The organism is Novosphingobium chloroacetimidivorans (genome assembly GCF_014204535.1).
GTDB lineage: Bacteria > Pseudomonadota > Alphaproteobacteria > Sphingomonadales > Sphingomonadaceae > Novosphingobium > Novosphingobium chloroacetimidivorans.
Window position 1 is genome coordinate 110,033 of sequence record NZ_JACHLR010000009.1, and the last position, 54,548, is coordinate 164,580.

At 66.6% G+C, this 54,548-nt stretch carries 58 protein-coding genes, 2 tRNA genes and 2 riboswitches (2 of these 62 running past the window's edge); of the genes, 30 read left to right on the forward strand and 30 right to left on the reverse strand.

Annotated elements, in window-relative coordinates:
* On the forward strand, positions 1-607 hold the 3' portion of the coding sequence (locus HNO88_RS11745; protein ID WP_184245505.1) for a primosomal protein N'. Its footprint begins 1,571 nt before the window's first position; 607 of the gene's 2,178 nt are visible here — the last part of the coding sequence; its start codon lies beyond the left edge, outside the window; the stop codon is at positions 605-607.
* Here HNO88_RS11745 and uraH read toward each other — a convergent pair whose 3' ends face one another.
* On the reverse strand, positions 608-1,003 hold the full coding sequence (gene uraH, locus HNO88_RS11750) for a hydroxyisourate hydrolase (RefSeq protein WP_184245322.1): 396 nt from the start codon (positions 1,001-1,003) through the stop codon (positions 608-610). It abuts the gene before it with no gap.
* A gap of 149 nt (positions 1,004-1,152) precedes the next feature.
* Between uraH and HNO88_RS11755 the strand changes: the two genes are divergently transcribed.
* Positions 1,153-2,703 (forward strand): cryptochrome/photolyase family protein, encoded by a 1,551-nt coding sequence (locus HNO88_RS11755; RefSeq protein ID WP_184245324.1) that lies wholly within the window; start codon positions 1,153-1,155, stop codon positions 2,701-2,703.
* 128 nt (positions 2,704-2,831) lie between these two features.
* On the opposite strand, the gene ada is transcribed toward HNO88_RS11755, so the two are convergent.
* Positions 2,832-3,884: a bifunctional DNA-binding transcriptional regulator/O6-methylguanine-DNA methyltransferase Ada gene (ada, locus tag HNO88_RS11760; protein WP_184245326.1), complete on the reverse strand. Its 1,053-nt coding sequence runs from the start codon at positions 3,882-3,884 to the stop codon at positions 2,832-2,834.
* A gap of 234 nt (positions 3,885-4,118) precedes the next feature.
* Here ada and HNO88_RS11765 point away from each other — a divergent pair, with 234 nt between their 5' ends.
* From HNO88_RS11765 to HNO88_RS11785, 5 genes are all read left to right on the forward strand, one after another.
* The gene (locus HNO88_RS11765; RefSeq protein ID WP_184245328.1) at positions 4,119-4,673 is read left to right on the forward strand and encodes a F0F1 ATP synthase subunit delta; all 555 of its coding nucleotides are present in this window, start codon (positions 4,119-4,121) and stop codon (positions 4,671-4,673) included.
* A 13-nt stretch (positions 4,674-4,686) separates the two neighbouring features.
* Positions 4,687-6,216, forward strand: a complete 1,530-nt coding sequence (atpA, locus tag HNO88_RS11770) for a F0F1 ATP synthase subunit alpha (protein WP_184245330.1) — start codon at positions 4,687-4,689, stop codon at positions 6,214-6,216.
* A gap of 76 nt (positions 6,217-6,292) precedes the next feature.
* The gene (locus tag HNO88_RS11775) at positions 6,293-7,168 is read left to right on the forward strand and encodes a F0F1 ATP synthase subunit gamma (RefSeq protein ID WP_184245332.1); all 876 of its coding nucleotides are present in this window, start codon (positions 6,293-6,295) and stop codon (positions 7,166-7,168) included.
* 24 nt (positions 7,169-7,192) lie between these two features.
* On the forward strand, positions 7,193-8,650 hold the full coding sequence (gene atpD, locus HNO88_RS11780) for a F0F1 ATP synthase subunit beta (RefSeq protein WP_184245334.1): 1,458 nt from the start codon (positions 7,193-7,195) through the stop codon (positions 8,648-8,650).
* A gap of 147 nt (positions 8,651-8,797) precedes the next feature.
* Entirely contained in the window at positions 8,798-9,055 is a 258-nt protein-coding gene (locus HNO88_RS11785) for an ATP synthase F1 subunit epsilon (RefSeq protein WP_184245337.1), read from the forward strand.
* A 36-nt stretch (positions 9,056-9,091) separates the two neighbouring features.
* On the opposite strand, the gene HNO88_RS11790 is transcribed toward HNO88_RS11785, so the two are convergent.
* A complete protein-coding gene (locus HNO88_RS11790) occupies positions 9,092-9,376 on the reverse strand; it encodes an HNH endonuclease (protein WP_184245339.1) in 285 nt (94 codons plus the stop codon).
* Between the two features lie 132 nt (positions 9,377-9,508).
* Between HNO88_RS11790 and HNO88_RS11795 the strand changes: the two genes are divergently transcribed.
* Positions 9,509-11,047 carry a hypothetical protein gene (locus tag HNO88_RS11795; RefSeq protein ID WP_184245341.1) on the forward strand — a complete coding sequence of 513 codons (1,539 nt, stop codon included), beginning with the start codon at positions 9,509-9,511 and terminating at the stop codon, positions 11,045-11,047.
* 92 nt (positions 11,048-11,139) lie between these two features.
* Entirely contained in the window at positions 11,140-12,654 is a 1,515-nt protein-coding gene (locus tag HNO88_RS11800) for a TadA family conjugal transfer-associated ATPase (protein WP_184245343.1), read from the forward strand.
* Between the two features lie 39 nt (positions 12,655-12,693).
* Here HNO88_RS11800 and HNO88_RS11805 read toward each other — a convergent pair whose 3' ends face one another.
* Positions 12,694-12,894, reverse strand: a complete 201-nt coding sequence (locus tag HNO88_RS11805) for a hypothetical protein (protein WP_184245346.1) — start codon at positions 12,892-12,894, stop codon at positions 12,694-12,696.
* A gap of 46 nt (positions 12,895-12,940) precedes the next feature.
* Between HNO88_RS11805 and HNO88_RS11810 the strand changes: the two genes are divergently transcribed.
* On the forward strand, positions 12,941-13,849 hold the full coding sequence (locus HNO88_RS11810) for a DMT family transporter (RefSeq protein WP_312857064.1): 909 nt from the start codon (positions 12,941-12,943) through the stop codon (positions 13,847-13,849).
* A 107-nt stretch (positions 13,850-13,956) separates the two neighbouring features.
* The gene (locus HNO88_RS11815) at positions 13,957-14,085 is read left to right on the forward strand and encodes an entericidin A/B family lipoprotein (RefSeq protein WP_184245349.1); all 129 of its coding nucleotides are present in this window, start codon (positions 13,957-13,959) and stop codon (positions 14,083-14,085) included.
* A gap of 190 nt (positions 14,086-14,275) precedes the next feature.
* Here the strand turns inward: HNO88_RS11815 and gcvPB are convergent, their stop codons facing one another.
* The 4 genes from gcvPB to gcvT form a co-directional block, all read right to left on the reverse strand.
* Complete coding sequence (gcvPB, locus tag HNO88_RS11820; RefSeq protein ID WP_184245351.1) at positions 14,276-15,871, reverse strand: aminomethyl-transferring glycine dehydrogenase subunit GcvPB; 1,596 nt, start codon at positions 15,869-15,871, stop codon at positions 14,276-14,278.
* A complete protein-coding gene (gcvPA, locus tag HNO88_RS11825) occupies positions 15,868-17,226 on the reverse strand; it encodes an aminomethyl-transferring glycine dehydrogenase subunit GcvPA (protein ID WP_184245353.1) in 1,359 nt (452 codons plus the stop codon). Before gcvPA ends, gcvPB begins: the two co-directional genes overlap by 4 nt.
* Positions 17,227-17,395: 169 nt before the next feature.
* Complete coding sequence (gene gcvH / locus HNO88_RS11830; RefSeq protein WP_184245355.1) at positions 17,396-17,767, reverse strand: glycine cleavage system protein GcvH; 372 nt, start codon at positions 17,765-17,767, stop codon at positions 17,396-17,398.
* A gap of 10 nt (positions 17,768-17,777) precedes the next feature.
* Positions 17,778-18,929 (reverse strand): glycine cleavage system aminomethyltransferase GcvT, encoded by a 1,152-nt coding sequence (gene gcvT, locus HNO88_RS11835; RefSeq protein WP_184245357.1) that lies wholly within the window; start codon positions 18,927-18,929, stop codon positions 17,778-17,780.
* A 36-nt stretch (positions 18,930-18,965) separates the two neighbouring features.
* Positions 18,966-19,088, reverse strand: a riboswitch (glycine riboswitch).
* Position 19,089: 1 nt separating this feature from the next.
* Positions 19,090-19,193, reverse strand: a riboswitch (glycine riboswitch).
* Positions 19,194-19,617: 424 nt separating this feature from the next.
* Between gcvT and HNO88_RS11840 the strand changes: the two genes are divergently transcribed.
* On the forward strand, positions 19,618-20,052 hold the full coding sequence (locus HNO88_RS11840) for a hypothetical protein (protein ID WP_184245359.1): 435 nt from the start codon (positions 19,618-19,620) through the stop codon (positions 20,050-20,052).
* Positions 20,053-20,250: 198 nt separating this feature from the next.
* On the opposite strand, the gene HNO88_RS11845 is transcribed toward HNO88_RS11840, so the two are convergent.
* From HNO88_RS11845 to tkt, 8 genes are all read right to left on the reverse strand, one after another.
* Entirely contained in the window at positions 20,251-21,354 is a 1,104-nt protein-coding gene (locus HNO88_RS11845) for an NADH:flavin oxidoreductase/NADH oxidase (RefSeq protein WP_184245361.1), read from the reverse strand.
* A 297-nt stretch (positions 21,355-21,651) separates the two neighbouring features.
* Positions 21,652-22,137: a hypothetical protein gene (locus HNO88_RS11850; protein WP_184245363.1), complete on the reverse strand. Its 486-nt coding sequence runs from the start codon at positions 22,135-22,137 to the stop codon at positions 21,652-21,654.
* A 10-nt stretch (positions 22,138-22,147) separates the two neighbouring features.
* Positions 22,148-23,059, reverse strand: coding sequence for a fructose bisphosphate aldolase (locus HNO88_RS11855; RefSeq protein WP_184245365.1), 912 nt, complete (start codon positions 23,057-23,059; stop codon positions 22,148-22,150).
* Positions 23,060-23,147: 88 nt separating this feature from the next.
* A complete protein-coding gene (locus HNO88_RS11860) occupies positions 23,148-24,257 on the reverse strand; it encodes an acyltransferase family protein (RefSeq protein ID WP_184245368.1) in 1,110 nt (369 codons plus the stop codon).
* 254 nt (positions 24,258-24,511) lie between these two features.
* Positions 24,512-25,711, reverse strand: coding sequence for a phosphoglycerate kinase (locus HNO88_RS11865; RefSeq protein ID WP_184245370.1), 1,200 nt, complete (start codon positions 25,709-25,711; stop codon positions 24,512-24,514).
* Positions 25,708-26,184 carry an MOSC domain-containing protein gene (locus HNO88_RS11870; protein WP_184245372.1) on the reverse strand — a complete coding sequence of 159 codons (477 nt, stop codon included), beginning with the start codon at positions 26,182-26,184 and terminating at the stop codon, positions 25,708-25,710. Before HNO88_RS11870 ends, HNO88_RS11865 begins: the two co-directional genes overlap by 4 nt.
* Before the next feature lie 13 nt (positions 26,185-26,197).
* The gene (gene gap / locus HNO88_RS11875; RefSeq protein WP_184245373.1) at positions 26,198-27,205 is read right to left on the reverse strand and encodes a type I glyceraldehyde-3-phosphate dehydrogenase; all 1,008 of its coding nucleotides are present in this window, start codon (positions 27,203-27,205) and stop codon (positions 26,198-26,200) included.
* A 14-nt stretch (positions 27,206-27,219) separates the two neighbouring features.
* A complete protein-coding gene (gene tkt, locus HNO88_RS11880) occupies positions 27,220-29,217 on the reverse strand; it encodes a transketolase (protein ID WP_184245375.1) in 1,998 nt (665 codons plus the stop codon).
* Between the two features lie 194 nt (positions 29,218-29,411).
* Between tkt and HNO88_RS11885 the strand changes: the two genes are divergently transcribed.
* The 4 genes from HNO88_RS11885 to HNO88_RS11900 all read left to right on the forward strand — a co-directional run bounded on the left by HNO88_RS11885 (position 29,412) and on the right by HNO88_RS11900 (position 30,963).
* The gene (locus HNO88_RS11885) at positions 29,412-29,642 is read left to right on the forward strand and encodes a hypothetical protein (protein ID WP_184245377.1); all 231 of its coding nucleotides are present in this window, start codon (positions 29,412-29,414) and stop codon (positions 29,640-29,642) included.
* Positions 29,639-29,986 (forward strand): cell division protein ZapA, encoded by a 348-nt coding sequence (locus HNO88_RS11890; protein WP_184245380.1) that lies wholly within the window; start codon positions 29,639-29,641, stop codon positions 29,984-29,986. Before HNO88_RS11885 ends, HNO88_RS11890 begins: the two co-directional genes overlap by 4 nt.
* Before the next feature lie 157 nt (positions 29,987-30,143).
* Positions 30,144-30,746, forward strand: coding sequence for a 5-formyltetrahydrofolate cyclo-ligase (locus tag HNO88_RS11895; protein ID WP_312857065.1), 603 nt, complete (start codon positions 30,144-30,146; stop codon positions 30,744-30,746).
* Position 30,747: 1 nt separating this feature from the next.
* Complete coding sequence (locus HNO88_RS11900; protein WP_184245382.1) at positions 30,748-30,963, forward strand: DUF2842 domain-containing protein; 216 nt, start codon at positions 30,748-30,750, stop codon at positions 30,961-30,963.
* A gap of 260 nt (positions 30,964-31,223) precedes the next feature.
* Here HNO88_RS11900 and HNO88_RS11905 read toward each other — a convergent pair.
* Positions 31,224-31,300 (reverse strand) — tRNA-Asp (locus HNO88_RS11905).
* Between the two features lie 211 nt (positions 31,301-31,511).
* On the opposite strand from HNO88_RS11905, the gene HNO88_RS11910 reads away from it, so the two are divergent.
* Positions 31,512-31,964, forward strand: coding sequence for a hypothetical protein (locus tag HNO88_RS11910; RefSeq protein WP_246381628.1), 453 nt, complete (start codon positions 31,512-31,514; stop codon positions 31,962-31,964).
* Positions 31,965-32,079: 115 nt separating this feature from the next.
* On the opposite strand, the gene nusG is transcribed toward HNO88_RS11910, so the two are convergent.
* The 5 genes from nusG to HNO88_RS11935 all read right to left on the reverse strand — a co-directional run bounded on the left by nusG (position 32,080) and on the right by HNO88_RS11935 (position 35,971).
* Entirely contained in the window at positions 32,080-32,616 is a 537-nt protein-coding gene (nusG, locus tag HNO88_RS11915; RefSeq protein ID WP_184245384.1) for a transcription termination/antitermination protein NusG, read from the reverse strand.
* A gap of 29 nt (positions 32,617-32,645) precedes the next feature.
* Positions 32,646-32,840 carry a preprotein translocase subunit SecE gene (gene secE / locus HNO88_RS11920; RefSeq protein WP_184245386.1) on the reverse strand — a complete coding sequence of 65 codons (195 nt, stop codon included), beginning with the start codon at positions 32,838-32,840 and terminating at the stop codon, positions 32,646-32,648.
* A 125-nt stretch (positions 32,841-32,965) separates the two neighbouring features.
* A complete protein-coding gene (locus HNO88_RS11925) occupies positions 32,966-34,474 on the reverse strand; it encodes a hypothetical protein (RefSeq protein WP_184245387.1) in 1,509 nt (502 codons plus the stop codon).
* Positions 34,475-34,502: 28 nt separating this feature from the next.
* Positions 34,503-34,578: transfer RNA gene (locus HNO88_RS11930), tRNA-Trp, on the reverse strand.
* Between the two features lie 109 nt (positions 34,579-34,687).
* Positions 34,688-35,971, reverse strand: a complete 1,284-nt coding sequence (locus tag HNO88_RS11935) for an MFS transporter (protein WP_184245389.1) — start codon at positions 35,969-35,971, stop codon at positions 34,688-34,690.
* A 259-nt stretch (positions 35,972-36,230) separates the two neighbouring features.
* On the opposite strand from HNO88_RS11935, the gene HNO88_RS11940 reads away from it, so the two are divergent.
* Both HNO88_RS11940 and HNO88_RS11945 read left to right on the forward strand, forming a co-directional pair.
* The gene (locus HNO88_RS11940; protein ID WP_184245391.1) at positions 36,231-36,437 is read left to right on the forward strand and encodes a cold-shock protein; all 207 of its coding nucleotides are present in this window, start codon (positions 36,231-36,233) and stop codon (positions 36,435-36,437) included.
* A gap of 70 nt (positions 36,438-36,507) precedes the next feature.
* Entirely contained in the window at positions 36,508-36,723 is a 216-nt protein-coding gene (locus HNO88_RS11945; RefSeq protein ID WP_184245393.1) for a hypothetical protein, read from the forward strand.
* Between the two features lie 208 nt (positions 36,724-36,931).
* On the opposite strand, the gene HNO88_RS11950 is transcribed toward HNO88_RS11945, so the two are convergent.
* On the reverse strand, positions 36,932-37,288 hold the full coding sequence (locus tag HNO88_RS11950) for a 4a-hydroxytetrahydrobiopterin dehydratase (RefSeq protein WP_281384011.1): 357 nt from the start codon (positions 37,286-37,288) through the stop codon (positions 36,932-36,934).
* Here HNO88_RS11950 and ccmA point away from each other — a divergent pair.
* From ccmA to HNO88_RS11985, 7 genes are all read left to right on the forward strand, one after another.
* Positions 37,287-37,865: a heme ABC exporter ATP-binding protein CcmA gene (gene ccmA, locus HNO88_RS11955; protein ID WP_184245397.1), complete on the forward strand. Its 579-nt coding sequence runs from the start codon at positions 37,287-37,289 to the stop codon at positions 37,863-37,865. The two genes, HNO88_RS11950 and ccmA, sit on opposite strands and share 2 nt — an antisense overlap.
* Positions 37,862-38,521 (forward strand): heme exporter protein CcmB, encoded by a 660-nt coding sequence (locus HNO88_RS11960; RefSeq protein WP_184245399.1) that lies wholly within the window; start codon positions 37,862-37,864, stop codon positions 38,519-38,521. The genes ccmA and HNO88_RS11960 overlap by 4 nt, the downstream gene beginning before the upstream one ends.
* A 99-nt stretch (positions 38,522-38,620) precedes the next feature.
* Positions 38,621-39,766, forward strand: a complete 1,146-nt coding sequence (locus HNO88_RS11965) for a sulfotransferase family protein (protein ID WP_184245401.1) — start codon at positions 38,621-38,623, stop codon at positions 39,764-39,766.
* 63 nt (positions 39,767-39,829) lie between these two features.
* On the forward strand, positions 39,830-40,462 hold the full coding sequence (locus HNO88_RS11970) for a carboxymuconolactone decarboxylase family protein (protein WP_184245403.1): 633 nt from the start codon (positions 39,830-39,832) through the stop codon (positions 40,460-40,462).
* 151 nt (positions 40,463-40,613) lie between these two features.
* Positions 40,614-41,315 (forward strand): guanitoxin biosynthesis heme-dependent pre-guanitoxin N-hydroxylase GntA, encoded by a 702-nt coding sequence (gntA, locus tag HNO88_RS11975; protein ID WP_184245405.1) that lies wholly within the window; start codon positions 40,614-40,616, stop codon positions 41,313-41,315.
* Entirely contained in the window at positions 41,312-41,896 is a 585-nt protein-coding gene (locus tag HNO88_RS11980; protein ID WP_184245407.1) for a DUF1989 domain-containing protein, read from the forward strand. The genes gntA and HNO88_RS11980 overlap by 4 nt, the downstream gene beginning before the upstream one ends.
* Positions 41,897-42,235: 339 nt before the next feature.
* Positions 42,236-42,682 carry a hypothetical protein gene (locus tag HNO88_RS11985; RefSeq protein WP_184245409.1) on the forward strand — a complete coding sequence of 149 codons (447 nt, stop codon included), beginning with the start codon at positions 42,236-42,238 and terminating at the stop codon, positions 42,680-42,682.
* 71 nt (positions 42,683-42,753) lie between these two features.
* On the opposite strand, the gene HNO88_RS11990 is transcribed toward HNO88_RS11985, so the two are convergent.
* The 5 genes from HNO88_RS11990 to HNO88_RS12010 all read right to left on the reverse strand — a co-directional run bounded on the left by HNO88_RS11990 (position 42,754) and on the right by HNO88_RS12010 (position 47,099).
* Positions 42,754-43,086, reverse strand: a complete 333-nt coding sequence (locus HNO88_RS11990) for a hypothetical protein (protein WP_184245411.1) — start codon at positions 43,084-43,086, stop codon at positions 42,754-42,756.
* Positions 43,087-43,089: 3 nt separating this feature from the next.
* A complete protein-coding gene (locus HNO88_RS11995) occupies positions 43,090-43,968 on the reverse strand; it encodes a dienelactone hydrolase family protein (RefSeq protein WP_184245413.1) in 879 nt (292 codons plus the stop codon).
* A gap of 157 nt (positions 43,969-44,125) precedes the next feature.
* A complete protein-coding gene (locus HNO88_RS12000) occupies positions 44,126-44,527 on the reverse strand; it encodes a VOC family protein (protein ID WP_184245415.1) in 402 nt (133 codons plus the stop codon).
* Between the two features lie 95 nt (positions 44,528-44,622).
* Positions 44,623-45,993, reverse strand: a complete 1,371-nt coding sequence (locus HNO88_RS12005; protein WP_312857066.1) for a Coenzyme F420 hydrogenase/dehydrogenase, beta subunit C-terminal domain — start codon at positions 45,991-45,993, stop codon at positions 44,623-44,625.
* Positions 45,990-47,099, reverse strand: coding sequence for a polysaccharide pyruvyl transferase family protein (locus tag HNO88_RS12010; protein WP_184245417.1), 1,110 nt, complete (start codon positions 47,097-47,099; stop codon positions 45,990-45,992). The genes HNO88_RS12005 and HNO88_RS12010 overlap by 4 nt, the downstream gene beginning before the upstream one ends.
* A 431-nt stretch (positions 47,100-47,530) precedes the next feature.
* Between HNO88_RS12010 and fumC the strand changes: the two genes are divergently transcribed.
* The 4 genes from fumC (at position 47,531) to HNO88_RS12030 (ending at position 53,099) form a co-directional block, all read left to right on the forward strand.
* Entirely contained in the window at positions 47,531-48,976 is a 1,446-nt protein-coding gene (gene fumC / locus HNO88_RS12015; RefSeq protein WP_184245419.1) for a class II fumarate hydratase, read from the forward strand.
* Between the two features lie 221 nt (positions 48,977-49,197).
* Positions 49,198-50,628, forward strand: coding sequence for an AMP nucleosidase (locus HNO88_RS12020; protein ID WP_184245421.1), 1,431 nt, complete (start codon positions 49,198-49,200; stop codon positions 50,626-50,628).
* A 275-nt stretch (positions 50,629-50,903) separates the two neighbouring features.
* Complete coding sequence (locus tag HNO88_RS12025; protein ID WP_184245423.1) at positions 50,904-52,058, forward strand: DUF47 family protein; 1,155 nt, start codon at positions 50,904-50,906, stop codon at positions 52,056-52,058.
* An 18-nt stretch (positions 52,059-52,076) separates the two neighbouring features.
* Positions 52,077-53,099, forward strand: coding sequence for an inorganic phosphate transporter (locus HNO88_RS12030; RefSeq protein WP_184245425.1), 1,023 nt, complete (start codon positions 52,077-52,079; stop codon positions 53,097-53,099).
* On the opposite strand, the gene HNO88_RS12035 is transcribed toward HNO88_RS12030, so the two are convergent.
* Together HNO88_RS12035 and HNO88_RS12040 are read right to left on the reverse strand one after the other, a co-directional pair.
* Entirely contained in the window at positions 53,077-53,772 is a 696-nt protein-coding gene (locus tag HNO88_RS12035) for a PEPxxWA-CTERM sorting domain-containing protein (protein ID WP_246381630.1), read from the reverse strand. The two genes, HNO88_RS12030 and HNO88_RS12035, sit on opposite strands and share 23 nt — an antisense overlap.
* Positions 53,773-54,035: 263 nt before the next feature.
* A protein-coding gene (locus HNO88_RS12040; RefSeq protein WP_184245427.1) for a glycoside hydrolase family 130 protein crosses the window boundary here: on the reverse strand, positions 54,036-54,548 show its end. Its footprint extends 774 nt past the window's final position; 513 of the gene's 1,287 nt are visible here — the last part of the coding sequence; its start codon lies beyond the right edge, outside the window; its stop codon occupies positions 54,036-54,038.

Here is a 54,548-nt window from a genome sequence, read left to right on the forward strand (position 1 = left end):
CGCGCAGGCCGAGGAAGGCGCGATCGACGTGATCGTCGGCACGCAGCTCGTCACCAAGGGCTACCACTTCCCCGAGCTGACGCTGGTGGGCGTCGTCGATGCGGACCTCGGCCTCGAAGGCGGCGACTTGCGCGCGGGCGAGCGCACCTACCAGCAGATCGCCCAGGTCTCGGGACGTGCGGGCCGCGGCGAGAAGCCGGGCGAAGTGCTGATCCAGACGCGCCACCCCGAAGCCGCGGTGATCTCCGCCCTCGCCTCGGGCGATCGCGATGCCTTCTACGAGGCCGAAACCCAGGCCCGCCGCGAGGCCGGCGCGCCACCGTTCGGCCGCTGGGCGGCGATCATCGTCTCGAGCGAGGACCAGGCCGAAGCGCAACAGGCCGCCCGCGCCATCGGCGGCACCGCTCCCGACCAGCCCGACATGCTGGTGCTCGGCCCGGCGCCCGCCCCGATGGCGCTGCTGCGCGGTCGCTATCGCTATCGCCTGCTGATCAACGCGCGACGCTCGGCGGAACTGCAGAAGTACCTTCAGGGGTGGCTAGGCCCGCTGCAATTTCCGCAAGGCGTGCGCGTGGCGATCGACATCGATCCCTACAGCTTCGTGTAGTCAGTTGCCCCGATAGGTCGAGTAGCCATAGGGGCTGACGACGACGGGCACGTGGTAGTGCGCCGCCACATCGGTGACCTGGAAGACCAGGTCGATCTCCGGAAAGAACGGCTGCGCGCCGGGTTGCGGATACGCCGTCATGTCGAACTGCAGCTTGTAGGTTCCTGCCGCTGACGCCTTGTCGCCGAACGAACGGACTCGGCCGTTCGCGTCCGTTCTGGCGCGCGCGACTTCGGACCACGTGCCGGCAGCGTTCTTCTTGAGAAGGACCACCGGAACCTGCGCCCCGCCCACGCCTCGTGCAAGATCGAGCACATGGGTCGAAATCTCCGCCGCCGAAACGGGAACGGGCGATAGCGCTGCGAGCGCAACGAGAGGAGCAAAGCGGTTGTGCATAGATTATGGCCTCCGGACACCTGGTCGGTTCGACAAGCGCCTCACGATCGGGATGGTTGCCGGCCGCTCCGCCTGTGGCCCCACTCTGAACCGACCCGTCCCAAAGGGCAGGACGCCCTGGCTGAACTTGAACGTTAGCCTGACCGATGATGACGACCCTAGTCCCGATACTCGGCGATCAGCTCAGCCGCACCATCGCCAGCCTCGACGGGTGCGACAAGGCGCGGACCGTCGTCCTGATGATGGAGGTCCGGGACGAGACCACCTACGTGCGCCATCACAAGCAGAAGATCGTCCTGATCCTCTCGGCCATGCGCCACTTCGCCGCCGAACTGCAGGCGCAAGGATGGCTGGTCGACTACGTGAAGCTCGACGATCCGGCGAACACGGGCAGCTTCTCCGGCGAAGTCGCGCGGGCCGTGGAGCGGCACGAGATCGACCGGGTACGGGTCGTCGAGCCCGGCGAGTGGCGCGTGGCCGAGATGATGGCCGAGTGGAAGACGGCGCTCGGCATCCCGGTCGAAATCCTGCCCGACGACCGCTTCGTGTGCAGCAAGGACCAGTTCTACGCCTGGGCGCAAGGGCGCGACCGGTTGCTGATGGAGAACTTCTACCGCGACATGCGCGAACGCACCGGCTTGCTGATGACGGACGGCAAGCCCGAGGGCGGCCAGTGGAACTACGACAAGGACAATCGCAACGGTCCGGACATGTTCCTCGACCCGCCGCCCGTGCCCGGCTTCCCGCCCGACAAGATCACGCGAGAGGTGATCGCGCTGGTGGAGGCGCGCTTCGGCAATCATTTCGGCAGCCTCGATCGGTTCTGCTGGCCGGTCACCGCCAAGCAGGCCGGCAAGGCGCTCGACCGCTTCATCGCCGAGCGCCTGCCCGAATTCGGCACCTACCAGGACGCGATGAAGTGGGGCCAGGACGACCTGTTCCACTCGCTACTCTCGACCTCGATCAACCTGGGACTGCTCGATCCGCTGGAAGTCTGCCGCCGCGCCGAGAAGGCCTACCGCGAGCGCAAGGTGCCGCTCAATGCCGCCGAGGGCTTCATCCGTCAGATCATCGGCTGGCGCGAATACATCCGCGGCATGTACTGGTACGACATGCCGGGCCTGCGCGAAGCCAATGCGCTCGGTGCCGACCGGCCGCTGCCCGAGTTCTACTGGACCGGCGAGACGAAGATGCGCTGCATGGCCGACTGCGTGCGCTCGACCCGCGACAACGCGCATGCGCACCACATCCAGCGGCTGATGGTGCTGGGCAACTTCGCGCTGCTCGCCGGCGTGGTCCCCCAGGAGCTGGAGGACTGGTTCCTGGTCGTCTATGCCGACGCCTATGAGTGGGTGGAACTGCCCAACGTGGCGGCGATGGCGCTATGGGCCGACAAGGGCCGCCTCGCGTCCAAGCCCTATGCGGCGAGCGGCAACTACATCAACAAGATGTCCGACTACTGCGGCGCCTGTCACTATGACGTGAACAAGAAGACCGGCCCGGAAGCCTGCCCGTTCAACCCGCTTTACTGGCACTTCCTGGTGCGCCATCGCAAGCTGCTGGAGAACAACCACCGCATCAGCCGGGTCTACGGCACCTGGGACAAGATGGCGGCCGAGAAGCGCCAGGCCTATCTCGACAGCGCCGAGGCGGTGCTCGCCGACCTGGTACCGGCGGCGAAAGGATGGGCGCGGGCTTGAAGGACCACGTCGTCCCGGACCTGATCCGGGACCGGTTCCGCCAAATCGCGTACTATCGTCGAGGCTTAGGCGAAAGGTTCGGCGATGGCGGAACCGGTCCCGGGTCGAGCCCGGGACGACGTTGAGACCTACCCCCGCTCCCGCTTCAACAGCTCGCGCTTGATGTCGAGGCCATAGGCGTACCCGCCCAAGGTCCCGTCCGTGCGCACCACGCGGTGGCAGGGGATCAGCACCGCCACGTTGTTCGCGCCATTGGCAGAGCCCGTCGCCCGCACCGCTCCCGGCCTGCCCACCGCCGCCGCGATCTGGGCATAGCTGCGGGTCTCGCCCTTGGGGATGCGTTGCAGCTCCTGCCACACCGCCTGCTGGAACGCGGTGCCCTGTACGTCGAGCGGGATCGCCCGGGACTCGCCGGGCTGCTCGACGGCCGCCACCACTTGCGCCAGCAGCCGCGCGAACGCCGCCCCCCCCTCGACCAGTTCGGCCCGGGGAAAGCGCCTCTCCAGCGTGTCGGGTCCTTCCGCGAACGATAGCCGGCACACGCCCTTGTCGGTCGCCGCGACCAGCATGCGCCCAAGCGTGGTTTCGACCATCGCCCACCGGATCGTCACGCCCGCGCCCCCGTTGCGCCATGCCGAAGGTGCCATGCCCATCTTCCCCTCGCTTGCCTCGTAGAACCGCGACGGCGCGCCATAGCCGGCCGCGTAGACCGCCTCGGTCACGCTCGCGCCTTCGCTCAGTGCCTCACCGGCGCGTTCGAGCCGCAGCGCCCGCGCATAGGCCGCAGGGCTAAGGCCGATCGCCCGCTTGAACACCCGCTGGAAGTGCGTCGGCGAGTAGCCGGTCTCCCGCGCCAACTGGTCCAGCGTCGCCGCCGTCTCGCCTTCGCGCAAGACTGCCAGCGCCTGTGCCACCGCCGCCTCGTCGCGGGCGATGTCACCGGGCAGGCAGCGCTTGCACGCTCGCAGACCCGCGGCCTCCGCCTCGGCGATGCTTGCATAGAACCGCACGTTCTCGCGCCGAGGATGACGCGCCGCGCACGATGGCCGACAATAGATCCCGGTCGAGTGCACCCCGGTCACGAACCGCCCGTCGAACGTCCGGTCGCGCGCCAGAACCGCACGCCAAGCCTCTGCATCATCGACGTTTTCCGCCGTCGTGCCAGCCTGCTCGTTGCTCATGACGGTTGTCTCCATACTCGCTTCACAGTTACCAGATAAGCACTACGCCATCCGCACGCGTCCCGTATCTTGCGGCCTAACCCGGTGCTTGTCCCCAGCCCCTTGCCGCTGCCTTGCATCATCGCGGAATCGTCGCTATGCGCCGGCCATCTTGGGGGACAAAGCGCGGTTTCGCGCCTTCGCTGGCGTGCCCCAGGTTCAGTACGCCACCTGAATGCAAGGGATAGGACACGCGTGGAGAATTCCGGCGGAATCAAGGCCAGTCTGCAGGGGCGTTATGCTTCCGCCCTGTTCGACCTCGCCAGCGAGAACGGCACTGTCACGGCGGTCGAGGGGGACCTGGACCGTGTCGAGGCCGCCATTCGCGAGAGCGAGGATTTCGGTGCGCTGATCCGCAATCCGCAAGTCAGCCGTACCGATGCCGCCCGCATCATGGATGCGATCGCGCCGGTGCTCGGCCTTTCGGACCTGACCAGGAAATTCCTGGGCGTGCTCGCCGGCAACCGCCGCCTGTTCGCCCTGCCCGAGATCATCCGCGCCTTCCACGCGATCGCCGCCGCGCAGCGTGGCGAGGCGACCGCGCAAGTCACGTCTGCCCACGCGCTCACCGACGGTCAGGTCGAGCAGCTTCGCCAGAAGCTGGAAGCGCGCGAGGGCCGCAACGTCAAGATCCGCACCAGCGTCGATCCCGAGCTGCTCGGAGGGCTGGTCGTCACGATCGGCTCGAAGCGCATCGACAGCTCGATCCGCACGCGTCTCAATTCTCTCGCCCAGGCGATGAAGGGCTAAGAAGGAACATCCGATGGACATCCGCGCCGCAGAAATCTCGAAGGTCATCAAGGACCAGATCGCCAGCTTCGGCACCGAAGCGCAGGTCTCCGAAGTCGGCACCGTGCTCTCGGTGGGTGACGGCATCGCCCGCATCCACGGCCTCGACAACGTCCAGGCGGGCGAAATGGTCGAGTTCAACGGCGGCATCCAGGGCATGGCGCTCAACCTCGAAGCCGACAACGTCGGCGTCGTGATCTTCGGCTCGGACTCGACGATCAAAGAAGGCGACAGCGTCCGCCGCACCAACACCATCGTCGACGTGCCCGTCGGCAAGGGCCTGCTCGGCCGCGTGGTCGATGCGCTGGGCAACCCGATCGACGGCAAGGGCCCGATCGAGAGCACCGAGCGTCGCCGCGTCGAGACCAAGGCGCCCGGCATCATCCCGCGCAAGTCGGTGCACGAGCCCGTGCAGACCGGCCTCAAGGCGATCGACGCCCTCGTTCCCGTCGGCCGTGGCCAGCGCGAGCTGATCATCGGCGACCGCCAGACCGGCAAGTCCGCCGTCGCGATCGACACCTTCATCAACCAGAAGGGTCCGAACTCGGGCTCCGACGAAGGCAAGAAGCTTTACTGCATCTACGTCGCCGTCGGCCAGAAGCGTTCGACCGTGGCGCAGATCGTTCGCCAGCTCGAAGAGAACGGCGCGATGGAATACTCCATCGTCGTCGCCGCGACCGCGTCCGAGCCTGCGCCGCTGCAGTACCTCGCGCCCTACACCGGCGCCGCCATGGGTGAGTTCTTCCGCGACAACGGCATGCACGCCGTGATCGTGTTCGACGATCTTTCCAAGCAGGCCGTCGCCTACCGCCAGATGTCGCTGCTGCTGCGTCGTCCTCCGGGCCGCGAAGCCTATCCCGGCGACGTGTTCTATCTGCACAGCCGCCTGCTCGAGCGCGCCGCGAAGATGAACGACGACTTCGGCGCCGGCTCGCTGACCGCGCTGCCGATCATCGAGACGCAGGCCGGTGACGTTTCGGCCTACATCCCGACCAACGTGATCTCGATCACCGACGGCCAGATCTTCCTCGAAACCGGCCTGTTCTACCAGGGCGTGCGCCCCGCCATCAACGTCGGCCTCTCTGTCAGCCGCGTCGGCGGCGCTGCGCAGACCAAGGCGATGAAGAAGGTCGCCGGCTCGATCAAGCTGGAGCTCGCGCAGTACCGCGAGATGGCGGCGTTCGCGCAGTTCGGTTCGGACCTCGACGCCTCGACCCAGAAGCTGCTCAACCGCGGCGCGCGCCTGACCGAACTGCTCAAGCAGAAGCAGTTCTCGCCGCTCGCCATGGAAGAGCAGGTCGCCTCGATCTACGCCGGCACCAACGGCTACCTCGATGCGCTGCCGGTCAACAAGGTGACCGAGTACGAGCGCGAAATGCTCAGCTACCTGCACTCCGAGCACCCGGCGGTCCTCGCCGAGATCCGCGACACCGGCAAGTTCGAGGGCGAGACGCCCAAGAAGCTGGCCGATGCCCTCGCGGCGTTCGGCAAGCAGTTCGCCTGAGTTCCGTCGTCCCGGGCCTGAGCCCGGGACCGACATCCGATCTCGGCAGCGGCCGGGACGATTTGGAGAATATTGAGTGGCTTCGCTGAAGGAACTCAAAGGCCGGATCAACTCGGTCAAGTCGACCCAGAAGATCACCAAGGCCAAGCAGATGGTCGCGGCCGCGAAGCTGCGCAAGGCGCAGGCGGCGGCCGAAGCCGGGCGCCCCTATGCCCAGCGCCTCGCCGAAGTCATGGCCTCGCTGTCGAGCAAGATCACCGTGACCGACAACTCTCCGAAGTTGCTGTCGGGCACCGGCAGCGACAGCGTGCACCTGCTGGTGGTCGCCAACTCGGACAAGGGCCTGGCCGGCGCGTTCAACTCGAACATCGTCAAGGCTGCGCTCACCGCCGCTCGCCGGCTCGAGGCCGAGGGCAAGACGGTGCTGTTCTACCTGATCGGCCGCAAGGGCCGCCCGGTGATCCGCCGCAACTATCCCAAGTCGATCCTCAAGATGTTCGACACCACCGACGTGCGCAACCCAGGCTTCGATGAAGCCGAGAAGATCGCGAACGAGCTGGTCGCGCTCTACGAGGAAGGCCGCTTCGACGTCGCGCACCTGTTCTTCTCGAAGTTCAAGAACGCTCTGACCCAGGAGCCGACCGAGCAGCAGATCATCCCGGTGCCTGCCCCCAAGGCCGCTGCCGTGACGACCGACGCCGTAGTCGAGTACGAGCCGGACGAGGAGGAAATCCTCGCCGCCCTGCTCCCGCGCTACCTCAAGACGCAGCTGTTCGGCGCGCTGCTGGAGAACATGGCGTCCGAGCAAGGCGCGTCGATGACCGCGATGGACAACGCCACGCGAAACGCCGGCGACCTCATCAAGACGCTGACCATCCAATACAACCGCAGCCGCCAGGCCGCGATCACCACCGAACTCGTCGAAATCATCGCTGGCGCCGAAGCGCTCTAAGCATCCGCAGGCAAGGAAAAGACAATGGCAACCGCCCCCGTGCTTAACCAGACCACTACCGGCAAGATCAGCCAGGTCATCGGCGCCGTCGTCGACGTGACCTTCGAAGGCGAGCTGCCGGCGATCCTCTCCGCGCTCACGACCGAGAACAACGGCACCAAGCTGGTTCTCGAAGTCGCGCAGCACCTCGGTGAGAACACCGTCCGCACCATCGCCATGGACGGCACCGACGGCCTGACCCGCGGCCAGAGCGTGACGAACACCGGTGCGCAGATCACCGTGCCGGTCGGCCCCAAGACTCTGGGCCGCATCCTCAACGTCGTCGGCGATCCGATCGACGATATGGGTCCGGTCAACTCGGACATGCACGCGCCGATCCACGCCGAGGCTCCTCCGTTCATCGACCAGTCGACCGAAGCGGCGATCCTGGTCACCGGCATCAAGGTCATCGACCTGCTCGCGCCCTATGCGAAGGGCGGCAAGATCGGCCTGTTCGGCGGCGCCGGCGTCGGCAAGACCGTGCTGATCCAGGAGCTGATCAACAACATCGCCAAGGGCCACGGCGGCGTCTCGGTGTTCGCCGGCGTCGGTGAGCGTACCCGCGAGGGCAACGATCTCTACCACGAGTTTCTCGACGCCGGCGTTATCGCCAAGGATGCCGAGGGCAACGCCACCTCGGAAGGCTCCAAGGTCGCCCTGGTATTCGGCCAGATGAACGAGCCCCCGGGCGCCCGCGCTCGCGTCGCTCTGTCAGGCCTGACCATGGCCGAGTACTTCCGCGACCAGGAGGGCCAGGACGTGCTCTTCTTCGTCGACAACATCTTCCGCTTCACCCAGGCCGGCGCCGAAGTGTCGGCTCTGCTGGGACGCATCCCTTCGGCCGTGGGCTACCAGCCGACCCTGTCGACCGACATGGGCCAGCTGCAGGAGCGCATCACCTCGACCAACAAGGGCTCGATCACCTCGGTCCAGGCGATCTACGTCCCCGCGGATGACTTGACCGACCCGGCGCCGGCGACCTCGTTCGCCCACTTGGACGCCACCACCACGCTGAACCGCGCGATCTCGGAGCTGGGCATCTACCCGGCGGTCGACCCGCTCGACTCCACCAGCCGCGTTCTGGAACCCCGCGTCGTCGGCACCGAGCACTACGAGACCGCCCGCCGCGTCCAGGAGACCCTGCAGAAGTACAAGTCGCTGCAGGACATCATCGCCATCCTGGGCATGGACGAGCTGTCCGAAGAGGATAAGCTGACCGTCGCGCGCGCTCGCAAGATCCAGAAGTTCCTCAGCCAGCCGTTCCACGTGGCCGAGGTCTTCACCGGCATCCCGGGCAAGTTCGTGCAGATCGAGGACACCGTGAAGTCGTTCAAGGCCGTCGTCGAAGGCGAGTACGACCACCTGCCCGAGAACGCCTTCTACATGGTCGGCGGCATCGACGAGGCGATCGAGAAGGCCAAGAAGCTGGCCGAAGAGGCCTGATGACGACTGCTCTCTCCCCTCCAGGGGAGAGATACGAAGGTTTGGTCGCGAAAGCGGCCTTACCGGAGTTGAGAGGGGCCTGCCATGGGCGCACGCCCCTCTCCCAACCCTCTCGCCTGAAGGGGAGAGGGCTTTGAAGGAACGTTCATGGCACTGCACTTCGAACTCGTGACCCCTGCCCGCCTCGTCCGCTCGGAAGAGGTTCACATGGTCGTGATCCCCGGCACCGAGGGTGAGATGGGCGTGCTGCAGGGCCACGCGCCGTTCATGACCACGATCAAGGACGGCCCGCTCAAGGTCTACCGCACCGAGAACGGCGCGCCCGAGGAAGTTCTGATCCAGGGCGGCTTCGCCGAAGTCGGCGCCAACGGGCTGACCGTGCTGGCCGAGCACGTCGAGGGCTGAGGCCCAAACACCGACCTTCCGTCCGCCAGCTGGCTTTTACCGCTTCCGCTTCGCCGTTTGCGCATGAAAGTCCGGCAGCTTGTCCGCCACCCAGCGCACGAACTTCGCGATCTCCGGTTCGCGGCGGAGCGCTTCGGCGTCGGTACCTCGGCGAGCGAGAGTGGCGTTGTCGAAGGTCGAGTGCAGCATGCGGTGGCAGATTGGGTGCACCGCCACCGTCGCTCGCCCGCCCCGGCTCTTGGGCAAGGGGTGATGCCACTCCACCTTGCGCCCGATCGGTCGCTCGCACAGCCAGCAGGTCGCCTCGTTCTCCGCGCTCATCGCAGCGCAAGATAGGCATGCCGCAGCGCATAGCGAGGTGCGCCAACTGCGTTCGGCAAGGATGCTCTGGCGAGGGCCAGCCGCGTGTGCTTGGGGTAACCGACGAACTGGCTTGGGGCGGTGAGGAGCACGATGAAGCCTGAACCCCGGCCCCTGCCCACATCGGCGCACATCTTCGCGGCAGCGCTGCTGATCCTTGCGACAGCCATTCCAGTGCTCGCCGTACGCATTCCGCCGATGATCGACGTGCTGGGCCACATCGGCCGCTATGCGCTGCAGACAGGGCTGGCGGATCATCCCTGGTGGCAGACGTACTACAGCTTCCACTGGCAAGTGATCGGCAATCTCGGCGCCGACCTGCTGATCGAACTGCTCTATCCGCTGCTTGGCCTCATGGGCGCCGTGCGCGCGGTCGTGGTGCTGGTGCCGCTGCTGGCCGCGAGCGCGATCGTCCTGCTTTCGCGCGAGTTCCACGGCCGCATCACGCCCCACGCCGTGCTGGCGCTGACCCTGATCTACGGACTGCCGTTCACCTGGGGCTTCCTCAACTTCTCACTGGCGATGGCGCTGGCCCTGCTCGCCTTCTGGCTGTGGGTGCGACTGGGTCGGCGCGAGCGAGGGGCGACACGCGTGCTGCTCACGGTGCCGATCGGCCTTGCCGTGTGGACCTGCCACACCTTCGGCTGGGCCTTCCTGGGCATCCTGTGCACGGCCGAGAGCCTGGTGCGCACGACGCGCCACAACCGGCCCATCCCGGCGCTGCTGGCGACGTTCCGCGAGTGCCTGCCGCTGCTCGCACCGCTCGTTCCCATGCTGCTGTGGCGCGGCGGCGCCAGCCAGACCGACACCGGCGGCTGGTTCGACCTGGCGCAAAAGGCGGGTTGGCTGGCCCGGATCCTGCGGCTCGAATCGGCCCCGCTCGACGTGCTCAGCGCGGGCGTGCTCGCGCTCGCCCTCTACGCCGGTCTGCGTAGCCGCCACACAAAGGTCCATCCGGTGCCCGGCCTTGCCGCGGCCATCGCCGCAGCGGCCTTCGTGCTGATGCCGCGCCAGATCTTCGGCTCCGTGTTCGCCGACATGCGGCTGGTCCCTTATGCCGTGATCCTGGCACTGCTCGCCATCCGTCCCTCTCCGCGCCTGGGATCATGGGCGATGGTGGCGGCACTGGCCTTCGTCGGCTTGCGCCTGGCGGTGACGACCCACGTCTATCGCGAGCGCGAGGCCGTGGTCGATGCGCAGATGGAAGCCTTGTCGGTGATCCCGCGCCACGCCCGTGTCGCCATGCTCGTCAGCCTGCCCTGCCCCTCGCAATGGGCGCTGCCCTGGTACTCGCACCTCGGCAGCCTGGCGCTCACCCGCAAGGAGATCTTCGTCAACGACCAGTGGGCGAACTCCAGCATGAACCCGCTCACCGTCCACTTCCCCGCCGCGGGCGAGTTCGCCACCGACGACCGCCAGCTGTTCTATCCGCGCCGCTGCGACAGTCCCGAGCGCCGGCTGAGCGACAAGGTGCAGGCGCTGCCGCTGGATGCCTTCACTCACGTCTGGATCGTGGGCGAGGAGCCCGCTGTCCTGCCCCGCCGCGCCGGGTTGACCCAGGTCTGGCAGCGTGGCGATGCCGCCGTGTTCGCGGCCGGCGCGCCGGTTCATGCCGCCTCGCCAGCGCATTAGTAAGTTATCAAAGCTTCAACCTTAATAGCCTGTCCAATCGAAACGCATCGCGCCCGGCATCGAAGTCAGGCGTGCAAGGGGTTGGTGGATTCATGACGGCATTCGGGCGACGCAGCGGCATCGGCGGAATGAACGCGGGCGCACGGCCTGCCTTCGGAGTGGCGAAGCCGCTCAAGGGCGCGGTGCCGGACCGTACCCAGCAGGTTCCTCTGCCGGGCGGCGAACAGTTCCCGCCGGTGCCGGGCGCGGAGGCCTTCGCACCGCCGGCGAACTTGCGCGACGATGCGATGAGCCGCCTCGCAGACCGCGCCAACGCGGTGCACACCGATGCCGAGCAGGACGGCTTCGAAGCCTCGATCCACAAGATCAAGGAGCAGGTCCTCCCGCGCCTGCTAGAGCGAGTCGACCCCGAGGCGGCGGCGACGCTGACCAAGGACGAGCTGTCCGAAGAGTTCCGCCCGATCATCATCGAGGTGCTCGCCGAGCTCAAGATCACCTTCAACCGCCGTGAGCAGTTCGCGCTGGAAAAGGTGCTGATCGATGAACTGCTCGGCTTCGGCCCCTTGGAAGAGCTGCTGAACGATCCCGACATCTCGGACATCATGGTCAATGGCCCGAACCAGACCTACATCGAAAAAAAGGGCCGGCTGCAGCTGGCGGGCATTCGCTTCCGCGACGAGCAGCACTTGTTCCAGATCGCCCAGCGCATCGTCAACCAGGTGGGCCGACGCGTAGACCAGACCACGCCGCTGGCGGACGCCCGCCTCAAGGACGGCAGCCGCGTCAACGTGATCGTGCCCCCGCTCTCGTTGCGCGGGACCGCGATCTCGATCCGTAAGTTCTCCGAGAAGCCGATCACCATCGACATGCTCAAGGACTTCGGTTCGATGAGCGACAAGATGGCGACCGTGCTCAAGATCGCCGGCGCATGCCGCATGAACGTGGTCATCTCGGGCGGTACCGGTTCGGGCAAGACGACCATGCTCAATGCCCTGTCGAAGATGATCGATCCCGGCGAGCGCGTGCTGACGATCGAGGACGCAGCCGAGCTACGATTGCAGCAGCCGCACTGGCTGCCCCTCGAAACCCGGCCGCCGAACCTGGAGGGCCAGGGTGCGATCACCATCGGCGACTTGGTCAAGAACGCCTTGCGTATGCGCCCGGACCGCATCATCCTGGGCGAAATCCGCGGCGCCGAGTGCTTCGACCTGCTCGCCGCCATGAACACCGGCCACGACGGTTCGATGTGCACGCTTCACGCCAACAGCCCGCGCGAGTGCCTGGGCCGTATGGAGAACATGATCCTGATGGGCGACATCAAGATCCCCAAGGAGGCGATCAGCCGCCAGATCGCCGAATCGGTCGACCTCATCGTGCAGGTGAAGCGCCTGCGGGACGGTTCGCGCCGCACCACCAACATCACCGAAGTGATCGGCATGGAAGGCGACGTCATCGTCACCCAGGAACTCTTCAAGTTCGAGTACCTGGACGAGAGCGACGACGGCAAGATCATCGGCGAATTCCGCCCCTCCGGCCTGCGCCCGTACACCCTGGAAAAGGCACGCCAGTTCGGCTTCGACCAGGCCTACCTCGAAGCCTGCCTCTAGACTCGGGCTAGGCGGTGCCGGTCAGGGCCGGCGCCTGCCCTACAACCAAGCCTTCGCCGCGCCTCCCAGCAGCAGCAGGGCCAGCATCGTCGACCAGAAGAACACCCCTGTCCACGGCATGAAGCCGACCTGGTCGAGCTGACTGCGCGCCATGCGGGCGCGGTCGCGCCACCAGGCGATGGCGGCGATCAGGACCGCCAGCCCACCGGCCGCGGCCATCCACATGGCGGAGTTGTCCATGCGCGCGCCCTTGCCTCGATCCGGCGCGTAGTTAAAGCGCCTTGCGGTGACCGATCGCCCCGAACGCCCCCTGCTTGGCCTGATGATGCGCGCTTGCGCCATGCTGCTGCTCTCGACGATGTTCATGCTCGTAAAGCTTGCAGGCGAAAGCGGCGTTTCTGCGCCAGAAGTGATGTTCTGGCGCCAGGCGGTGACGATACCGACGCTCCTGCTCGGGCTGGCGCTCACGGGCAACCTCGGCCTCCTGCGCACCCGTCGCATGGCGAGTCACGCGCGTCGGGCCGCGACCGGAACGTTCGGACTGTTGTGCAACGTCTCGGCCGCGATGCTGCTGCCCCTGGCCGAGGCCACGACGCTGGGCTTCACCACGCCGCTGTTCGCAGTGCTGATCACCGCCGTCGTCCTGCGCGAGCATGTCGGGCGCTGGCGCTGGACGGCCGTCGGGCTGGGCTTCGCCGGGGTGGTGATCGTGGCGCAGCCGGGGCACGCGCCGGTCGACCCCCTCGGCGTCGCCGCAGGACTTGGCGCCGGGCTCATCGTGGCGGCGGTGAGCTTCCAGATCCGCGACCTTTCGCGCACCGAGGCGCCGGTCACATGCGTGTTCTGGTTCGCGCTCTATGGCGCCGCGTTCACGGCGATCCTGATGCCGGTTTATGCGGCGCCCCACGATGCCTGGCAGTGGCTGATCCTGCTCCTCATCGGCCTGAGCGGCACCGGTGCACAGCTGCTGATCACGCTCGCGCTGCGCCATGCCGCCGTCGCGACGGTGATCGTCATGGACTATACCGCGCTGGTCTGGTCGACACTCTATGGCTGGCTGATCTGGGATCACCTGCCGCCAGCCGTCACCTGGATGGGCGCTCCGCTGATCGTCGCCGCCGGCAGCATCATCACCTGGCGCGAACACCATCTTGCGCGCGCGATCTCTCCCGCCACCGCACTTGAGGAAGATTAATCCCCGAGCGGGATTCATGTCGGGAACATGGCGCATCATCGAAGGTTGTCGCTGCGCAGGCGCCGAGCATCGCTCGTGCTGCCCCCGCATGCGAAAGGATCAATGATATGATGAAGAAAGTCGTCCTCGCCCTGGTCGCCGGCAGCATCGCTCTGGGCGCCACCGCTTGCAACACCGTCAAGGGTGCTGGCCGCGACGTCGAGTCGGTTGGCGAGGCTGCCGACAAGGCGATGTAATCCGCTGCGGCGGTCACCGGCTTCGCGCCTGGTGACCGCCGGACGGTTTCCATCCAGCCGCTTGATGAGCGGCGTTGGCAAAGCGCCCGCTCGAGCGGGATCAGCTGCGCCGTTTACACTTATCTACGCGCGACAGTGCGACAGATGCCAGGCGCATCGATCCAAGCGTGAAAACGCGCTCCAAACCCGATCAGCGGTCCCCAATTTCGCTCGGCGAGGGTTGCCCTGACGGCGCTGGCTCTCCCTTCCACACCAGCACCGGCTTTCGCGCCGCCAGTGTCTCGTCGAGGCGACGACGCGGCGCATAGTGCGGTGCCGAGTGCAGGCTCACGTCCCCGGCCTTCGCCCGCTCCGCCAGGCTCCGTAGGGAGGCGATGAAGCGGTCCAGGCCCGCCTTGCTCTCCGTCTCGGTCGGCTCCACCAGCATGGCACCGTGCACCACCAGCGGAAAATAGACCGTCATCGGGTGGAAGCCTTCGTCGATCAGCCCCTTGGCCACATCCAGCGTGGAGAAGCCCTCCGCAAATCCGCGGTCGCTGAACAATGCCTCGTGCATGCAAGGGCCGCTGTCGCCGAATGGCGCGTGGAGCACGTTCTCCAGGCTGCGCAGGACGTAGTTGGCGTTCAGCACCGCATCCTCCGCCACCTGGCGCAAGCCGTCGGCACCGTGGCTGAGGATATAGGTCAGCGCCCGGGTGAACATGCCCATCTGACCGTGGAACGCGACCATGCGGCCGAAGCTGTTCGGGTGATCCTCGCCCGCGGTCTCTTCCTCGACCAAGTGGATACGCCCCTGCGCGTCGCGGGTGACGAAGGGCAGCGGGGCAAAGGGCGCGAGCGCCTCCGACAGCACCACCGGCCCTGCGCCCGGACCGCCGCCGCCATGCGGGGTCGAGAAGGTCTTGTGCAGGTTGATGTGCATGGCATCGACGCCGAGGTCGCCCGGGCGGACCTTGCCGACGACTGCGTTGAAGTTCGCGCCATCGCAGTAGACGTAGCCACCGGCGGCATGGACCGCATCGGCGATCGCCTTCATGTCGGGCTCGAACAGACCGCAGGTGTTCGGGTTGGTGATCATCACTCCCGCCACGTTCGGCCCGAGCTTTGCCTTAAGCGCATCGAGGTCGACGCGGCCTGCGGCGGTGGCCGGAATGCTCTCGACCTTGAAGCCCGCGAAGGCAGCGGTCGCAGGGTTCGTACCGTGGGCGGATTCGGGCACCAGCACCACGTCGCGAGTTTCGCCGCGCGCGTCGATTGCGGCGCGGATGCAGAGCAGGCCGCACAACTCGCCATGGGCTCCGGCCTTGGGCGACATCGCGACCGCAGACATGCCGGTCAGCGTGACCAGCCAGTCGGCCAGTTGCGCAATCACCTCCAGAGCCCCGGGCACGCTCGCTTGCGGCTGGAGCGGATGGACGTCCGCAAAGCCGGGCAGGCGTGCGACCTTTTCGTTCAAGCGCGGGTTGTGCTTCATCGTGCACGAGCCGAGCGGGAACGGCCCAAGGTCGATCGCGTAGTTCTGGCGCGACAACCGGGTGTAGTGGCGGACCGTCTCCGGTTCTGTCAGCCCCGGCAGGTCCGGCGCAGCCTGACGCAGGGGAAGGCCCGCGAGTGGCGCAAGCTCGGGCTCGTCCATGTCGACGCCGCACTTGCCGTGACCACCCAGTTCGAAGCTGAGACATTCCTCCAGCATCAGCGCGTAATCGCCGCTGACCGTTGCAGGTTTGTCTCTCGTGGCGGCCTCGCCCATGCTCGGGCGCCATCCGGCGGTCTGGGTCGTGGTCATGCCAGCACTCCTGCAAGCTCGGTGGCGAAAGTCTCGATGTCCTCGTCGGTGACGGTTTCGGTCGCGGTGACCAGCAGCCCGTTCGCGAGCTCTGCCGCCCCGGGATAGAGCCGGCCCAGCGACACGCCGCCCAGCACACCGCGTTCGGCCAGCACCCGCACGGCATCGCGCGCATCGCTCGGCAGCAGCAAGGTCACCTCGTTGAAGTATGTCTGGTTGAGCAGCGACACGCCCGGCACTTGCGTCAGCCGTGCCACCAGCGCCTGCGTGCGCGCATGATTGATGCGTGCGAGCTTGGCCAATCCCTCGCCGCCTAGAAGTGTCATGTGAATGCTGAAAGCCAGCGCACAAAGCCCTGAGTTCGTGCAGATATTGCTCGTCGCCTTCTCACGCCGAATGTGCTGCTCGCGGGTCGAGAGCGTGAGCACGAAGCCCCGCTTGCCCTCCGCGTCCACGGTTTCGCCACACAGGCGCCCCGGCATCTGCCGCACGAACTTCTCACGACATCCGAACAGACCGAGGTAAGGCCCGCCGAACTGGAGGCCGACACCGAGCGACTGTCCTTCGCCCACGACGATGTCGGCTCCGAGATTCCCCGGCGCCTCGATCAGGCCGAGCGCGACCGGCTCCGTCACGACCGCGATCAGCAGCGCGCCCTTGGCACGCGCCGCTTCGGCGATCCCGGCGAGATCCGGGATGCGGCCGAGGATATCGGGATATTGCACCACCACGCAGGATGTCTGCGCATCGATGGCCTCGATCAGCTCAGCGTCGTCCGGCGCTGGCTCGAGACGCGGCTGGCGTGCATCGATCTCGTCGCGGGTGAACTTGGCCATGGTGCGCACGACTTGCGCGTAGTGCGGGTGGAGCCCGCCCGAGAGCACCGCCTTGCCCCGCCGCGTGATGCGCCCCGCCATCAGGATCGCTTCCCAGCATGCCGTCGAACCATCGTACATCGAGGCATTGGCGATGTCGGTGCCGAACAGCCGCGCGACCTGGGTCTGGAACTCGAACAGGACCTGCAGCGTGCCTTGCGCGATCTCCGGCTGGTAGGGCGTGTAGGCGGTCAGGAACTCGCCGCGCTGGATCAGGTGGTCGACCGAAGCGGGAATGTGGTGGCGATATGCGCCGGCACCCAGGAAGAACGGCGCATTTCCGGCAGTAAGGTTCTGCGCCGCCAGCCGGCTCATGTGCCGCTCGACCGCGAGCTCGCTGGCATGTGCGGGCAAGCCCTCGACCGGACCCGGAAGCCGCGCCTCGGGCGGTACGTCGGTGAACAGATCGTCGACCGAGGCGGCGCCGATCGTCGCCAGCATGGCGGTGCGGTCATCGGCGGTCAGGGGCAGATAGCGCATCAAAGAGCTCCGGATTGAAACTTGGATCCTCCCCTGCAAGGGGAGGGGGACCGCCGCCGCAGGCGGGGGTGGAGGGGTGTCCCGCTATCGTCATCTGCGACGCTGCCGGCTACACCCCTCCGTCAGCGCTGCGCGCTGCCACCTCCCCTTGCAGGGGAGGATCGTGAGGTCAAAGCCCCGCGACGAAGTCCTTGTACGCCGCTTCGTCCATCAGCGCCTCGAGCTCGGCCGGATCGCTCAGCGTCACGCGGAACAGCCAGCCGCCGGTCTCGGCGTCCGAGTTGACCAGTTCGGGTGCATCGGCCAGCGCCGGGTTCGCCTCGGTCACCGTGCCCGACACCGGGCTGTAGACGTCCGAGGCGGCCTTGACCGAGTCCACGACGGAGACCGAGTCCCCCTTGCCGACGGTGGCGCCCTCGGCCGGCAGTTCGACGAAGGTGATGTCACCCAGCTGGCCTTGCGCATAGTCGGTAATGCCGACGGTGCCGACCTCGCCGTTGACTTCGATCCACTCGTGTTCCTGGGTGAAATAGCGGGTCATGATCAAATCCTCAGCGGTAATAACGGTGGGGGACGAATGGCATCGGCACGACGCTGGCGGCGAGGCGCTTGCCGCGCACTTCCACTTCCAGCGAGGCACCCTCGGCGGCACAAGGCCGCTCGACGTAAGCCATTGCGATGGGGCGTTGCAGCGTGGGCGAGAAGCCGCCCGACGTGACCATGCCGACCTGCTGGCCGGCCGACCATACGCTCGCGCCTTCGCGAGCCGCCTGCCGGCCCTCCAGCGCCAGGCCGACACGCACGCTCTGGGTGCCACCGGCCAACAGGTCCAGCACGCGCTCGGCTCCGGCGAATCCGCCCTCCTCGCGCCGGCGCTTGGACACCGCGAACGTCAGCCCCGCGCTGACCGGATCGGTTTCGGGCGTCAGGTCATGGCCATAGAGCGGCAGCCCGGCTTCCAGCCGCAGCGAGTCGCGCGCTCCCAGGCCGATCGGCTTTACCTCGGGTTGTTCACACAGCGCATTGGCCAGAGCCTCGATGTGCTCGCCACGCACCGAAATCTCGAAGCCGTCCTCGCCGGTATAACCGGAACGGCTGATCCACAACGGGCGGCCGTCCCACAGGAAAGCGCCGGCCTGCATGAATGTCAGCTCGGCAAGGCAGGGCGTGCCGGGGGCCACTGGCTCCAGGTTCAACCGCGCGAGCGCGTCGGCCGCCTTGGGGCCCTGCAGCGCCAGCAGCCCATGCTCGTCGAGATGGTTGAGGGTGATCGCATCGGGCAGGTGCTCACGCAAATGGGCGATGTCGTCCCACTTGGTCGCGCCGTTGACGACGACGTAGATTTCTTCGCCACGATTGGTGACCATCAGGTCATCCAGCACGCCGCCGTTCTCGTCCAGCAGCAGCGAATAGCGCAGCCGCCCCGGCTTCAAGGCGGTGATATCTCCGGGCAGCAAGGCCTCCAGCGCAGCGGCCGCGCCTTCGCCCGAGACTTCGAGCTGACCCATGTGGCTGACATCGAAGAGGCCGGCGTTCTCGCGCGTCCAAAGGTGCTCGGCGATGATGCCTTCGTACTGCACCGGCATCCAGTAGCCGGCGAACGCGACCATGCGCCCGCCGCGTTCGCGGTGCCACGGGTCGAGCGGCAGCAGCTGCGTCTCGATGACGGCATCTTCGTCTTCGTAGGAATCCGGTTCGCTCAAGACACGACTCTCCGCACAGCTTCGGCACACCAAACAGGTGCCCCCTCTGTCACGGAAGCCTGAGAGCTTTCCCCCGGTTCCCGGCCGGATCGGCCAGGGTCGGGGTTACACCTTCGGCGGCCCCACCGATGCGACGGGGCACTTTCCAGAGTCTCGCTATCGACGCTGCGCGGTCCTTTTGCCTGAGAGATTCCGGGGCGGTTGCTCCTTCGGCGCCGGTGCGATCCGCAAGCGAATCGCGCCGAACTCTCCCGCGCTGTCAGCGATCGAGAGCGACGTTGGGAGAAGCCCTGGCCCAAGTCAACGTGCGCTGGGGTGCAGGCGTGAGTTCATCCACGCGCATGAGCGCCGCTTTTTTCCTGGCCGCCCTGCTTCTTAACGACGCCTGGGTCACCCATATGTCGGTGCGCTTGGGCCCCGGCTATTCCATCCAAGCAGCGATTTTCCGCCACTTTGCAATTATCTTACCAGCCGGTATAGAAACCGCGTTGACAGCGACTCGCAGCGCTTCTATACCGTCTAGTATAGAAAGAACGCAGCGCCGTTGCTCACGCGATCCCCGGATCACCTGGCTCGGTGTCACCCACTTCCGGCGCTTCCCCCCAGCGCCGGCGGATGCCTCGGTGCGTGCCTGTGTCCCCCCATTCGCCGGGGCACGCACCGAGGCCTTTTACAGGGAGCATGAGACATGGCCTTCATCGAATTCACAAACGCCGCTCCGGCTGCCCTGCCGATCGCCCACTCGGCGCTGTTTGCCGTCCCGCGTGGCGCGCCGCGCGTGGCGGAGGTGACGCCAATCATTACACCGGAGCCGCTTTCGACGCTCGAGCGCCGGGTTGTCCTGCTCGCTCGTGAAGATGGCATGGAAACCCTGCGGCCGCGTCGCAAGCGTTCATGGCTCGCCAGGCTGATGCTCGGCCCGCAAGCGCCCTCGCCGGTGCTGGCCAACGAGCGCCTGGAGGCGCTGCGCCGCCTCGCCGTGCAGGCATGGCATCATGGCTACACGGTGCCGGCCTCGGCACTGCGCGAGGCCAAGCAGGCCGGCTTCGACGAAACCCAGATCGGCGCCGTGATCGACATGATTGGCCGCTCGCGCCCTGCGGTGCGGCGCCTGGCCGCCTGAGCAGCGCGTCGGCATCATGGGCGTCCGTAGCGGCGCTATGATGCCGGCTTAGCTCCAAGTCCCAAGCACTCCTTCTTGGTCATTCCCGCAAAAGCGGGAACCCATCTTCGCGTGATCCCGCTTGCGCGAGCTCAGGAGATGGATCGCCGCTTCCACGCGGGATGACGCAGGTCAGGCTCCTTGCCGACCGCGTACTCTTCAAGCTTCGAACAGATCCCGATACTGACGCGGCTGCGAGCGCAAGTATTGCGGCGGCGCCTTCACGCGCGCGCCCAGGTGCGCCGCGGCGTGCCATGGCCAGCGCGGATCGTAGAGCACCGTGCGCGCGAGGGCGATCAGGTCCGCATCTTCCGTGGCGACGATCGCCTCGGCCTGTTCGAACTCGGTGATGAGGCCAACCGCCACCACCGGCATCCCGGTCGCCTGCTTCACGGCTCGAGCGAGCGGCACCTGGTAGTTCGGCCCGACTGGGATCGCCTGACGCGGGTCGAGACCGCCGCTGGAGACGTGAGCCGCCGCACAGCCACGCCGCTCCACCTCCTGCATCAGCGCGACGGTATCGTCGATCGTCCAGCCGCCCTCGACCCAGTCCGTACCGGAGACACGCACCGTCACCGGTCGGTCTGCCGGGAAGGCGGCGCGCACCGCGTCGAACACCTCGAGCGTGAAGCGCATGCGGTTCTCCAGGCTGCCGCCGTACTCGTCGGTCCGATGGTTCGAGAGCGGCGAGAGGAACTGGTGCATGAGGTAGCCATGTGCCGCGTGCAACTGCACGGCGTCGATACCGAGACGTGCCGCACGCCGGGCCGCCTCCGCAAACGCTTCGACCAGCTCGGCAATCTCGTCGACGCTCAGTTCGCTGGGCGCATGCTCGTGTGCCTCGAACGGCACGGGGGATGGCGCGCGTGTCTGCCAGCCGTTCGCCTGGTCTGGCGCGATCTGCTTGCCGCCCAGCCACGGCAGATCAGTCGATGCCTTGCGCCCGGCATGGGCAAGCTGGATTGCGATCGGCATGTCGGAATAACGGCGCACGCTTTCCAGCACCTTGCCCATCGCGGCCTCGGTCGCGTCATCCCACAAGCCGACGTCGGCGTAGGAGATGCGCCCCTCGGGCACCACCGCTGTCGCCTCGATCGTCAGCAGTGCCGCACCGGAGAGCGCGAGCTGACCGAGGTGGATCGTGTGCCAGTCCGTCATGCAACCGTCGACCGCCGAGTACTGGCACATCGGCGCGATGACGATGCGGTTGGCCAGCGGCAAGCCGCCGACGGCAAGCGGCTCGAACAGCTTGGGTGAGGACACAGGGTACTCCTTGTCAGTAGGGTCTTCGCGGCGGGACCGCCCGGCTGCGTGATCTGGGTGGCGCGGTTTGCGAGGACAAGATGCGCGCACTTGCCCAGATTGCATGCCGTGATGCGCGGCACGCAGGCGCGTGCAGGGATCGTGTCGCAAACGGCTTGCGCAGCCTGGACCCTGCCGGCCTCGCACGGGATCGGCGCGGGGCTGCGAGCCCTCACATGACCTCACGACGACAGGATCCTTCGGAAGTCCGGACCGCCGTGATTCCGTCAGCGGCCGCGACGCTTCATCCTCGGCCGCCTACGCCTGGATCGACATCCCCCGCAGCGCAGCATCGAACGACGCCGCATCGTCGAACCGCACCGCGATCCGGCGTGTGCCTCTGCGGTCGGCCATGGGCGCGCGAAGCTCGATCAGTCGATTTGGATGCGCCATCGGCACCAGGTTGCGCGTGCCGGGAGCCTTTAGCAGCTCCGCCGACACATCGGCGCGCACATCGGCAATCATGTCGAGCGGAATGTCGATAGACCGCACAGACCCCATGTGCAGGCGCAGATGGTCGCTAAGCAGCTCGTGCGGCAAACGCTTCCAGCTGGTCACCCAGCGGATCAGCCACACCATGGAAAGCAGAGTCAGGACGCTCATGGCCCAGGCCGCACGGTGCGACCAGAGCGAGAGCAGCAGGTGCACGCCGACCAGCTCGCAGCCGGCCAGCATGACCATGGCCCAGAGCATCGGCACGACCCCGCGATGGTTCGCGAACTTCGTGACCGTACCCTGGGCCATCATTGGGCCATCACGCGGCGGCAGTCGCCTCGATCTTCTGGGTCGAACCCTTGTAGATCTCGTCGATCGCCTGCCCAAGCGACTTGTCGAACTCGGCATCCGTCATCTGGAAACGCAGGTCCTGCAGCAGCGCGCGGCTGAAGCTGGCGATGATGCCCTTGTTCTTCGACAGCTCGACGCAGGCTTCGGGACGCTCGTAGCCGCCCGACAGCGCGACGACGCGCAGGACCTTGGGGTGCTCGACCAGCGGGTCGAACGTGCCCGGCTTCACCGGCAGCGAAAGCTTGAGCATGACCTGCACGCCCTCGGGCAGGGTGTCGAGGTTCTTCAGGATCTCGGCGAGCAGGATCTCGTCGCACTGCGCGCGGGTCTCGCTCTTGATGTTGATCTCGGGCTCCAGCATCGGCATCATGCCATGGCTGAGCACCTGATTGCCGATCTCGAACTGCTGCTTGACGATCGCGGCGATGCCTTCCTGGTTCGCCGAGTTGATCACCGAGCGCTCCTTGGTGCCATATACGCCCAGCGCCTTCGACCGCTCCAGCAGGGCATCGAGCTCTGGCATGGGCTTCATCAGCTGGACGCCGTTCGCCTCGTCCTCCAGGCCCTTGTCGATCTTGATGAAGGGGACGACGCCCTTGGCGATCAGCGCCTGAGGGGTCGGTACGCCGCCGACCTGACCGTCCATGGTCCGCTCGAACAGGATCGCGCCGATCACCTTCTCGCCGGTGAACGCGGGCGAGGAAATGATGCGGCTGCGCATGTCGTGGATCAGGCCGTACATGCCGGCCTCGTCGCTCCATGCACCCTCTTCGATGCCGTAGCCCTTCAAGGCCTTGGGCGTCGAACCGCCGCTCTGGTCAAGTGCGGCGATGAAACCTTTGCCTGCGGCCATCTTGGCAGTCATGTCGGCGGTCTGCATGGTGTTCCCCTGTTAATTCGCGAACGGATGTCTTCGTCTATATGGAGGCCGTGTTTTTCGCAACTGCGGCATCGTTGTAGTTGGATGTTCAGGCGCCGAGTGGACGCGCGCCCCGGGCCTCTCGCCGCAGCATGGCGGTGAGCCGGCGACGCAGCGGCAGGTCGTACCACCGCACGGCCGCCCACGCCGCGGTCAGCATGATCGCCAGGAACAGCGTCGCCGCCGGCAGGGGCGAGATCCGCAAGTAGCGCACCGCCGCGCGCATGGGCTCGATGAAGGACCAGTGCACCGCGTAGAGCGCGTAGGATACCTCGCCGACGAAAGCCGCGGCCGGCGCTGCAAAGCGCACCGGCTCGGTCCGGCTGCCCAGGTAGACCAGCACCGGCGAGAAGACGAGGATGATCGCCAGATCGTAGCCGGCGATCCAAGCCTTGGGCACCGGCAGCGCCAGCAGCACGCCGATGGCGGCGATGCAGGCAACGCCCAGCCAGCCGGAGGCACGCGGCGTCTCGGACTCCGCAGCACGCCGCCAGTCGGGCAGCATGGCGATGATCACGCCGAGCGTGAACGAGAACGCGGTGCGCATGAAGGCGATGCCGTGCTCGCCCCAAAGCGCGCCGATGTTGCCCGATCCATTGTCGAGGATGATCGGCGCCATGCCCATCGCCGAGACCACGCAGATCGCCACGAGCGCCAGGCGCGGGAGGCGAAAGATCAGCACGATCAGCGCGAGATTTGCCACGATCTCGAAGAACAGCGACCACGACGGCACGTTCAGCGGGTAGTACGGCAGCCCTGCCGGCGATGGCAGCATCAGGCCGTTGAACAGCATGGTCGTGGCCAGCTTGGCCGAAGCGGGTGCATGCGGATCGTCGACCAGGATCTGCTGCAGTGCCAGCGCCAGGCCAAGCATGAGCCCGAGCAGAAACAGCGGATAGAGCCGCGCCAGCCGTTGCGCCATGAAGCGACCGATACCCAGCCCCTCGCGAAAGCGGGGCAGATAGCTGCGGTAGAGCACGAAGCCGGAGAGGACGAAGAAGAAGTCCACCGCGACGTAGCCGTGCGGCATCAGGTAGATGTCGAAGTGGAACAGCGCAACGGCGATCGCCGCAACACCGCGCATGCCGTCCAGAGTGACATACCGCGCCGGTGGACGGCCATCCGCTCGCGGGAGCGCTTCGGGGAGTGCCTTGATCATCCTCGGGGCAAGCCTAGCCTCTTTGAGGGTCACGAGCCATTCCTGGCGACGTGCACAGCGTGGGAATGGCTCCGGGCTGAAATCGCGACCAGGTGCACCGACTACGTCGTCCCGGGGCTTTGACCCGGGATCCCGCTTTCCATTGCACCGTCAGCGACGAACAGTAATCCCCAGGATCAAGCCCGATACGACGGGTAGTTGCTCACCCACTTCATAGCAACGTTTGGGCCCGCCTTGACGGCGATGAGCCCTGCTCAGGCCTCCAGAGCCGCCACGCCGGGCAGCTCCTTGCCTTCCATCCATTCTAGGAACGCGCCGCCAGCGGTTGAAATGTAAGAGAAATCCTGCGCAACACCCGCATGGTTCAGAGCCGCAACGGTGTCGCCACCGCCGGCGACCGACGTCAGCGATCCCTCGCGGGTGAGCGCCGCAGCGGTCTTGGCCAGGGCAACCGTGGCAGCATCGAACGGCGCCATCTCGAAAGCGCCCAGCGGACCGTTCCAGATCAGCGTGCGGCAGGTCTTGAGCACGTCGCCCAGAGCCTCGGTGGCCGAGGGGCCGGCATCGAGGATCATCTCGTCGGCCGCGACTTCGTGCACGTTGCAGGTGCGCAAGCTCGGCGGATTGGCGGCGAACTCCTTGGAGACGACCACCTCGTAAGGCAGGTGCACGGTGCAGCCTGCCTTTTCGGCAGCCTCCAGGATCTGGTTGGCGGTGTCGGCGAGGTCATGCTCGCAAAGCGACTTGCCCACGTCCACGCCCTTGGCGGCGAGGAAGGTGTTGGCCATGCCGCCGCCGATGATCAAGTGATCGACCTGGGTGACGAGGTGCGTCAGCACGTCCAGCTTGGATGAAACCTTAGCGCCGCCGACGACCGCGGCGACCGGCTTGACCGGCTTGCCCAGCGCCTTGTCGAGCGCCTTCAGCTCGGCTTCCATCGACCGCCCGGCATAGGCGGGCAGCACTTTGGCGAGGCCTTCCGTGGTCGCATGTGCGCGGTGCGCAGCCGAGAAGGCATCGTTCACGTAGAAGTCGGCGTTGGCGGCGATCGCCTGCGCCAGTTCGGGATCGTTCTTCTCTTCGCCCTTCCAGAACCTGGTGTTCTCCAGGATCGCGATGTCACCTGGCCGCAGGATGCCCACCGACTGCGCGACGACCGGCCCGGCGATCTCCGGCACGAACATCACTTCCTTGCCGAACACCTGCTCGACCGCGCCGACCACCATCGACAGCGACTGGGTGGAGCTGCGCTCGCCCTTGGGGCGGCCGAAGTGGGCCAGCAGCAGGACCTTGGCGCCCTTCCCCGCCAGTTCCAGCACCGTCGGCGCCGCGGCGCGGATGCGGGTATCGTCCGTCACGGCACCGTCCTGCATCGGCAGGTTGAGGTCGACACGAACGAGCGCGACTTTGCCGTTTACATCGGGAAGATCGTCCAGGGTCTTGAAAGCGCTCATCTTTCGATCCTTATTTCATCGCCCACGGCGATCTCGCCGTCCGTTAACACTTTGCCGAGCACGCCGCCGCGCCAGTCCGGCAGCAGCGCTGCCTTGAGGCCGGGCAGAAGCTCCTCCATGCGGCTGCATGGATCGCATTCCTGCGTGACCAAGATGCGCAGGCTGGCTCCGATCGCGAGGACAAAGCCTTCCTCGCGCGGCAGGCGCAGCCCTTCGATGAGGAGGTTGGCCCGGCGCGAGTGCCAGGGCGGCGGATCGTCGCCATGAAGCTGGAGCTCGGCCATTGCCGCCGCCCAGCTTTCCGCTTCGATCAGAGACACTTGCCGGCGCCCCTTGCCACCCGGCTTGACCGCGCCGCGAAAGTCGCCCTGCAGCCCCCCCGCGACGGTGACGGAGACATGCTCGACCGTCTCGATTGGCCCGCGCGGCCGTCCATGCCGCGCGATGCCACCCAGTCTGCCCGCCTCCGTCATTCCCTCGCGTCGCTTAGAGCAGCTTGCCCATCACGCCGGCCGTGTCGACCATGCGGTTGGAGAAGCCCCATTCGTTGTCGTACCACGAGAGCACGCGTACCAGCTTGCCTTCGAGAACCGCGGTTTCCAGGCTGTCGACGGTCGACGATGCCGGATCGTGGTTGAAGTCGATCGAGACCAGCGGCTCGTCGGTGTAGGCGAGCACGCCCTTGAGTTCGCCCTCGGCCGCTTCCTTGAGCAGCGCGTTGACTTCCTCGGCGGTGGTATCGCGCGAGGGCTGGAAGGTCAGGTCGACGACCGAGACGTTCGGAGTCGGCACGCGGATCGACGAGCCGTCGAGCTTGCCCTTCAGGTCGGGCAGCACGAGGCCGACGGCCACGGCTGCGCCGGTGCTGGTCGGGATCATGTTCATCGCCGCGGCGCGGGCACGGCGCGGGTCGGAATGGATCTGGTCCAGGATCTTCTGGTCGTTGGTGTACGAGTGGATGGTGGTCATCAAGCCGCGCTCGATGCCGATCTTCTCGTGCAGGACCTTGGCGAGCGGCGCCAGGCAGTTGGTGGTGCACGAGGCGTTCGAGACGACGGTGTGATCGGCGGTCAGCTTGTCATGGTTGACGCCATAGACGACGGTCAGGTCGACGTTCTTGGCGGGCGCCGAGATCAGCACGCGCTTCGCGCCCGCGGTGATGTGCTTGGAGGCGCTGTCCTTGTCGGTGAAGAAGCCGGTGCACTCCAGCGCGATGTCGATGCCGTTGGCGGCATGCGGCAGGTTCGCCGGATCGCGCTCGGCGGTAACCTTGATGCGCTTGCCGTTGATGATCAGGTCATCGCCATCGACTTCGACGGTGCCCTCGAAGGCGCCGTGCACCGAGTCACGCTTGAACAGGAGGGCGTTCGCCTTGGCGCTCGCGAGGTCATTGATCGAAACGAGTTCGAGATCGTGGTCGGTACGCTCCAGGATGGCGCGAGCGACATTGCGCCCGATACGTCCGAAACCGTTGATCGCAACCTTGGTCGCCATAGAGAAAACCCTCCTTACGTGCTGAGTTTGTCCAGAATCTTGGGAACGATGGAGTCCGCGGTGAAGCCGAAGCGGGCGAACAGATCCTTGGCCGGAGCCGATGCACCGAAACGGTCGATGCCGATGTTAAGGCCGTTGACCATGGTGTAGCGCTCCCACCCCCAGGTCACGCCCGCCTCGATCGAGACGCGCAGGATCTGCGAGGGATCGACATCGGGCAGAAGCTCGCGCTTGTAGCCCTCGTCCTGCTGCTCGAAGAGGTCGAGGCAAGGCGCGGAGATCACGTCGGCGCCGATGCCCTGGCTCTCCAGACGCTCGGCGACTTCGACCGCCACCTGAACTTCGGAGCCGGTGGCCATCAGGATGACGCGTCGCGCCGCCTTTGCGCTGCGGAGCCGGTAGGCCCCGCGCGCGGTCGGCAACTCGCCGGCCGGGTGATCGGCGTGGCGCAGCTGCGGCAGATTCTGGCGGCTGAGCGCGAGCACAGACGGCGTGTTCGGCGTATCGAGCGCGATCTGCCAGGCCTCGGCGGTCTCGATCACATCGGCCGGGCGGAACACGTTGAGGTTCGGGATCAGGCGCATCGACATGATGTGCTCGACCGGCTGGTGCGTCGGGCCGTCCTCACCCAAGCCGATGGAATCATGCGTCAGCACGTAGACCACGCGCGTCTGCTGCAGCGCCGACAGGCGGATCGCATTGCGGCAATAATCGGAGAAGATCAGGAAGGTGCCGCCGTAGGGGATCACGCCCCCGTGGAGCGCCATGCCGTTCATCGCCGCGGCCATGCCGAACTCGCGGATGCCGTAGTAGACGTAGCGGCCGGCGTAGTCCTCGGCGGTCAGCGGCGCCTGGTTCTTCGCCTTGGTGTTATTCGAGCCGGTGAGGTCCGCCGAGCCGCCGATCAACTCGGGGATCGCCGGAACCAGCACGTTGAGCACGTTCTCCGAAGCCTTGCGGGTGGCGATGTTGGCGTCGCCGGAGAGCCAGCCCTGCAATGCGGCGCGGGCCGCGTCGACGTTCGGCAGATCGCCGGCCATGCGGCGCTGGAACTCAGGTGCCTGCGGATCGGCCGCGACGCGCGCCTCCCACTCGGCACGCGCATCGGCGCCCTTGGCACCCACGGCGCGCCAATCGGCCAGTACGTCCTCCGGGATCACGAAAGGCTCTGCCGTCCAGCCCAGGCCGGCGCGGGCGGCGGCGATCTCGTCAGCGCCGAGCGGGGCGCCGTGAACGTCATGCCCGCCCTGCTTGTTGGGCGCGCCCTTGCCGATGATCGTGCGGCAGGCAACCAGCGATGGCTTTTCGGACAATTCGGCTTCCGCAAGCGCGCGCTCGATGTCTGCGTAGTCGTGACCATCGCAATGGAACACGTCCCAGCCCGACGCCTTGTAGCGGGCGGCGATGTCCTCGGTGGTGGACAGCGAGGTGTCGCCGTCGATGGTGATGCGGTTGTCGTCCCACAGCACCTTCAGGCGGCCGAGCTTGAGCGTGCCCGCCAGGCCGATCGCCTCGTGGTTGATGCCCTCCATCAGGCAGCCGTCGCCCGCGATCACCCAGGTGTTGTGATCGACCAGGTCGTCGCCGAAGGTCGCGTTCAGGTGACGCTCGGCAATGGCCATGCCGACTGCCATCGCCATGCCCTGGCCCAGCGGACCCGTGGTGCACTCGATGCCCGGGATCAGGAAGTTCTCGGGGTGGCCGGCGCAGACCGAGCCCATCTGGCGGAAGTTGCGGATGTCCTCGATCGTCGGGCTGTCATAGCCGGTGAGGTACAGCAGCGAGTAGATCAGCATCGAGCCGTGGCCGGCCGAGAGCACGAAGCGGTCCCGATCGGCCCAGTCGGGCCGCTTGGGATCGAAGCGCAGGAACTCGCTGAACAGCACCGTCGCTACATCGGCCATGCCCATCGGCATGCCCGGGTGACCACTGTTCGCCGCCTGCACCGCGTCCATCGACAGCGCACGGATGGCGTTCGCCATCGGCGCGAAGCGGGTGGGATCGGTGCTCATGCTGGTACTCCGCGCGGGGAAACGCCCGTGTTCGGTCGATTCGATTTCGCCGCCTCCTTCGCGGCTCGGGGCGAGTCCGTCAAGTTCGCCTCCGGCAAGATGCCGCAGTGCGGCATGGCCGGACAGCACATTCATTCACAGCTTTTTGCAGCAAACGCTTGTGCCGTCGCGATTGTGCGCTAGCCACGAACGCCATGGATGGGGGAACACTCATCGGCCGGCTCGATCAGATCGAGGCCGCCCTGGACAGGATCGAAGCGCTGGCTGCCCGGACCGACGGTGCGCCCGCGGCTGGGCAGACCGTCGTGGCCGACGCCGATCTGCAAACGCGGCACGAAGCGCTTCGGTTGAGCGTGCGGGCCTCGATCGCGCGTCTCGACGCGCTGATCGAGCGTGGCGGACCGGATCAGGGGACATCGGCATGAGCAACGTCGTGCTCTCCATCGGCGGACGTGCCTTCACGGTCGCCAGTGCCGATGGCGAGGAAGGCCATGTCGCCGCCCTGGGCCGGATGATCGACACCGTGGTCTCCACCGGCAACCTGCGCACGCAGACCGAGCCGCGCATGCTGCTCTATGCCGCGCTGATGCTGGCCGACGAGCTGCACGAGGCGCGTCAGGCACTGGCGAGCGTGCCTGCCACCGCCGAGCCTGTCCCCGCCCCTGTCCCTGCCGAACCGGACCCGGCACTGGAAGAACGGGTCGCGCGGATCGCGGTTCGTCTCGAAGCAGTGGCGCAGCATCTTGAGGATCGCGCTCCGAGCGCCTAAGTAGGGCGGTGACGGGATCTGCCCGGCACGTGCCGTTCGAACATCCCTGAGGCTATAAGCAATCCAATGGGGGCTGTCCCTGGTCGGATCCTGGTCCGGCACACACGGTTCCCACCTGACGTCGAGGCGTCAGAGGATTTCTAGGAAACGACCCACGGTGGACCCGTCACCCCCGACCCGAAGCGCCCATGAAAAGGCCGAACTGCGCAGGCACTTCCGCGAGCAGCGCCGCGACCATGTCGCCACGCTGCCGCAGAGCATGCGCGCATTGCTGTTCCTGCGCCCGCCCGTGCCGGTCGCCGGCGCCATCCCCGAGGCAGCGGTGGTCGGCCTGTACTATCCGCATGCGAACGAAGCGCCGACGCTGTCCTATGCCCGCTGGCTGCACGAGAACGGGCGCCGGGTCGCCCTGCCCCGCTTCGGCGATCGCGACGGGCCCATGGCGTTTCACATCTGGGCCGATCCGTTCGACGAGACCACGCTGGAGACGGGCCCCTTCGGAGTGCTCCAGCCCGGAGCGGAAAGCCTGGAGGTCGTGCCGGAGGTGCTGTTCATGCCGCTGATCGCCTTCACCGCGGACGGTGCTCGGCTGGGCCAGGGCGGCGGCCATTACGACCGCTGGCTGGCGGCGCATCCGGCCACGCTGCCGATCGGGCTTGCCTGGGACGTGCAGCTGGCAGAGACGCTGCCGCACGAGCCGCATGACCGCACCCTGGCCATGGTGGTCACCCCTACCCGCCTCTACGAAGGAAGCCGCTGAGATGCGCGAAGAGCCGACCTGGCGTATTCCCGTGGGCGTGCTCGGCCTGATCGTCGCGCTGGGGCTCTATGCCCTGGCGATCGCACGCTTCCTGGCGCCCTGGATCGCGAGCTGGCCGGCGCTGGCGCAGGCACCGGTGTACCTCGTGCTGGGGATCGTGTGGATCCTGCCTCTGCGGCGATTCCTGATCTGGATGGAAACCGGGCGCTGGGGGTGAGTTGAGGCGGCTGCTTTCGTTGCTGAAGCGCAACGGCTTAGCTGGAGCACTTGCTCTTGTTACAGCAGTTTGCGTCGCTCCCGCGAAGGCGGGGGTCCCGCTAGTTCTTCACAAGTTAGGCTTGAACACCAAAGCGGCCCCCCGCCTGCGCGGGGGCGACGTTTGGTGTGGCTAGCCGCGCCTTTGGCAGCGCAACGCCACGCCCACGCCGTGAGCGACCAACTGCGTTCGACGCTGATCTAAAAGGAAAATTCCCCAAGTGGCGCGAGTGACGGGACTTGAACCCGCGACCTCCGGCGTGACAGGCCGGCGCTCTAACCAACTGAGCTACACCCGCATTCCAGAACGCTTTTAGGCGTGCACCCCTTGGGGAGCCGCGCCTCTATGGCAGGCCGCCAGGGCTGTCAACACCACTTTCTGCACTCTCGTGACATTTACCGCTTTGGTGCTGTCCACATGCCAATTTGACCGGTCCGTTAACCATATCTTGGTCATCGTGGAGCAAGGTGGTGACCGGCCAGGGGGTTGGCCTGCGGGGGTTCGCGAGTATGTCGGCCAGGATGACGCGCCAGGCGGTGCTGTGGGCATTCGGTTTGCTGCAGGTGCCGACGCTGTGCGCTCCTGCTCTCGCTCGGCCCCAGGTCGCGACGCAAAGCACCGTCTATGTCGAGCGGGTCCAACCCGATCGCACCCGCCGGCTGGAGCCGGCCGATCGGTTCATCCGCGGCGATCGCGTCATCACCGTGGTGAACTGGAGCCGCCGCGCAGGGAATCGCGGTTTCGTGATCACCAATCCGCTGCCGGCCGCCCTCGCTTATCAAGGCAGTGCCTGGGACGATCAGGACGTCTCGGTCGATGGCGGACGCACTTGGGGCAGACTGGGCGCCCTGCGCGTAGGCGGGCGCTCGGCGACGGCGGAGGACGTCACGCATGTCCGCTGGCGCATACCGCCCCGGGTACAGGCTCGGGGGCAGATCGCCTACAGCGGCATCGTACGGTGACGCACAAACCGGCTTGGGCCGGCCGCGGGCCCTTGCCACCCGGCTAAGCACTTCGAAACAAAAAGGGCTGGAAGCCGAAGCTGCCAGCCCTTCATAATCTGTCTGCGGGAGCGCGTTACTTCGAGAGTTCGACCTGCTCGAAGTCCAGCTCCACCGGCGTGGCACGCCCGAAGATGGAAACCGAGACCTTCACGCGGTTCTTGTCGAAGTCCAGCTCCTCGACCACGCCGTTGAAGGTGGCGAACGGGCCGTCGAGCACCTTCACCGAATCGCCGATCTCGTAATCGATGTTGATGGTCTTGCGCGGCGCGGCAGCGGCGGCCTCGGCAGCGCCGAAGTAGCGCGACGCCTCGGTCTCGCTGATCGGCTGCGGCTTGCCGTTGGTGCCCAGGAAGCCGGTGACCTTGGGCGTGTTCTTGACCAGGTGGTAGACGTCGTCGCTCAGCTGCAGCTTGGCGAGCACGTAACCGGGCATGGTCTTGCGCTCGGTCTGCACCTTCTTGCCGCGCTTCACCTCGGTGACCATCTCGGAGGGCACCTGCACGTCCTCGACGTAGTGCGACAGGCCCATCCGCTCGGCTTCGGAAAGGATCGACTCCTTCACCTTGCTCTCGAAGCCGGAATAAGCGTGAATGATGTACCAGCGGGCCATGTAATCTCTCTTGCGCGAAACTTGACGGATCAGATCAGCGACAGCAGCCAGCGCACGAACGTGCCGAATGCCGTGTCGATGCCCAGGAAGAACACGGCGAGGAACACCGTCATCAGACCCACGAAGATCCCCGTCGTCACCGTCTCCTGGCGCGAGGGCCAGTAAATCTTGGAAGCTTCGGCGCGCACCTGGCGAATGAACTCGTTGGGGCTGGTCTTGGCCATTCTCTCGTCTCTTCCTGCCGCCGGATAAGCGGAAAAACTGCGTTTCTTCCGGCTAGGGTTCATCGCCGCCCCGGCCGGGGCCGGGAGAGCGATGGAACTTTCTTCTGTCGGAAGAGGAACGCGATCTAGCTAGACTTGGCCGGCTTTGCAAGCCGCGCCAGGAACGAGTTGGGCGTGCGGAACAGGATGCGCGCGCCATCGGGCAGCGCGACCGGGTGCACATTGCCGATGTACCACAGGTAATCGGCCTTCTTCGCGGGCTTGAAACGGCGCAAGTCGATCTTCTGCCATGGCGCGTAGAGGATGCGCTGGCTGGGGTCGGCGAAGCGCTTGTACTCAGGGTCCGCCATGCTCATCAGGTGCACGCCGGGAAGCGCGAAGTTGGAGTTCTCCATCGCGCTCCTGCGGACCACCGCATAGCTCCCCAGGTGCTCGAAGCTGCCGAAGTCCCACTGGCGGCGTGGAATGGCGACGGCAGTGGCGACCTTGGCCCCTTGCGGCACATAGTCCATCGCCTGCAGCATGCGTTGCGAGGTTCGGCCATCGTCGTACCAATGCAGCGTGGTGATGCCGAGGCGCACCGAGAACAGGGCCGCGACGAGCACCAGGCCCCAGCGCGGAGCCGGCCAGTTGATCGCCAGGCACGCGACCAGCAAGGCCGCGGTGCTGAGCCGGTAGTCGGCGTAGTCCCCACCATAGATATGGCGCGGCACCGCGAGTGTCAGCACGAACAGGATCACCGCCGCCCAGCCGAGCCGGCCATCGATGCGCCGGGTCGCCGCCGCGATCGCCAGCAGCGCGACGATGACGGTAATGGTCGCCAGGTCGAACCATTCGACATGGCTGCGGAGCGAACGGTAGAGGATGCCCCATTTGTATTCGAGCACCTGCCGACCGTAGCTCATCCTGGAGTTGCCGCCGCCGCCGAGCAGCATCGGGAACAGCGGGAAGATCAGCGGCCAGGGCGCGAGGACAGCCTTCCAGCTGTCACGCCAGCTCCGGCGGCTCCACTCGTAGCCGAACACCAGCACGCCAAGCACGCCCCATCCGGACATGTGGCACAGCCACACCGCGAAGGCGATCGGCACCATCGCGGCCGGACGCCAGCGCCAGTTCTCCCAGCGCACCCAGGCCGCGAAAGCGAACAGAGCCAGCGCAAGACTGAGCGAATAATTGAGGAAGCCCATCAGCAGCGCCGGCGACCAGATGGTGGTGAAGGCCAGGATCGCGCCCAGCCCGATACGGCCGCGCAAGGCCCGGGCAACCGCCAGCACCGAAAGGCCGGTCAGCAACGGGATGATGAAAGCGATGAACTTGCCCGCCGCCTCCAGGCCCATCAGCGATACGAGCGGCACCATCAGCAGTTCGGAACCGAGATTGCCGGTCCACTCCCATTCGAAGGTGTAATACCGCGTCAGGAACGGATCTTCGCCATGGTCGAGCATGACCTTGTAGCCGGCCAGATGCGAGGGGTAGTCCGTCATCTGCGGCGCCCAGGCGACCAGCACCGGCAGGGTCGCGGCAAAGGCGAGAAGGACGCCGAGCCATAGCCCCACGTCGCGTCGCCAGCCCAGCGTCTGCATGTCCCCGGCCCCCGTCATGTCGCCGATGTCGGGTCGGGTCGAACCGTGCATGTGCGCCTGGCTGTTTCGCTAAGATGCCTGGCAGGAGTGGAGGGACTCGAACCCACGGCCCTCGGTTTTGGAGACCGATGCTCTACCAACTGAGCTACACTCCTGCGGGCGGGGGTGCCTGTAGGGCGTGCGATCAGGCTTGGCAAGCACAAGCCCGCATAGCCTGGCGATTGTTGTGCGACCCGCACGAGATGCGCGGTTCGCAAATGCCCCTCAATCCTCGACGATCAGGCTGGCATGGCGCGTATCGCGCATGCGGACATAGACCACCAGAGAGACGCCGATCATCGCCGTCACGTACCAGTAGAACGCCTGCTCGGCCTCATGCTGCTTCAGCCACAGCGCGACGTATTCGGCGGTGCCGCCAAACAACGTGTTGGCGATCGCGTAGGGCAGAGCTACGCCCAGCGCGCGGATGTGCGCGGGGAACAGTTCCGCCTTCACCACCGCGTTGATCGAGGTGTAGCCGCTCACGATCACCAGCGCCGCCAGGATCAGCGCGAAGGCGGCGAGCGGGCTGTGCACGCCTTCCAGCAGGCGGAAGATGGGATACGTCAGCAGGACGCCGGCGACACCGAAGCCGATCATCAGCGGCTTGCGCCCCACCCGGTCGGACAATGCGCCGAACACCGGCTGCAACAGCATGAACACGAACAGCGCAGCGGCGGTGATCTGCGTCGCGACCGGAGCGGAAAAGCCGCTCGTGTTGACCAGGAACTTCTGCATGTAGGTGGTGTAGGCATAGAACGCGAGGGTGCCGCCCGCGGTCAGCGCCATGACCAGCAGCGCCTCGCGCGGGTGCTCGCGAAACAGCGCGAGGCCGCTGGAGCGCGGCCCTTCGGAGGTGCGGGCATTGGTGAAGCTCTTGGTTTCCGCCAGGCGGCGGCGCAAGTAGAACACCAGCACGGCCAGCCCGGCGCCGACGAAGAACGGCACGCGCCAGCCCCACGCCCGCAACGCCTCTTCCGATAACGTCGCCTGCAGCACCAGCAGCACCGCCAGCGCGACGAGCTGCCCCGCGATCAGCGTCACGTACTGGAAGCTGGAGAAGAAGCCGCGCCGCTCGCGCCCGGCCATTTCGCTCAGGTACGTGGCGCTGGCGCCGTACTCGCCGCCGACGCTGAGGCCCTGCAACATGCGCGCGATCACCAGCAGGGCGGGCGCGGCGACTCCGATCGCCGCATAGCCCGGCGTCAACGCGATCATCAGCGAGCCGGTGCACATCAGGGTCACCGAGAGGGTCAGCCCTGCCTTGCGGCCATGGCGGTCGGCGTAGATGCCCATCACCCAGGCGCCAATCGGCCGCATCACGAAGCCGACGGCGAAGACGGCAGCGGTGTTGAGCAGCTGCGCGGTCCGGTCGCCCGCCGGAAAGAAGATCGGCGCGAAATAGAGCGTGAAGGCGGAGTAGGTGTACCAGTCGTACCACTCGACCAGATTGCCTGCCGATCCGCCGAGGATGTTGCGCAGCCGATGCCGCTGGTCCGCCTGGTTCATGGCGCGGTTATGCGGAGCGGTGCCGACCAGCGCAAGGCGGGCCGTCGGGTACAGGGTAGGCCGCTGAGATTAGGTAATCGGGTCGGTCCGTGTTACACTGCGGCAGCTGAACGTCGAACCTTGTGACGGACTGAGCCGAATGGAGCGCGCCCCAACCGGCGTGCACTGCACGACGACTTCCTTTCGATTGACGACCTTGACGCACGGCAGGGCCGCATGTCGCGGCCGTGCAACCCCTGTTTCTCGAAAGGAAACGCGCATGCCTACCGGAACCGTAAAGTTCTTCAACGCCGACAAGGGCTATGGCTTCATCCAGCCCGACAACGGCGGCGCCGACAGCTTCGTCCACATCTCGGCCGTTCAGGCTGCCGGCATGATGACGCTGGAGCGCGAGCAGCGCGTCTCCTACGAAGTCGAGCGGGGCCGTAACGGCAAGGAATCCGCGATCAACCTCGCGTCCGCATGATCCCCGCGCAGGGGCTCGCAGCCAATCGCGGGCCCCTGTCGTTCTCCCCTCAGTCACTGCAGGAGCGCACATGAGTTTCAGCTACGAATTCGCGACCGAACGCGCGGAAGAAGCAGCCCGCAGCGCCGAAGTTGCCAATCTCGACAACGTACGCGACCGGGCTCTGCGCTCCGAGGCAGCCTGGCGCGACATGGCCGACCGCGCACGCAAGACCGAAGAATCCCGCGCCCGCCGCGAGGCGACGGCCCTCGCCGCACGAGAGGCCGCTCCGACCGCTGAGGTTTGAACGGTAGAGGCACTGGATGTGCGTGCGCCCTCCCCCCGCCCGGGGGAGGATACGTAGGCTTACCAGCGATGCTGGTTAGCCGCAGTTGGAGAGGGGTTTCGTGCCCGCTCTACCATCGCAAGCCCCTCTCCAAGCTACGGTAGCCACTTACGTGGCAACCTTCGCTATCTTCTCCCCGCGCGGGGAGAGGGCAGGCGCATCGGTCAGCTTACGCGTCAGCTCCTCTGGCCACGGCATCGATGAACCGCGCCAGCGTCACATCGCGCTGGCTCAACCCGCCGGCATCGTGGGTGGTAAGCGTGATCTCCACCCGATTGTAGACGTTGAACCACTCGGGATGATGGTCGGCTTTCTCCGCTTCGATCGCCACGCGCGTCATGAAGGCGAAAGCCTCTCCAAAGTCCGCGAACCGAAGCGTCCGCCCGATCGCCAGCCCATCCTCTCGCAAGGTCCACGCGGGCAGCATGGCGAGAGCGTCGTTACGCTCGGTATCGGTGAGTGCGGCAATGGCCATCCACGCGTCTCCTTGGCAGCTTGACGCACTTCCCCTATCGCCGCGCTCCATGCAAGGGGCTCACATCGCAGTGCACGACCTCGCCTGCCGCCGCGGCGACCGGGTGCTGTTCCGCGGCCTGTCCTTCGCCTTGAACGCCGGCGAAGCGTTGCAGGTGACGGGCACCAACGGCACCGGCAAGTCGAGCCTGCTGCGCCTGGTCGCCGGCCTCGCGCGCCCTTTCGCCGGCTCGGTCGCGCGACATGGCGCCGTCGGCCTCGTCGACGAACGCCCTGCTCTCGATCCCGAGCTGCCGCTGGAGCGCGCCCTCGCCTTCTGGCGCGGCCTGGACGGGCGGACACCGGTCGACCTCGATGCGCTGGGCCTCGCCGACTTGCTCGACGTGCCCGTACGCTATCTCTCGACAGGGCAGCGCAAGCGCGCGGCCATGGCGCGCCTGCTGGGTCAGCGCGCCGAGGTCTGGCTCCTCGACGAGCCGTTGAACGGCCTGGACGTCCACGCCGCCGCGCTGGTCGAGCGCCTGGCGGCCGCCCATTGCCGCGAAGGCGGCGTGCTCCTGATCGCTTCGCATCAGCCCTTCGCGCTTGCGGGGATGCGCGAAGTCGCGCTGGCGGATTTCGCGCCGTGATCCGCCTGTTCGCCACTCTGCTGCGCCGCGACCTCGCACGGCTGCTCGGCTCCGGCCAGGGCGGTGGAGCCTTGCTGCCGATCCTGTTCTTCCTGGCGGTGGCGATGATCTACCCCTTCGCGGTCGGCCCGGATGCGCCGCTGCTGGCACGCACCGGCGGCGGCGTGATCTGGGTCGCAGCGCTGCTCGCCGCCATCCTGCCGCTCGACCGCCTGGTCGAACCGGACCTAGAGCGCGGCATGTTCGACCAATGGGCCCTGCGCGGGATCAGCGAGGAGTGGGTCATCGCCGTCCGCGTGGTTTCCCACTGGCTGAGCTTCGGCCCACCGCTGATGCTCGCCGCCCTGCCCGCCGGGGCCCTGCTCGGCCTTTCGGGCGCACATCTGCGCACGGTGGAGCTGGGACTGCTCGCCGGCACTCCGGGCCTTGCTGCGCTGGGCGTCGCGGTCGCGGCGATCACCGCGGGCCTGCGCGGCGGCGCGGCGCTCGCGGGTTTGCTGGTCATTCCTCTCGGCGTGCCGCTGCTGATCTTCGGTGCGGGCAGCCTCTCGACCGGCGGCGACAGCGGCGTGGCGCTCACCGGCGCGGTCAGCCTCGTCCTGCTGGCGGTCGCACCCTTCGCCGGCGGCGCCGCGGTGCGCGCCGCGCGCGACTGAGAGCCGCAAGCCCGCCACACTGATCGTCACGGCGGTTGGCGCTCCCCCTGGAGCCGGTCATAACCTCGAAACAGCCAGACAACTGGACGGGAGAGGGGCATGGCGCGGCATCGCGAACTGATGGACCGGGCGCGCAGCACGACCGGGCTCGACGACTTCGGCGAAGGCGACTTCCGCACCGGCCTGGAGATCCTCGTCGCTTCGCTCGAGAGCGAGGCACGCCTGAACCCGGCCGGAGAACAGGCGATCCAGGGCCGCATACTCCTGCATTTGCAGCAGCGCCTGCAGATCGAGGACTGGTACCGCCGCCATCCCGAGAGCGACGCGGAGGTGATCGAAGCGCCGCTGTTCGGCGTCAGCCTGCCCCGGACCGGCTCGACCGCGCTGTCGTTCCTGCTCTCCAGCGACCCGCAGATCCGCTACTTGCGCGTGTGGGAGAGCGCCCGGCCCTGCCCGCCGCCCGGGACCGTCGACGGGCCCGACCCACGCCGCGGCGGCGATGCGGGCGCGCTCGATGCGCAGCTGAAAGGCGGCAAGCGCACGCCCACCGGGATCGATGGCGCGATGGAGTGCCAGGACCTGATGGCGCTCAGCATGGCGAGCCAGATCTTCCTCGCCTTCGCCAAAGTGCCTCGATATGCCGATTGGCTGCTCCAGGCCGATCTGACGGCGACGTATGCCTACGAGAAGCGCGCGCTCAAGCTGCTGCAGTGGCAAGAGCCGAAGCGCCGCTGGCGGCTCAAGGCGCCCACGCACCTGCTTTACCTCGATGCGCTGGACCACAGCTTTCCGGACGCGCGGTTCGTCATGACGCACCGCGATCCCAGCGACGTGCTCCTGTCGGTCTGCTCGGTCTACGCCGACATCATGGGCAAGTTCACCGACCATCTCGACCACGCCTGGATCGGCGAGCTCAACTTGCGCAGCTGGACCGAAGGCATGCGCCGCGCGATCGCCTTTCGCCAGCAAGGCACGAACGACGCCCGCTTCTTCGATATCCACTTCAAGGCCATGCAGCAGGACCCGATCGACCAGGTCCGCCGGCTCTATGACTGGCTCGGCGAGGAGGTCTCGCCCGAATTCGCCCAAGCCATGGCGCAGTGGTGGGCGAAGAATGACGCGCGCGAACCCAACGCCAGGCCCGACCCTGCCTTGTTCGGGCTCGACATGGACCAAGCGCGGAGCGCGTTTGCCGACTACATCGCGTGCATGGATCGCTGGGCACCGACACGCAATGCGGCCTGAGCTTGCCCACACTTTTCCAGCGGCTAAGCAGGTCGCGAAATATATACATTGAAGGAGCAGACGATGGGCCAGCCCGTTACCGGAAAGTACGAGTTCGACATTGCCGCGCGCGAGGCCCAGGTCATCGCAGGCGGCCCGCGCTACGCGCCGCTGCGCCTCGATGAAGTGTCTCCGGCCGGCCAGGAGCAGGTCGACCACCTGCGCGCGGCCTTCAACATCCCCGAGGAGCGCCCCTTCCCCGACGTCAGCCTCATCCAGCTGCGGCACCCGGGCATGTTCAAGGGCCATATGGCGCTCGGCATCGAGCTGGCGAAAGGGGCCATTCCCCCGCGTGAGCGCGAACTGGCCATCTTGCGGATCGCCTGGCTTGCCCGAGCGCCCTTCGAGTGGTGCGAGCATATCGACATAGGCCAGCACTTCGGCGTCACGCGCGACGAGATCGAACGCGTGATCGAGGGCTCCGATGCGCCCGGCTGGACCGAGCACGAGGCCGCGCTGCTGCGCGCAGTCGAAGAGCAGATGGCCGACTACGCGATCTCGGACGCGACGTGGGACAAGCTGACGCAGACCTACACCGAAGAGCAGATGATGGAACTGCCGCTGCTGGTCGGCTGCTACTTACTCGCTGCGCTCCAGCTCAATTCGTTGAAGGTCCAGCCCAAAGGCGGCTTCGACTATCGCGGGCCGGAAACCTGACCGATGCGAGGGCAAGGGACGCTGGCCTTGCCCCTGCTGGCCGTTCAGATGGACAAGCGCGGAACTTTCCATGCCCTGCGCCATTCCCTGTCCTGCACACGGTGCAACCTGATCGGGCATTATTTTGATTAATTTGAAAACCATGGGACCGATGATCGAAGAGGCAGCCGAAGCGGAGCTGCGCCAGGCCTTCGAAGCCTTCGTCAAGGACAAGGCGTTTCCCTGCGTCGGGGCCAAGTCCGCCTTGGCGCACGGCACGCTCAAGACGGTCGTATGCTGGTCTGTCCAGAGCGGCTGGGACGATGTGCGTATCCATCGCGAGCTGCTGGATTGGGCTTTCGAGTATCGCGAAGACCCCGGCCTTTTTCGCAGCATCGCCTTCATCTTCGCCGATCCCGTCCCCATCACCGAGGCCCAGTTCGAGCACGCGATCTGGGAGCGCATCCAGTCGCTCAGCGACAAGGATGCCTGGCTCGATCAGCCCTACGACCCGCGCGTCAGCAGCGATCCGGAGAGCCCGCACTTCTCGCTGAGCTTCGGTGGCGAGGGGTTCTTCGTAGTCGGGATGCATCCGCAGGCCAGCCGCCCCGCGCGCCGGTTCGAACGTCCGGTCATGGTGTTCAACCTCCACGACCAGTTCGAGCAGCTGCGCGACCAGGGCAAGTACGAGACCATCCGCGAAACCATCCTCCAGCGCGACGAGAAGCTCGCCGGCTCCATCAACCCGATGCTCGCGCGCCACGGCGATGCGAGCGAGGCGGCTCAGTACAGCGGCCGTCTCGTGCCCAGTAGCTGGCGCTGTCCGTTCTCCGACTCGCGTGGCTTATCACGCGAGACGGAACCTGCCGAATGAGCGAAGGCCGCATCCCGCCCCGCTCGGCGGTTGGGTTCGAGCTTAAGGCGGGGCAGTTGCTCACCGTGATCGACGCGGAGGGCGTGCAGGTCGCCGATCTCCTCGCCTACAGCCTCGACGATCCGCGCGAGGTGATCAGCAACGGCCGCACCTTCGACTACGAGGAAACCATCCGCCTCACCGCCGGCAACCGGCTGTGGTCCAACCGATCCAACGTGCTGCTGTCGATCGAGGCGGATTCGGTGGGCTGCCACGATTTCCTGCTGACGCCGTGCAGCGAGGACACCTTCCGGCATTTCTATCCCGACCAGCCGGTGCACCGTGGCTGCTTCGGCAATCTCGCCGAGGCGCTGGCGCCGTGGGGCATAGAGCCCGACTCGATCCCCGTCGCCTTCAACTGTTTCATGAACGTGCCGGTCGACGATGCCGGCAAGGTCAGCGTCCTGCCTCCGGTGAGCCGCGCAGGTGATTCGCTGTCGCTGCGCGCGGAGAGGGATCTGATCATCGGCATTACCGCCTGCTCGGCCTACGCGAGCAACGGCGGCAGCTTCAAGCCAATCGACTATCGCATCACGGCCTGAAGGCTGACGCGGCCGAGCTGGTCTTCAGGCTCTGCATTCGCCATCTCGGCAGAAATACCACGATTTCATCGCTATAGATCCTGGCTGTCCGTAAATTGACAGGGTGACACCCGGCCACATTCCACGCGCCTTCCGCGGTGAGACAAAAAGGCCGGGGCAGCGCAACCACGCCGCCCCGGCTGCAAGGCTAGGGAGATGCAGGATCAACGTCCCATGACTGACGCCGATCCGCAGGGGCTTGACCGGAGGGACAAGCCGCGTATCAATCGCTAATGATAATCGTTCTCAAATGAAAGCCCTTTTGAGAGCTTGCGATGCGCACCCGAGGAGAAGCCGGAAATGTACCAATTCGTCGATCGCGATCTCGAACGACTTGATGCGGGATGCCGCTTCATGGTGTGGTCGATGCGAGCCTGGGTAACTTCGATGGGGCAGCGCACCTGCCCGGCCCATGCTCTTGCCCCGGCCTTCGCCAAGTGGCGGATGATCGGGGGCTTGCAGGCCTTCCACAAGTCAATGCTGCTGTTCAACCGCGATGCGCTGGAGACTTTCGGGTTCGCCCCCCTTGCCTGCAATCGCGTGTCCGAGCACGAGGCGCTGATCCTCGGCGTCCTTGTCTCCATGCGAGATCAAGGGCCCAAGGCCGCGCGCCAGACGCTGGAACTGATGGTGCAGGAGGAAGCGGTCGGCGATCTGCTTGGCACGCTCTCGACGATCAGCGCGGCACTGATCGTCGCAGGGCTCTTTCCCGGAGATGCGGTGGAATCGCGCGAAAGCCGGCACTGACGCCGATGTTCAGGCGCGCGCTTTCGGTGATCCGCAAAGGGCTGGCATGGCCGTGAAAGGAGACGGGAGCCTCAGCCCGATCCTCCCAGGCGAGAGACCAGCAGCCGCTCGACGAACGGCACGAAACCGGCCTGTCCCGATGCCTTGTCCTTCAGGTGCACCGTGATGCTCTCGCTCTGCTCGAACGCCGCGCGGGCAATGGCGAGACGCTCGGACAACTCGATCCCCGCGCCCACGATCATGATGTCGATCGGCTTGAGCGCGAGCACCGAGCGCACTTCGTCGAGTGTGGTGGCGGGATGGATGACGACGCCTTCGCGCTGCACCCGGGTGCAGGTGTCGTCCACCACGTCCAGGAGCCGGCCGACGATCAGGACGTGCAGCGCCCGGGCGCCGGTCGCCATGGCTCAGAGTTTGCCGAAGAGGGCGAGCATGCGCTGCCAGGCACGATCCGCCTCGGTCGGGTCGTAGGCGGGCGAGTCCGGCACGCACCAGCCGTGATCGGCAGCGTAGACCTCGATCTCGGCCGGCCGCTTGGCGGTGTCCGCAGCGGCGCGCAGCTTGTCCTTGACGGTGGGATCCTGCGCGTCGTCGTTGCGGGCGACAGCGAAGAGGTAGCTCGCCTTGGTGGCGGCAAGCAGGCGGTGCGGGCTGTCAGTTGCGTCGGTGACCAGGCCTCCACCATGCAGCGAAGCCGCCGCGCCGACGCGGCCCGGCACTGCCGCTGCCGTGCGCACGGTGAACGGCCCGCCCATGCAGTACCCGTTGCTGCCGATGCCACGCGCCTTGTCGACGGCGGCGTCGCCATCGAGGAAGCCGACGTAAGCGGCGGCATCGCGGGTGATTGCCGCCGCCGTCAGCGCCTCGCGCAGCGGCTTGATCTTGGCCTGACCCTCGGGCGTGCGGAACTCGGAGAAGCTTTCCATCACCGGCGCGGGCCCGCCGCGATAGTATTGGTTGACGCAAAGCACCGCGTAGCCGGCGGCGGCAAGACGCCGGGCCATGACCTTCTTGGCCTCTCGCAGCCCGGCGATGTCGGGCCACATAACGATGCCGGGATGCGCTCCCTTCACCGGGTGGACGAAGAACGCGTCGGCGACGCCGTCGGTCGTGGTGATCTCCACCATGCGCTCGCGCAAGTCACCGTTGTCCGATGCGGCCGCGACGCCGCCGGTGCAACCGGCGAGGGCGGCGGCGGTGCCGAGCACGGCGAACTCGCGGCGGCTCAGGTTCGAGGCAGCCCCCTGCCCGGCCGCTTGACCCTGTCCGATGTAGTCGTCGCACATGCCCGTCGCGCTCCTCACTTGCCTTGTTCGTGGCACAGCCTAGCCAGTTGCAGGCAGGCGGGCCAGCCGTTGGTTCACATAAGATGACGCTGGGAGGGGCAAGTCGACGAACGATCCGGAGCAGATCGCCTGCTGCCAGCGCATCGCGCCGACCGGGTCAGTCCCCGGCGAAGTTCAGCTCCAGATTCACGGCATTCGGGTCGACCAGGAAGATCTGTCGCACGGAGCCGTACTGGCGATCGTTGACCCGGTACCCGATGCCTTGCGCATCGAGCGCGTCGCGTATGGCCTCGAAGCCTTCGCACCGGAAGGCGACATGGTGCACGGCATTGGTCGGCTGACCGGGCTCATAGCCGCCATAGCGGTCGGACGCGGGATCCTTCCACACCAGGTGGACGATCGCGTTGCCGGCCTTGTCGCGCATCCAGGCACCGCGAAAGCCCGCGGCGATGCTTTCGTTCTCGGTACGCGCGAGGCCGAGCAGCCGCTCGTAGAACGTGGCCGTGGCGTCCAGATCCCGAGTGAGGATGTTGACGTGATCGATGCCGCTGACTGGCACGGCCGCTCTCCCGATTGACTTGGCGGCATGATGCGGGACGGTTGGAACATAGGCAACAGCGCCAACGAGGCAGGCGACGCCACGTCCGTGCCGGCCTAGTCGCCGCCCTTGGGGTCGATGAAGCGGTCTACCCATTGCCCGACCCGCCCGCGCGAATAGGCCAGACCGTGGTAGGTCGCCAGTGCCGCCCGCCCCCAACGGATGTACACCGCCGGCCACCGCATTGCGTTACTCAGTCGGAACATGCGGTGGCTTTCCCGGCTGATCGCCTGCCGCATCCGGTAGATCAGCTTGCGCCGCGTCGGGATCGCGCGCGAAGGCGCGACGCGCTTGACGGGCTGCACCGGCGCGTTGCCGCGCGCCAGGCGATAGGCCAGCCCCTCACGCCGCTGGCGGAAACCGGCTGCCTGCGTCTGGCTGACGAAAGCGTGATCGACTTCGGATAGCTGCAGCCGTCCCTGCGCGATGCCGTCGTTCACCAGTTCGAGCATCAACGGCGAGCGGGCGATCACGACATTGGTGCCCATGCCGTCCGACGAGTATGGCTCGACCCAGGCGTCGCCCATGGCGATGTCGGCGGTTTCGGCCACTACGTCGTCGCAGAAATTGCATGCCGAGTTCATGAAGAAGCCGGAGCCCCAGTCGCCATCGACGAGATGCCACCAGTCCTGCCGCCTGGTGCTGCCATCCTCGAACGTCAGCTGCGCCGTGTACCAGTTCGCGGGGCGGTCTGGGTTCTTCACCCGATAGTCGATCGCCGCGACCTCTTCGGGCTGCTCGCCCATCTGAAGCGCGAAGCTGTCGACCATGCGCGCGCTCTTCATGTGGCCGCAGAACAGGCCGATCGTGTGGGTGATCCGCTCGGCATAGAGCGGGTTCTCGCGCCGCAGCAGGTTGACCGCCTTGATGAAGCACGGGATGCCGACCACGGCATAACGTCCTGGCACGGCGGCGATCTCGCGCAGCACTTCGGAGAGTTCGACGGGGTAATAGCGGGACTTGGCGCCTTGCTGCAGCTGGTCGGAATCGCGCGAGATGCGATAGCCGAACAGCCGCCCGTCTCCCTCATCGCGCGAGCGTGGAGTCACGTGCGCGATGCCGTCGACCAGCCCGCGCCGCAGCAGCTCGGCCGCGACCCAGGTGACCATGCCGCCCGAGCTGCCGCTCATCCGATACTCGGCCTCCGCGACGTGGCCGACGTAGGCGCCAGCATAGCGCCCGATGAGCGCGTCGCCGTGCGGCGCCTCGGGGTAGAGCGCGGCCGCGATGGTCGTTTCGTTGGCCGCCTCGGGCGAGAACGGGCAGACTTGCGAGAACTCGTTCGGCTGTCGCCAACGTCCGGACGCAACGGGCTTCAGGTGCCCGTCACCATCCCAGCGCATCCGCGCTTCCGGCTGCAGCGTCGTGCATCCGCCGCAGCCGATGCACAGCCCCGAAGCGACGATCTCGCGCGGGTTGAGGTTCACGCCAGGACCGACTGCAAGTAATCCTCGGACGCCGCGCGCAGCCGCACGATGGCGCGGGTGATCGCCGGGTCGAGCGGGTTGTCCAGCATCGCCGCGAAGAGCTCTGGCGCATCGTCCCCGCGCAGCAGGTGCGCCTCGGCCCCGAGCGCCTGCGTCAGGTCGCGGACCTTGTTCATGCGATAGGGGGTGACGGCGCAGGCGAAGGGCTTCTCGTTGAGCAGCGCGAAGACGCACCCGTGGAAGAAGTTCGTCACCACCGCTTCCGATTGCGCGATCATCTGCGCGAACTCGAAAGGATCGGCATCGAGCCGCTGTTCGTCGGCCCAGTCGTTGCGGTAGCCGACGCTCACCAACTTAAGGCCCCGCGTGGTCGCCCAGTGCCGCACGGCAGCGCCGAACTCCGCGCTGAACCCATGGCCATAGACCGCCACGAACGGCTCGACAGGAGGCACTACTTGGGCGGGCCGCGCGATGGGAAACTGCAACACGGGGTCCAGCACCAGTGCAGGATCTCGATCGAGCGCGGTCGATACCAGCCGGCGCGAGTTATCGTCGCGTACCGAGATCGCGTCCAGACTCTGGAGGCGGCTGGTCCAGCGCCCGTCGATACCCGCGTCCGCGTCGTAGTTGCCGAAGCTGGCGGCATAGGAAACCACGCGCTTCGCCGGGATGCCGCCGCCCCAGAACAGCTCGTAACCGCCGTACCAGGGATGGCACAGGTTCCACACCTCGTCGCTGCCGATCACGACGAGGTCGCGCGGCTCCATCGCCGAGGGTTCGCGCAGCGGGAACGGGGCCGAAACCGGCAGCCCGGCGATCGCCTGCTGAAACGCCCGCGCCTTGCGGCCGTAGAGCCGCACGTCCTCGCGCGAGGAGCGGCGCGGCAGCAGCGGCTGCATGGCGCAGCGCCATTCGGTGCGGTCGATCTTGGGCTCCGCGTAGTCGAGCAGCACGACATCGTGCCCGCGCGCGGCCAGCCCTTCGACGAGGCTGCGTGCCTGCCAGTACGATCCATAGTTGATGCAGCGGTGGAACGTCAGGACGCCGATCTTCAGCGGCTTGCCCAATCTGCCTTGGGAACCTTCATCGTCCAATTCGCGAAACATTCCGTGCCGTTCACTCGCTGCCAGCGGCGCACGTAGCGGCAAGGCGGCGCCGATGCCATGCTGTCCGCAAGTTCATGGTATTGCCTCCTTTGCTGCCGGGTTCACGGGTGCCCTGCTCAACCCGCGGCGTGGCTGGGCGTTCCCACCCGATCCGTGCACTCCGTCCCACATCGATTGCGCGAAAAGGCAGACGCCCGGGCCGAGATGAAGGCAATGCTGGTGTAAACCACCGGGCCATCGCCAGCGGCGATCTCACCTTGGCTCACGACGCGTCCGCCGGTCGCGATATCCGCGAATATCCATGTGAAGGCTTGCGCCGGACGCACGTTGGACGGCGCAGAAAGCGCCCGTCGGCGATGGCGCGCCATGGACCGCCGGCACGCGAGCACCCATATCACGATATCCTTCCAGCGGACTGACAAGGTACCATCATGGCCGATCCGACACTGCGCCACGTCCCGATCGGCATCGCTGCCACCGGCACCCGACGCGAATTCGACTCCATGGGTGAGATCGACGTGCCTGCCGACCGCTATTGGGGCGCGCAGACCGAGCGGTCGCTGCATCACTTCGACATCGGCAACGATCGCATGCCGATCGAGGTCTGTCGCGCCTATGGCACCGTCAAGAAGGCCTGCGCCCTGGTCAACGCGGCGGGCGGGCGCCTGCCGAAATGGAAGGCGGATGCGATCGTGCAGGCCGCCGACGAGACGATCTCCGGGGCGCTCGACGACCACTACCCGCTCTACGTCTGGCAGACCGGTTCGGGCACCCAGTCCAACATGAACGTCAACGAAGTGCTGTCCAATCGCGCGATCCAGTTGCTCGGTGGGGAGCTGGGATCGCAGGCGCCGGTCGGCCCCAACGACGATGTCAACATGGGCCAGTCCTCCAACGACACCTTCCCCACCGCCATGCACATCGCCACCGTGCTGGAAATCGACGCGCGGCTGCTGCCCGCCCTCACCCGGCTGACCGAGGTGATCGAACGCAAGGCGGGCGAGTGGATGGACGTGGTCAAGATCGGCCGCACCCACCTGGAAGACGCGGTGCCGCTCACCGTCGGGCAGGAGTGGATGGGCTGGGCCGGCCAGTTGCGGGCCGTGATCGCCGAAGTCGAGCGCAGCCGAGAAGGCCTCTACGAGTTGGCGGTCGGCGGTACCGCGGTCGGCACCGGCCTCAACGCGCCGCCCGGCTTCTCGGTCGATGTCGCCGCCAAGATCGCGGAGCTTACCGGCAAACCCTTCGTCACCGCGCCCAACAAGTTCGCCGCGCAAGGCTCGCTCGACGCGATGGTGCGGGCGAGCGCGGCGCTGCGCGGGGCGGCGGTGGCGCTGACCAAGGTCGCCAACGACATGCGCTGGCTCGGCTCGGGCCCGCGCTGCGGCCTTGGCGAGCTGAAGCTGCCCGACAACGAGCCCGGCTCCTCGATCATGCCGGGCAAGGTCAACCCGACCCAGTGCGAGGCGATCATGATGATCGCCATCCAGGTCATCGGCCACGACACCGCCGTCGCCATCGCCGGCAGCCAGGGCAATTTCGAGCTCAACGTCATGCGCCCCGTGATCATCAACAACGTGCTGCACGCGATCCGCATCCTCGCCGACGGCTGCGACCGCTTTCGCGAGTTCTCGGTCGAAGGCACGCAGATCGTGCGCGAGACGATCGCGCGCCATGTGGGCGAAAGCGTGATGCTGGTGACCGCGCTGGCGCCGGTGATCGGCTACCAGAGCGCCGCCCACATCGCGCATGAGGCGATCGAGAAGGGGATGACGTTGAAGGACGCGGCCTTGGCCTCGGGGCTGATCGACGAGGCTGGGTTCGAGGCCGCGGTGCGCCCGCTCGACATGGTGGGGCAAGGACTGGCCGGGGCTTAGTCCGCTCCTCTCCCCGTTGGGGAGAGGATACGAAGGCTTGATCGCGCAGCGATTTAGCCGAAGTTGGAGAGGGCTTGCGACCTCCCGCCCCGCCGCAGCCCTCTCCAAGCTGCGCTAGTCGCCGAAGCGACAAGCTACGCTATCCTCTCCCCGGCGGGGAGAGGAACGGTTTCGGTACACACTGCCCTTGCTTTGCCACACGGTTTCCGTAAGCATCCCCGATGCAAATCGTACAGGAAACCATCGCGGAACTGGTCCGCGTCTACGACACCGCCATCGCCACGTTGAAGAGCGACATCGCCGCCTTCAGCAAGGACGGCAGCCTCCCTCCGCCAGACCGTCGCGCCGACCGGCTCTGGAATTATCCCGAACTGCGCATCGACTACGCCGGTCAGGAGCACGCCGCCGTCTCGTCCCGCGCGTTCGGTCGCCTGCCCGAGCGCGGCACTTACGTGACCACCGTCACCCGCCCGCACTTGTTCGGCGACTATCTCGCCTCCCAGCTCAACCTGCTTCAGCGCGAGTACGACATCGAGGTCAGCGTCACCCGTTCGGCGCAGGAGATCCCCTTCCCTTACGTGCTGGACGGAGTCGCGGTCGGGGCCATAACGCCTCAGGAGCTCGCCGCGCATTTCCCCACGACCGAGCTGGCGATGATCGGGGACGAGATCGCCGACGCCATCGACCGCAACGCGCCGGGCGATCCCCTGCCGCTGGCGTTGTTCGATGGCCTGCGCACGGATTTCAGCCTGGCGCGCCTGGCGCACTACACCGGCACCAGCGTGGAGCACTGCCAGCAGTTCATCCTGTTCACCAACTACCACCGGTACGTGGACGAGTTCGTCGACTGGGCGGGCAAGCAGATCGGCCAGGACGGCTACGTCGCGCTGTCGGGCGCGGGCGGGCTCTACCTCGATGCGCCGGTGGACAACGCCCGCGCGCGGCTGTCCGACACGGCGTGGCGGCGCCACCAGATGCCGGCCTATCACCTCATCCGCGAGGATCGGCTGGGCATCACCCTGGTCAACATCGGCGTCGGCCCCTCCAACGCCAAGACCATCACGGACCACCTCGCGGTGCTGCGCCCCGAGGCCTGGCTGATGATCGGCCACTGCGGGGGCCTGCGCGAATCGCAGCGCATCGGCGACTACGTGCTCGCCCATGCCTATTTGCGCGACGATCACGTGCTCGACCACGTGCTCCCGCCCGAGATCCCGCTGCCGGCCATCGCCGAAGTCCAGCAGGCGATCGCCGAGGCAGCCGAGAGCGTCAGCGGCACCGGCGGCGCCGACCTCAAGAAGCGCATGCGGACCGGCACCATCGTCACCACCGACGATCGCAACTGGGAGCTGCGCTACACTCACTCCGCCCGCCGCTTCAGCCAGAGCCGCGCCATCGGCATCGACATGGAAAGCGCCACCATCAGCGCCCAGGGCTTCCGCTTTCGCGTACCCTACGGCACGCTGCTGTGCGTCTCGGACAAGCCGCTGCATGGCGAGCTGAAGCTGCCGGGACAGGCAAACCGCTTCTACGAGGAGGCGATCGGCGCCCATCTCGCCATCGGCGTGCGAACCTGCGAGCTGCTGCGCGACCAGGGCGCGCGTCTGCACTCGCGCAAGCTGCGGGCGTTCATCGAGCCCCCGTTCCGTTGAGGGTGGTCGGACTCACGTCCCTCCCCCACCCGCTCCGTCACCCTGAACTCGTTTCAGGGTCCATCGCGCGGTCTTGACCGGTGGCTTCTTCGCCAGCCGCGAATTCGGCTTATTCCCTAGAGCACGGAGCCAAGCGGCTCCATGGACCCTGAAACAAGTTCAGGGTGACAGCGGGCAGGACGAGAAGCAGCGCCCCGGGCCGGGATAGAAATCGCCGGCCGCCCGTTCAGTCATCAGCGCCGCCAAGCACTTGACCGTCGTCATACTACCGTCACATGGGCGCGCGCAACGCGCACCCCAGGATATCACCCATTCGCCAGATCGCCGCCCTTCCCTATCGAACCGATGACGCCAGTGACGCCATCCGCGTCATGCTGGTAACCTCGCGTGGCACCGGCCGCTGGGTCATTCCCAAGGGCAACGTCATGAACGGCGTCAGCGCCCATGCCGCTGCGGCGATGGAGGCGGAGGAAGAGGCGGGCGTGACGGGCTGGGCCTGTCCCACCCCGATCGGCTCGTACCGGTACCGCAAGCGGCGCAACAACGGCTCCTCGCTGATGGTCGATGTGGAGGTGTTCCCCCTGGCGGTGAAGACCGAACTGCGCGAGTGGAAGGAATCGGGGGAACGTGACCGCCGCTGGTTCACCCTTGCCGAAGCCGCCGACAACGTTAACGAGCCCGACCTTCGCGACTTGATTCGCTCGTTCGCGGCCACCCAGTTCCGCGCCGCCGCCGCGCGCACCACGATGCTCGGCGCCATGGCGCAGAAGACAGGAATGAGTCAGATGTTCGGATGGTTCCAGAAGCTTCTGCCGGCCAAGGCGAACTTCTTCGACTTGTTCGAGGCGCATGTCGCCACCGTCGTCGCCGGCGCGGACGCACTCGCCCGCCTGTTCTCCGAAAGCCGCGGCCGCGCCGACCATATCCGCGAGATCAACGAGCGCGAGCACGATGCGGACGACATCATCCGCGAAGTGCTGCACCTCGTGCGCCGCACGTTCCTGACGCCGTTCGATCGTAGCGCCATCATCAGCCTGGTCGGCTCGATCGACGACTCCATCGACCTGATGCAGTCGGCCGCCTCCGCGATCGACCTTTACGAATTCACCGACTTCGACCAGGAAATGCGCGACATCGTCGCCCTGATCGTCGACAGCAGCCGCGTGTTGAGCGAGGCGGTGCCGCTGCTGCGCAACGTCAGCGGCAACGGCAAGCGGCTCCACGAATTGACCGAGCGCCTGGTGCGCATGGAAGGCCATGCCGACGAGATCCATCGCAGCGGCTTGAAGCGCGCGTTCCAGGCACATGGTACGACTGACCCGATGGGCTTCATCGTCCGGCGCGAGATCTTCAATCATCTGGAGCGGATCACCGACGCGCTGGAGGATGTCGCCAACGAGATCGACGGCATCGTCATCGATCACGCCTGATCCATCCAGCGACAGACCATGACGCACGAACTCGCCCTGCCGCTGCTGGTCGGCCTCATCCTCGTCGCGCTCGCGTTCGATTACCTGAACGGCTTGCACGACGCGGCCAACTCGATCGCGACCGTCGTGGCGACGCGCCTGCTCAGCCCCGGCGTGGCGGTGCTGTTCGCCGCGTTCTTCAATTTCGCGGCCTACTTCCTGACGCTGACGTTCCCCAGTCTGCACAAGGTGGCCGAGACGATCGGCGGCGGCTTGATCGCCAAGGACCTGATCACGCCTGCGGTCATCTTTGGCGCGCTGGTCGGGGCGATGTTCTGGAACGTGGTGACTTGGCTGAAGGGCATCCCCTCCTCCAGCAGCCACGCCCTGGTCGGCGGGCTGATCGGCGCCGGTGTCGCCCATGCCGGGATCACCGGTGTTCAATGGAGCGGCCTCAACAAGACGCTGATCGCCATCGTGCTCTCGCCGCTGCTGGGCATGATAATCGCCATGCTGCTGATGCTGCTGACCAGCTGGCTGTTCGTGCGCGCCAGTTCGCGCACTGCCGAGAGCAGCTTCCGCGCGCTGCATCTGGTGTCCTCCGCGGCCTACTCGCTCAGCCACGGGTTGAACGATGCGCAAAAGACGATGGGCATCATCACCGTGCTGCTCTACTCGACCGGGTACTACAGCGGTGACTTCGAGGTGCCGCACTGGGTGGCGATCAGCTGCTACGTGGCCATCGCGCTGGGCACCATGACCGGCGGCTGGAAGATCATCGAGACGATGGGCAGCCGCATCACCAAGCTGAGCCAGCACCAGGGCTTCTGCGCCTCCATGTCGGGCTCGATCGTGGTGTTCACGGCGTCGCTGCTGGGTATCCCGGTGTCGACCACGCACACGATCACCGGCTGCGTGATCGGCTCGGGCGTCGCGCGTCGTGCTTCGGCCGTCCGCTGGGGCGTGGCGCAGAGCGTGGTCATGGCCTGGGTCATCACCATCCCCGCCTCCGCCGCCGTCGGCGCGCTGTTCTACCTGATCACGGTGCCGTTCGGAGGCTGAGGGCCGATGCGCCCGGCTTGCGCCGCCGCAAGGCCACGCCGACTACCCCGCAGCCCACGATCATCATCAGCCACACCGCCGGCTCGGGCACCGCATCGGGCACGTACTCGGTCGTCTGCGTGGTGGTGATGGTGCCGAAGCCGGTCCCTTCCGAGAAGGCCGTCAGGAACCCGGTACCGTCCAGCTTGAAGGCATACTGCGGCCCGAATTGCGCCTGGAAGCCGCTGACGAGCTGAAAAGCCTGGCCGAACGCCGGCGCGGTCCCGGCGTTCAGCCCGACGATGGCGTCGATCAGCGCACCCTCGTCGTAGGTGGGAAACAGCGAGGCGAAGCTTTGCCCCGCAAGGTTCTGGTTGACGCCCAAGATCAGGCGCCTGGTACCGCCCGGAGCGGCGCTTGGGGCCACGCCGAGGAAAAAGTAGGCGTCGGCGTAGAAGTCGTCCGTCGTCGTGCCGCCGTACAGCGTCGTGCCCGGCGTGATGTCCGGCCCGCCATAGGTGTTGAGGAACGGTGCCGACGGATTGCCGGTCGCGCCGCCGAACAAGGTGGAGAAGCTGTCCTGGATTGGCCCTTGCGAGTTGAAGGTCAGCCGCGTCGTCGTCTCGAACGCAGCATGCGCGGGCGCGGCGCTGAACGCGAAGGCTGCCATTGCGGCCAGGATGAAACGGTGCATGGAGGCCTCCCAGGGTGAAGCCCGCCGCTTATCACGGCGATGTCCCGTGAGGCGCCGAGTTGATCCCATTCTGGTGAAGCGCTACGCACACTACGCGCATTAGGAGGCGCAAACGTTAACCAATGCACTCCAACACAGCGTCCGATGTCCCCGCAAAAGAGCCGGTTACAATGCTCGAAAGTCGAGACAAAGGTTAACGCGCGGGCGCGTATTTACCTGTAACCACGCGAGGCGGGAACTCCGACGGTCGTCCCGTGGACGCCCTACTCCATCACGCTCAGCACATCGTCCACGCAGCCCAGGGCAAACGCGGTGAACTCGTCGGCGACGGCATAGGGCAGCAGCACCTGCCGGCCCTCGACAATCGCGCCGCAGCTATAGGTGACGTTGGGAACGTAGCCGCCGCGATGCTCGGCGCTGGGGAAGATCAAGGGAGCGTGCGTGCGGGCAAGGACCCGCGAAGGATCCTGCTTGTCGAGCAGGCATGCGCCGATCGCATAGCCGCGCACCAGGCCCACCCCATGGGTGAAGACGAGCCAGCCCTCGTCGATCTCGATGGGCGAACCGCAGTTGCCGATCTGCACGAACTCCCACGGATAGCGCGGTTCCATGATCGTCTTGCCCTCCTCCCAGGTGTAGAGATCGTCGGAAGTGAGCAGCCAGATGTTCTCGTTGTCCTGCCGGCCGAGCATGGCATAGCGCCCGTCGATCCGCCGCGGGAATAGTGCCATGCCCTTGTAGCCGGTCATCCTGCCCGAGAGCGGGCGCATCTCGAA

What these genes read in the sequence shown, in the direction of transcription:
- atpA (WP_184245330.1), top strand. Translation starts at nt 4,687, where the DNA reads ATGGACATCCGCGCCGCAGAAATCTCGAAGGTCATCAAGGACCAGATC.
- HNO88_RS11900 (WP_184245382.1), top strand. Translation starts at nt 30,748, where the DNA reads ATGCGCGAAGAGCCGACCTGGCGTATTCCCGTGGGCGTGCTCGGCCTG.
- HNO88_RS11935 (WP_184245389.1), bottom strand. Translation starts at nt 35,971, where the DNA reads ATGAACCAGGCGGACCAGCGGCATCGGCTGCGCAACATCCTCGGCGGA.
- HNO88_RS11940 (WP_184245391.1), top strand. Translation starts at nt 36,231, where the DNA reads ATGCCTACCGGAACCGTAAAGTTCTTCAACGCCGACAAGGGCTATGGC.
- HNO88_RS11910 (WP_246381628.1), top strand. Translation starts at nt 31,512, where the DNA reads ATGTCGGCCAGGATGACGCGCCAGGCGGTGCTGTGGGCATTCGGTTTG.
- uraH (WP_184245322.1), bottom strand. Translation starts at nt 1,003, where the DNA reads ATGCACAACCGCTTTGCTCCTCTCGTTGCGCTCGCAGCGCTATCGCCC.
- HNO88_RS11980 (WP_184245407.1), top strand. Translation starts at nt 41,312, where the DNA reads ATGAGCGAAGGCCGCATCCCGCCCCGCTCGGCGGTTGGGTTCGAGCTT.
- HNO88_RS11995 (WP_184245413.1), bottom strand. Translation starts at nt 43,968, where the DNA reads ATGTGCGACGACTACATCGGACAGGGTCAAGCGGCCGGGCAGGGGGCT.
- HNO88_RS11965 (WP_184245401.1), top strand. Translation starts at nt 38,621, where the DNA reads ATGGCGCGGCATCGCGAACTGATGGACCGGGCGCGCAGCACGACCGGG.
- HNO88_RS11890 (WP_184245380.1), top strand. Translation starts at nt 29,639, where the DNA reads ATGAGCAACGTCGTGCTCTCCATCGGCGGACGTGCCTTCACGGTCGCC.
- HNO88_RS11795 (WP_184245341.1), top strand. Translation starts at nt 9,509, where the DNA reads ATGAAGCCTGAACCCCGGCCCCTGCCCACATCGGCGCACATCTTCGCG.
- HNO88_RS11860 (WP_184245368.1), bottom strand. Translation starts at nt 24,257, where the DNA reads ATGATCAAGGCACTCCCCGAAGCGCTCCCGCGAGCGGATGGCCGTCCA.
- HNO88_RS11990 (WP_184245411.1), bottom strand. Translation starts at nt 43,086, where the DNA reads ATGGCGACCGGCGCCCGGGCGCTGCACGTCCTGATCGTCGGCCGGCTC.
- HNO88_RS12020 (WP_184245421.1), top strand. Translation starts at nt 49,198, where the DNA reads ATGCAAATCGTACAGGAAACCATCGCGGAACTGGTCCGCGTCTACGAC.
- fumC (WP_184245419.1), top strand. Translation starts at nt 47,531, where the DNA reads ATGGCCGATCCGACACTGCGCCACGTCCCGATCGGCATCGCTGCCACC.
- ccmA (WP_184245397.1), top strand. Translation starts at nt 37,287, where the DNA reads ATGCAAGGGGCTCACATCGCAGTGCACGACCTCGCCTGCCGCCGCGGC.
- HNO88_RS12025 (WP_184245423.1), top strand. Translation starts at nt 50,904, where the DNA reads ATGGGCGCGCGCAACGCGCACCCCAGGATATCACCCATTCGCCAGATC.
- HNO88_RS11950 (WP_281384011.1), bottom strand. Translation starts at nt 37,288, where the DNA reads ATGGAGCGCGGCGATAGGGGAAGTGCGTCAAGCTGCCAAGGAGACGCG.
- HNO88_RS11790 (WP_184245339.1), bottom strand. Translation starts at nt 9,376, where the DNA reads ATGAGCGCGGAGAACGAGGCGACCTGCTGGCTGTGCGAGCGACCGATC.
- gcvPA (WP_184245353.1), bottom strand. Translation starts at nt 17,226, where the DNA reads ATGCGCTATCTGCCCCTGACCGCCGATGACCGCACCGCCATGCTGGCG.
- HNO88_RS11925 (WP_184245387.1), bottom strand. Translation starts at nt 34,474, where the DNA reads ATGCACGGTTCGACCCGACCCGACATCGGCGACATGACGGGGGCCGGG.
- HNO88_RS11885 (WP_184245377.1), top strand. Translation starts at nt 29,412, where the DNA reads ATGGATGGGGGAACACTCATCGGCCGGCTCGATCAGATCGAGGCCGCC.
- tkt (WP_184245375.1), bottom strand. Translation starts at nt 29,217, where the DNA reads ATGAGCACCGATCCCACCCGCTTCGCGCCGATGGCGAACGCCATCCGT.
- HNO88_RS11870 (WP_184245372.1), bottom strand. Translation starts at nt 26,184, where the DNA reads ATGACGGAGGCGGGCAGACTGGGTGGCATCGCGCGGCATGGACGGCCG.
- HNO88_RS11840 (WP_184245359.1), top strand. Translation starts at nt 19,618, where the DNA reads ATGGCCTTCATCGAATTCACAAACGCCGCTCCGGCTGCCCTGCCGATC.
- HNO88_RS11805 (WP_184245346.1), bottom strand. Translation starts at nt 12,894, where the DNA reads ATGGACAACTCCGCCATGTGGATGGCCGCGGCCGGTGGGCTGGCGGTC.
- gntA (WP_184245405.1), top strand. Translation starts at nt 40,614, where the DNA reads ATGATCGAAGAGGCAGCCGAAGCGGAGCTGCGCCAGGCCTTCGAAGCC.
- HNO88_RS12035 (WP_246381630.1), bottom strand. Translation starts at nt 53,772, where the DNA reads ATGCACCGTTTCATCCTGGCCGCAATGGCAGCCTTCGCGTTCAGCGCC.
- atpD (WP_184245334.1), top strand. Translation starts at nt 7,193, where the DNA reads ATGGCAACCGCCCCCGTGCTTAACCAGACCACTACCGGCAAGATCAGC.
- ada (WP_184245326.1), bottom strand. Translation starts at nt 3,884, where the DNA reads ATGAGCAACGAGCAGGCTGGCACGACGGCGGAAAACGTCGATGATGCA.
- HNO88_RS12030 (WP_184245425.1), top strand. Translation starts at nt 52,077, where the DNA reads ATGACGCACGAACTCGCCCTGCCGCTGCTGGTCGGCCTCATCCTCGTC.
- HNO88_RS11800 (WP_184245343.1), top strand. Translation starts at nt 11,140, where the DNA reads ATGACGGCATTCGGGCGACGCAGCGGCATCGGCGGAATGAACGCGGGC.
- nusG (WP_184245384.1), bottom strand. Translation starts at nt 32,616, where the DNA reads ATGGCCCGCTGGTACATCATTCACGCTTATTCCGGCTTCGAGAGCAAG.
- HNO88_RS11985 (WP_184245409.1), top strand. Translation starts at nt 42,236, where the DNA reads ATGTACCAATTCGTCGATCGCGATCTCGAACGACTTGATGCGGGATGC.
- HNO88_RS12010 (WP_184245417.1), bottom strand. Translation starts at nt 47,099, where the DNA reads ATGTTTCGCGAATTGGACGATGAAGGTTCCCAAGGCAGATTGGGCAAG.
- HNO88_RS11815 (WP_184245349.1), top strand. Translation starts at nt 13,957, where the DNA reads ATGATGAAGAAAGTCGTCCTCGCCCTGGTCGCCGGCAGCATCGCTCTG.
- gcvH (WP_184245355.1), bottom strand. Translation starts at nt 17,767, where the DNA reads ATGACCCGCTATTTCACCCAGGAACACGAGTGGATCGAAGTCAACGGC.
- HNO88_RS11785 (WP_184245337.1), top strand. Translation starts at nt 8,798, where the DNA reads ATGGCACTGCACTTCGAACTCGTGACCCCTGCCCGCCTCGTCCGCTCG.
- HNO88_RS11850 (WP_184245363.1), bottom strand. Translation starts at nt 22,137, where the DNA reads ATGGCCCAGGGTACGGTCACGAAGTTCGCGAACCATCGCGGGGTCGTG.
- HNO88_RS11855 (WP_184245365.1), bottom strand. Translation starts at nt 23,059, where the DNA reads ATGCAGACCGCCGACATGACTGCCAAGATGGCCGCAGGCAAAGGTTTC.
- HNO88_RS11945 (WP_184245393.1), top strand. Translation starts at nt 36,508, where the DNA reads ATGAGTTTCAGCTACGAATTCGCGACCGAACGCGCGGAAGAAGCAGCC.
- secE (WP_184245386.1), bottom strand. Translation starts at nt 32,840, where the DNA reads ATGGCCAAGACCAGCCCCAACGAGTTCATTCGCCAGGTGCGCGCCGAA.
- gap (WP_184245373.1), bottom strand. Translation starts at nt 27,205, where the DNA reads ATGGCGACCAAGGTTGCGATCAACGGTTTCGGACGTATCGGGCGCAAT.
- HNO88_RS11970 (WP_184245403.1), top strand. Translation starts at nt 39,830, where the DNA reads ATGGGCCAGCCCGTTACCGGAAAGTACGAGTTCGACATTGCCGCGCGC.
- gcvPB (WP_184245351.1), bottom strand. Translation starts at nt 15,871, where the DNA reads ATGACCACGACCCAGACCGCCGGATGGCGCCCGAGCATGGGCGAGGCC.
- HNO88_RS11755 (WP_184245324.1), top strand. Translation starts at nt 1,153, where the DNA reads ATGACGACCCTAGTCCCGATACTCGGCGATCAGCTCAGCCGCACCATC.
- HNO88_RS11865 (WP_184245370.1), bottom strand. Translation starts at nt 25,711, where the DNA reads ATGAGCGCTTTCAAGACCCTGGACGATCTTCCCGATGTAAACGGCAAA.